The sequence below is a fragment of the Catalinimonas alkaloidigena genome, from assembly GCF_900100765.1.
Classification (GTDB): Bacteria; Bacteroidota; Bacteroidia; order Cytophagales; family Flexibacteraceae; genus Mooreia; species Mooreia alkaloidigena.
In genome coordinates, this window is the sequence record NZ_FNFO01000008.1 from 1 (window position 1) to 56,282 (window position 56,282).

Sequence of the window (56,282 nt, forward strand, 5' to 3'; positions counted from 1 at the left end):
CTTTGCGTGTGACCTTTCGATCAAAAGCGGCTGCAAAACTAGTAACCTTTTTCCCTCCTGTCAACCCCTCTACCCAAAAATATTTTCGCTCGCCTTCCCTCCGCTTCCCCTCGCCAGCTTCTCCGTCGAAGGGGCTGCAAACCTACACCCACTGCCCGCAACCTCCAACACTTGTGGATAACTTTTTCTCCTCTCCCGCGCCCTTCTCCTCCCACCGGAAATTGCTAACCTATGCGAATGCTTTTCGGTTCCCGATGAGTAACAGTCCATATAGCTAGTCCTGTGCTGCTACTATCAGACTGAGCTAGTGGTATCAGTACTAGCTACTATAGCTAAGTGTATTAACTGTAGTAGCTAGTATATTTAGTTCTACAAGCTAATCCGTTACGGTCTTCGCTTTCTATATAGCTGGTTATTATTATTGTATAGGAATCCATCTGCCCTTTTATTGCCTTTCGTTTAACTCATTTCAGGAGTGTGCGAAAAATCATACACCTTTTCCGAAAGCAGGGGTTTGAAAATAAAGAACATACTTTTACCTTTGCGGGCCCTAACATTTACCACAGAAGATCATGAAAAGAACTTTTCAGCCTTCTAACAGAAAGCGCAGAAATAAGCACGGGTTCCGTTCACGGATGGAGACAGCAGATGGACGTAAAGTACTGGCAGCACGTCGCCGGAAAGGGCGCAAAAAACTGAGCGTCTCTGACGAAAGAAGACATAAACGCTAGTCGCGCGGGGAAATCCCTCCGGTTGGTTATGCCTCTTTGCCCATGACCGAATTCAGCCAACCGGATCTGACGCTCCCCAAATCACAGCGGCTTTGCGGCAAAAAACAGATAGAGGAACTCTACAAAAAGGGTTCCTCTATCGTTGTTTACCCCTACCGCATTACGTATCTGCTTGTCCCTTCTCCTGCTGAAACCGCCCCCTGTCCCCAAATACTTTTTGCAATTCCGAAGCGGCGCTTCCGTAAGGCCGTTGACCGCAACCAGCTCCGACGGCGTACCCGAGAAGCGTACCGTCACCACAAACAGCTGCTTCAGGAGGCCCTTCCTACCCCCTCTACTTTTTCGTTAAGAATCGCATTTACCTACATTGGTAATCAGATTTTTACGTATTCGTTTATCGAAAAAAAACTATCTTTAGGATTACGGCGTTTAGCTGAAACAATCTGTCAGTCGCCAGATCATTCTTAAACTTCCGGCTTTCCTATGAAGAAAACTCTGAAGCAGCTACGCATTCCTTTCGTAGCCATCCTGCTCTTTGTCGGTACGGTAGCATTTACCCCTAGCGAACGCTATTTCGAGATCGCCAAAAACCTCGACATTTTCGCTACTCTCTTTAAAGAAGTCAATACTTATTATGTTGATGAGGTACACCCCAGCGGCCTGATCAAAACTGGTATCGATGCCATGTTGGCTTCGCTTGATCCGTATACAAACTACATTCCCGAAGACGAAATTGAAGATTACCGTACCATGACAACCGGCCAATACGGCGGCATTGGGGCGGTGATCGGTAAGCGGAACGAGAAAACCCTCGTGCTTATGCCGTATGAAGGCTATCCTGCGAACAAAGCAGGCCTGCAAATTGGTGATGAGATTCTGGAGATCGACGACTTGCCGGTGGCTGACAAATCTTCGGGTGAAGTGAGTAAACTCCTGAAGGGACAGGCTAACACCACACTTAATCTAAAGGTGAAGCGATATGGCGTAGCGCAGCCCCTAAACATTTCGATCACGCGCGAGAAGATCAAAATCGATAACGTACCTTATTATGGTATGGTAAACAACGACGTGGGGTACTTCCGGTTGAGCGATTTTACCTCTGATGCTTCTCGGGAAGTCAAGAAAGCGGTAACGGAATTGAAAGCCAAAGGTGCTAAAAAGCTCATCTTCGACTTGCGCGATAATCCTGGTGGCCTGCTGAGTGAAGCGGTAAACATCTCCAACATCTTTATTGAAAAGGATGCGGAAGTGGTGAGTACCAAAGGGAAAGTCACGGAGTGGAACAAAACGTATCGTGCTTTGAATCCGTCGGTCGATACCGACATTCCGCTGGTGGTGTTGACCAGCTCGCGCAGTGCATCGGCGTCCGAAATTGTATCGGGGGTGATCCAGGATTATGACCGTGGGGTATTGGTGGGTGAGCGTACATATGGCAAAGGGCTGGTGCAGGCAACGCGTCCGCTGACTTACAATTCACAGTTGAAAATCACTACGGCGAAGTACTACATCCCGAGTGGACGCTGCATTCAGGCCATTGACTACTCGCACCGCGACGAAGACGGCAGTGTTTCTACCATTCCGGATTCGCTTCGGGTGGCCTTCAAGACCAAAAATGGCCGGACGGTATACGATGGTGGCGGAATTTTGCCGGACATCGAAGTAGAAGAGCGCGAATATTCGCCCATCACCATGACTTTGGTCAACAAAGGGCTGCTGTTCGATTACGCCACCGAGTATGCCAGCAAGCACAAAACCATTGCTTCGGCGAAGGAGTTTGCCATCTCTGATCAGGAATACAACGAGTTTGTTAAGTGGCTTACTAACAAAGATTACGACTACAGCACCCGTGTGGAAAGCAATCTGAAGGAGCTGGAGGAAAACGCAAAGAAGGAGAAATACTTCGACGGCATCAAAGAGCAACTCTCGCAATTGCAAACGCAGATCTCTCACGATAAGAACAAAGACCTGCAAAAGAACAAGGACGAAATCAAAGAAGCTTTGGAGCAGGAGATTGTGAGCCGATATTATCTACAGCGCGGTTCGGTCGAAGCTTCGTTCGATGATGATGAAGACATCTTGGCGGCATTGGACATCCTCAACAACCCTGACAAATTTGCGAAGCTGTTGAGCAACTGATTCACACCGCATCTACCTTTCTTGAAACGACCGCTCTGCTCCGGCAGGCGGTCGTTTTGTATCTTCGCCCCCTTAGCTTTTACACAATGGCGCTTATTCTCTGTCTGGAAACTTCAACAACGGCTGGTTCGGTGGCACTGCACCAAGACGGTACTCTGCTGGCCTGCACCGAGTTGGTACGCGAAAAATCGCACGCAGAGTCGCTCAATACCATGGTTGACTTTGTATGTAGACGCGCGCACAGGACGCTGGCCGATATTGACGCCGTGGCCGTTTCAGCGGGGCCGGGGTCGTATACGGGCTTGCGGATCGGTGTCTCTGCCGCGAAGGGTTTCTGCTTTGCGCAGGATAAGCCCCTCCTCGGCATTCCAACGCTGGCAATTATGGCCCATGAGGTCAATCGGTTTAACCGGTCGGAAGCACTTCTCTGTCCGATGATCGACGCCCGCCGCATGGAAGTGTATTGCGCGCTCTTCAACCACCGCCTGGAAGAAGTGCTTGCCACGCAGCCGCTGGTCCTGCAAGAGGATTCATTTGCGGCAGCATTAGACGAGCATCCCATTTACTTTTTCGGCGATGGGGCGGCCAAAAGCAAACCGTTATTGCAAGATCACCCGCACGCGCATTTTGTAGAAGATGTTTATCCATCAGCACGTTCCATGGGCGTTTTGGCTGAAGAGGCCTTTCAACGCGAAGCCTGGGAAGATCTGGCTTACTTTACGCCACGCTACTTAAAAGAATTCGCCAGTCATTTAAAGAGCAAATCCAAACCCAAGCCGGCGTAATGGTGTTAGGAGAAAAACCGAAACTTCACACAATGGATACTGCACCGATTGTGAACCGCGTTGCACAAAGCACGCTGGTGACCTTCGATCTGGAAGAATATTATCATCCGGGAGAGCGCGTTTTGCTCGACCTGGCCGATCAGCTTTATCAGGGGCTCATCCTCCGGGAGAAAGAGTTCCGGGCGTTCGTAAAAGAGCACGATTGGAGCCAATACCACGGTAAGAACGTAGCCATTACGTGTTCGGCCGATGCGATTGTGCCGACCTGGGCTTATATGCTCGTCGCGACTCGACTGGCATCCGTGGCGAATATGGTAGTGTTCGGTGATCTGGGTGCCCTGGAGGATGCCCTTTTCCGTCAGGCCTTGCATCAGGTCAATCCCGAAGATTTTCGTGATGCGAAAGTAGTGGTGAAAGGATGCAGCCACCGTCCGGTACCGATCAGTGCCTATGTCGAAATTACGCGCTTGCTGCAACCCGTTGCGTTCAGCCTGATGTACGGAGAGCCATGCAGCAGTGTCCCGCTATACAAGAAGGCGAAGGCTAAAGCCTAAGTAAACGACATCTACGTCACCCGGATCAAAACTTTTGCCCGACAGAAAAGTTGATTGATCTGTATGCGTACTTTTTCCGATGATTTGCTGTCTAATCTGCGCCGCCAAGGCGATCCCCTGGCCGATGCGGTTGTGCAAGCATGGTTGCTTGACGCTCCTCAAGCCATTCGAGCAGGAATAGAGCGGCTGAGACAGCCGTCTCCCCCAGCCGATCTGTCGGAGGTCGAACGGGCATTCGTTATCCAAACGAGTCAACTCCCGACGTGGGCAGACGCACGAAAGCTTCAACGCGCCGCAACACTTTTCCAGCGGCATACGCCCGAAATTATGACCATGCTGGGTTTGCTTTCACTGCCCTACTGCTATGCGGCAGCCGATGGAGCCCAGGTGCTTCGTCTTTCCGAACGGCTTACGAACGATGCCACCAAACGTCTGCAAGAAACTGCGCAGTTTGTCTGGCAGGTGCTTCAACCCCATTCGTTTGAAAGCGACGGCCCAGGATGGAGCAGTGTGCGGCAAGTGCGTCTGGTGCATGCACTGGTGCGTCATCATGCTGCCAAACACCCGCATTGGAATCACGCTTGGGGCTTGCCGGTTAATCAGGAAGACCAGGCAGGTACGAACCTAGCATTTTCGCTTGTGGTGTTGCGGGGATTACGCCGGATGCATTTACTTATCTCTCCCGAAGAAGCCGAAGCTTTTTTACACCGCTGGCGCGTCATCGGTTTCTTACTGGGCATCGACCCACTTGTTTTGCCCGCCACGTTACAAGAGGCTTACTACCTTGATCGGGCCATCGTGCGTCGTCACTTCCGAGAGTCGGATGCTGGCAAAGCGTTAACCAAAGCGTTACTTCATAGTTTACACGAGCAAGCGCCTGCGTTTCGGCTGGCTCCTTACTACATGCGTTTTCTGCTGGGAGACGATGTGGCTGATCTACTGGAACTTCCTCGTGACGCCACGCAGCAGTTCCTCCTTGAGCCGTTACGTGTGGCCAATGCCTTCCGCAGTGCCACAGGCAGTGCCTTTGGCCAGCCTCCGCTGCCGGTACAATTCAAAAATTATTTTGCTTTTCCTATCCCTACTTGGCCTGTAGCGAGCTGACGTGCTGCGGCTCTTGTTCTAACAGATACAAGTAAAGCGCCAGATAATGGGCACCAATGGCGCAGCACACGTGCCATAACCAATGCGTTCCCATCGGCATCCAGGCAAGAGGCATGTCCGAACGCCGGAAAATCAAGGCGACGATGAACAGAATAGTAGCGGTCACAATGGCGCGTAGCCCTACGAAGTTGGTCCGCAACTGCAACAGGAGCGCAGGCAGGAAAATCATGGTGCCGCGCAAGAAATAAGAGATGTTGATTTGAGCATGAGCACTGAAACCGCCCAAGCCGATTAGCCAAAAGTTAATGACACTGTATAAAATTAATAGCCCGATCACGTAGATCCAGTGTGGAAACACCTTGGCCCAAAGCCACACGCTTACCGACAGCGTGAGCACAAGGATGGGCAACACGTCCATCTGAAGAAAAAGCGGTGAGGAACGGAACGCATGAAACACCGTACTTCCGATCCCACCGAGTGCCAACAGGGGCATAGCTAGGGTAATGAACCAGTAATGTCGGTACTGCCCCCGCAGACGCCAGGCCCAGTAGATCACCGGAATCAGAAACGTCAGTGACGAGAACGCATTCCAGGGCTCTACGATCGCATGCGAAAAATCGGTTTCCGCATAAAAAGGTCCTCCGTCAGGAGTGGGCTGGGGAGTATGGTTAAACGTAAGCGGCACAAAAAAATAAGTTTATGTAGAAACATGCTGCTTTGCACTCACGTGTGGCTGCGCATTCTGTTTCCGCAAAATATCGGCGACAGCCGCGGCACCATGGTATCGTCCGTTTTCAATAAACACTTTGGCGGTTTCTTCGCCACCTACCACCGAGCCCACTACGTATAGGTCGGGCACATTGGTTTCGTACGTAGTTGCGTCAATCTTGGGAATGAGCATGGGGCCCTCCAACTCAATACCCGCGTCCCGCATCAGTTCGGCATCGGGACGGTAGCCGATCAGCGCCAAAACAAAGTCGGTGGGGTAGCTCTTCACTTCCCCAGTCAAGTGATGGCGCACCACGACTTCGCTCGGTGTTATTTTAATGCACTCGGCCCGGAAATGCACTTCGATGCTTCCGTCTTTGACACGGTTGCGCATGTCGGGAATCAGCCAATACTTGGCAGTGGGCACAAAATCGTCTTCCAGTACAAAAACCCGCAAGTGCCCTACGCCATTGCGATAGAGATCCAAGGCGGTTTCGATGGCAGAATTACCGCCCCCCAGAATGGTCGTGGCGGTGTGCGCGTATCGGAACGGCTCATCATAATACCGATGTACGTGTGGCAACGTACCCCCTTCGATGCTCAGCGGGCGGGGCTGGTCGTAGTACCCCGTTGCAATGGCCACATAACGTGCGTGGTACACCACGCCGGTATGCGTATGCACCTTAAAACCGTCGCTGGTCTTGTCGATGGCCTTCACTTCGGTATACAACTTCAGGTTAAGGTCGAAATACTCGCTGACCCGGCGGTAATACTGCAACGCTTCTGTGCGCGTAGGGCGGGCATGGATGGCCGGAAAAGGCAATCCGCCGATTTCCAGTTTATCGGCCGTTGAGAAAAAATGACCGTTAACCGGGTAGCGTCGTACCGCATCGGTAATGCTGCCTTTGTCAAGAATCAGATACGAGAGCCCGTGTCGGGCTGCTTCAATACCGCAGGCCAGTCCACAGGGGCCGGCACCTACAATCAGTAAATCGTAAAAAGGGGAATTTGTGCTCATTAGGAAAAATAACTACCAATGCTAGGCAATAGTTCGGCGGGTGGAGTGTATAGCAGGTAGTAAAAAAGAGGGGGCCACCGAGGCCCCCTTAAAGGTTCTATCGGTTTACACTCTGTTTTTCTTTGCGTTTTTTGACTTGGCGGCGAAGTGCCTCCACAGTCAGATCTGTCGCTTCTTCGAACGAGTGGGCGTGTTCTTTCGCGAAAAGCGAATTGCCCGGAATATAAAGTTTGATCTCAACGACTTTGTTCTCGCGGTGGTCGCTGTCCTTGGTGAGTCTCAAATATACTTCGCCCTCCAAAATGTTGTCGTAAAACGTCTCCAGTTTATCAACACGCCGCTGGATGAAGTCCAGTAGCTTTTGGTCGGCATCGAAGTGGACAGAATGAATCTGAAGTTTCATAAATGTACAAAGTTAAGAGGTAAATGATAGGTTAAGCTTTCGGGTGGGCCTGCCGAAACGCCTCTCGCATTTTTTCAAGCGAGTTGTGGGTATACACCTGTGTGGCAGCCAGGTTACTGTGGCCCAACAGATCTTTAATGGCATTTAAGTCGGCTCCCTTGTTTAGCAAGTGCGTGGCAAACGTATGCCGAAGCACGTGCGGACTCTTTTTCTCTAGTGCTACCACATCGTCCAGATACTTGCGAACGAGGCGGTAGATAAACATGGGATACGCCTCATCGCCGCCATCGGTTACGATGAGGGGACCTTCTGCATCTACGGGAAAGGTGGCGTGTTTGAAAGAAAGGTAACGTTCCAGCAGGTGGGTCAGGGTCACATTCAGGGGAATCATGCGCTCCTTGTTGCGTTTGCCCAGCACCTTTATGACGCGGTTGTGCAGGCTGATGTCGTTTTCTTTCAGGCCGATGATCTCCGAAAGGCGGATGCCGGTTCCGTAAATCATTTCCAGGACCAACTTATCGCGCAGGCCGTGAAAGTCGTCTGTAAACTGGGTACGGTCCAGCACATCCATGATGTCGGATTCCGGAACAAAAACGGGGACCTTTTTTTTGATTTTGGGGCTCTTGATCCGCTGCATGGGGTTTTCGCGGATAGCACTCTCTTTCAAAAGGTATTTGTAGAATGACCGTAAACAGGCCATTTTTCGACCGACCGAACTGGCGGCAATGCCCGTGCTGATGAGTTTCACCATCCAGGCACGTACATCGTAATAATCAGCCTGTTCTAAGGTTCGCCGAGTTGTGTCCTGCAGATGCTGTTCGAATTGCGTCAGGTCATTTCGGTACGACAGGAGGGTGTGTTCGCTGTACCGTTTTTCGAACTGCAGGAACTCCAAAAAAGAATCAACCATATTAGCAGAGGTTTCCTACTAATATGGTTGAAATAAAGGAAAATGTCTATAAAATCAGAGAGTTTCTTTGCTCTGCATCTTCTCGCGGTAAATAGCGCGCAGCTTCTCGGTACGACGAGCCACCGAAGGTTTCTCGAAGTACGCACGGCTACGAATTTCACGCAACACGCCGGTACGCTCAAACTTCTTCTTGAAACGCTTTAATGCGCGGTCAATCGACTCGTTATCTTTTACGTTAATTACGATCATGCTCTTCTAACTGATTTAGGCCTGCAAATGTAGCATTTTCATAAATGGAAGTCAAGAGCTTAACCGCGAAGAATAGATCGGGAAATAACAACTTTCTGGATTTCGGAAGTGCCTTCGCCAATCGTACACAATTTGGCGTCACGGTAATACTTTTCGGCCGGAAAATCTTTGGTATAGCCGTACCCTCCGAAAATCTGTACTGCTTCGTTTGCACAGCGTACCGCCACTTCCGACGCATAATATTTCGCCATGGCCGACTCTTGGGTTACGGGTAATCCCCGGGTTTTCCGATCGGCTGCCCGGAACGTCAACAGACGAGCCGCTTCGAGTTCGGTCGCCATGTCGGCTAGCTTAAAAGCGATGGCTTGGAAATCGGCAATGGGGCGGCCAAACTGCCGGCGTTCCTGCGCATAGCGAAGTGCGGCTTCGTAAGCGCCTTGTGCAATGCCCAGGCTGAGCGCCGCAATCGAAATCCGGCCGCCATCCAATACCTTCAGCGCTTGAACGAATCCTTCGCCTACCTTCCCCAGCACGTTCTCGCGCGGCACGCGACAATCCTGAAAAATCAACTCGGTGGTCTCGGAGGCCCGCATGCCCAATTTATTTTCTTTGCGCCCGGCCGAAAATCCGGGTGTACCCTTCTCGATCACGAAAGCCGTCATGCCATGCGAATCGCCCGTTTCGCCCGTGCGGGCAATGATCACGGCCACATGTCCCGACTTCCCGTGGGTGATAAAATTCTTGCTCCCGTTCAGAACGAAATGGTCACCGTCTTCCACCGCCACAGTACGCATGTTGGCGGCATCCGACCCGGTATTGGCTTCGGTCAGGCCCCAAGCACCCAGCCGTTCGCCAGTGGCGAGTTTGGGTAGCCATTTCTTTTTCTGCGCCTCGTTGCCAAATTGAAGAATGTGGCCGGTACACAGCGAGTTGTGCGCCGCCACCGAGAGGCCAATGGACCCGTCGATTCTGGCGATCTCCTGAATCGCAGTGACGTATTCGGCGTAGCCAAATCCAGACCCGCCGTACGTTTCAGGCACCAGTACGCCCAAAAGTCCCAGCGAGCCCAGCTTCTGAAACAAATCGACGGGAAAAGCCTGCCGCTCGTCCCAATCCATTTTATAGGGTTCTATCTCGCGCGCTCCGAAATCGCGCACCATATCAGCAATCATGCGCTGGTTTTCGCTTAGCTCGAACGAAAGGCCCGCTTCGTCAACGATAGTCTGCATGTTCAGGGGGATTGGTGTAAATCTTGATCAAGTTGTTTGGTACCTAAAGATACAAGTCAAACGGCGAAATAGTTTGTCAAATAAAAAGATATGTCTTACCTTGCTATTACGATTAACAGGTTTTTCATCAGGTAAACCCCACTACCTCAGCCCGTTAATCGAAACGCCTGTTACCCACCGCAGGTTTGTCGTATCAACGAACTGTAACTCACCTTTCGTAAATTCAGTACGCTTTATGTGCCGTCTTAACATCTCGCTTGGACACAAGCGTTTGCACATAATGAAACACACATCCACGGGTACAATGTTAAGAAACTAATATTTTTTTTAACAATATTTACCCTACCTCTTGGAAAACCCACCCCTATTTCAGTATTTTGTCCTCGCTAATTGCTAGATAACTAATAATAACGCTTATGAAAATTGCAGTTGTAGGAACAGGCTACGTTGGACTGGTAACAGGCACATGCTTCGCCGAAACGGGCAATACCGTCCACTGTGTAGACATTGACGAGAGAAAAGTAAAGAAGCTCCAGAATGGTGTAATCACCATTTATGAGCCCGGCTTAGAGGCCCTTTTTGAAAGAAATATCGAGCAAGGTCGCCTAAAATTCACGACCAATCTGGCAGAAGGCATCAAAGATGCAGAAATCATTTTCTTGGCACTTCCGACTCCTCCCGGAGAAGACGGTTCGGCCGACTTGAAATATGTTTTGAACGTAGCGAAAGACCTGGGCTTCCTGCTCGAAAAGTACGCCGTAGTGGTGGACAAGAGCACCGTGCCGGTCGGTACTGCCGAAAAGGTCCACGCCAAAATCGCCGAAAATGCCAAAGTAGCGTTCGACGTGGTTTCGAACCCTGAGTTCCTTCGCGAAGGCGTGGCCGTAGAAGACTTCATGAAACCCGATCGGGTGGTTGTAGGGACAAGCTCAGAGCGCGCTCGCAAGAAAATGGAGCAGTTGTACGCGCCATTCGTCCGTCAGGGTAACCCTATCATTTTCATGGACGAACGTTCGGCAGAAATGACCAAGTACGCGGCCAACTCTTTCCTGGCAGCCAAAATCACGTTCATGAACGAAATCGCCAACCTGTGCGACAAAGTGGGCGCCAACGTGGATGACATCCGCCGGGGTATTGGCTCAGACAGCCGCATCGGCAAGCGCTTCCTGTTCGCCGGGATTGGTTACGGCGGTAGCTGCTTCCCGAAGGACGTACAGGCCCTGGCCAAAACTTCTCAAGATTATGCGTACGACTTCCGCATGCTGAAGGCGGTAATGGATGTCAACGCCGATCAGAAATCCAAGCTTTTGCCGAAAGTGAAAGAGTATTTCGGTGGCGACCTGGCCGGAAAGAAAATCGCGGTATGGGGTCTCTCTTTTAAACCTTACACCGATGACATCCGGGAAGCACCCGCGCTGGAGAACATCAAAGCCCTCTTGGCAGAAGGTGCCAGCGTAGTAGCATACGATCCGGAAGCCATGGAAAATGTACGGGAAGTGGTAGGAACTTCGATCGCATTTGCAGAGAGTCCTTACGAAGCGCTGGAAGACGCCGACGCGTTGATGATCTTCACCGAATGGCCTGTTTTCCGGACGCCTGACTTCGAGAAAATGGAGTCACTTTTAAATAATAAAGCTATTTTTGACGGTAGGAACCTGTTTGAACCTGAACTGATGGAGGAGCTGGGCTTTGTATACCACAGCATCGGTCGCCGTGCCATCACGAAGGAAATTCCAAATCCTAAGAAGCCTACCGATCAAGTAATAGCATAACATGAAGCGAGTCTTAGTTACAGGGGGAGCCGGGTTTCTCGGCTCCCATCTTTGCGACCGGATGCTCCGGGAAGGATACTCTGTCATAGCGATGGATAACCTGATCACCGGAGATTTACGCAACATCGAACATCTTTTTAAAGAAAAGGACTTTGAGTTCTATCATCACGATGTTTCGAAGTTTGTACACGTCCCCGGTCCCCTGGATTACATTCTTCATTTCGCTTCACCCGCCAGCCCCATCGATTACCTGAAGATGCCCATTCAGACCCTGAAAGTGGGTTCGTTAGGGACGCACAATCTTCTGGGTCTGGCACGGGTCAAAAAAGCCCGCATCCTGGTCGCCTCTACTTCTGAAGTGTACGGCGATCCGCTCGTTCACCCCCAAACAGAAGACTATTGGGGCAACGTGAATCCCATTGGCCCGCGAGGCGTTTACGACGAGGCCAAGCGCTTTCAGGAAGCCATCACGATGGCGTACCATACTTTCCACGGACTCGAAACCCGAATTGTACGGATCTTCAATACGTACGGACCTCGCATGCGCCTCGACGACGGTCGCGTCTTGCCCGCATTCATCGGACAAGCGTTACGCGGCCAGGATCTGACGGTATTCGGTGACGGATCGCAGACACGCGCATTCTGTTACGTAGACGATCTGGTGGATGGTATTTATCGCCTTCTGATGAGCGACTACCCTTATCCCGTTAACATTGGAAACCCTGATGAAATTACCATTCAGGAATTTGGTGAAGAAATTCTGAAACTCACAGGGGCAGACCAAAAGCTTATTCACAAGCCGTTGCCAAAGGACGATCCCAAGCAACGGAAACCCGACATCACCAAAGCCAAAGAGATTTTGGGATGGGAGCCTAAAGTATCCCGCTCAGAGGGACTCAAGCTCACTTACGAATTCTTTAAAGAACGCGTAAAGACAGAAAAAGCCCAAGAAACCGAATAAACAAAGAACGCCGCTAGTAAGCGGCGTTTTTGCTATATGGATACCTATTTCTCGCACGAAACGGCCGTTGTCGATCCGGGTTGTTTCATCGGAGCCGGAACACACATCTGGCACTTCTCCCACCTGATGACCGGTTGCAGAATCGGGGGAGGATGCAGCTTAGGACAAAATGTGTTCGTTGCGGGTAGTGTTGTTCTGGGGCGCAATGTGAAAGTCCAGAATAACGTCTCGCTCTACGACGGTGTTACCTGTGAAGACGATGTTTTTATCGGTCCCTCGGTCGTCTTCACCAACGTGATCAATCCGCGCAGTCAGGTCAACCGGAAATCGGAGTATCGTCGCACACACGTCCAAAAAGGCGCTACGCTGGGTGCCAATGCCACCATCATCTGCGGCGTGACCATCGGCCGCTACGCGTTTGTCGGAGCCGGTGCGGTAGTGACCCGCCACGTGCTTCCGTATGCATTGGTAGTGGGCAACCCCGCGCGGCCTGTGGGCTGGATGAGCGAACGTGGACACAAACTCCAGTTCGATGCACAAGGCCGTGCCCAGTGCCCGGAAACGGGGCAATCGTACCAACTATCACCGCAAGGCGTCACCCTTATCGACTAAGCGGTAGTCAACTGATCGGCCTGAGTTTTCAGTTCTTCGTAAGAGATGCCGAGATGAGATTCGTGGTAGACCACTTTTCCCTGATGTACCAGGAGTGCTTGAGGAGATTCGTGCCGGATGCCCAGTTGCTCTTCTACCGCGTTAGAAACCACACGGTAACTAATCAAATCTAAAAAATAAGGTTCTACGGATGCCATCTCCGCCGTATTCCAGGCACGTTCCAGCCGAGCTAACGCCGCCGCACTGATGGGACAACGCGTGCTATGCTTATAAATAAGGACAGGTTTTTCGTTGGAGTGCGCAATTGCCTGGGTCAGGCCTTCGGTCGATTCTATTCTTTTCCAGTTCATTACCACAAGTTATTTGTGACTGGAACGTAAAAACCGGGGAATCGGATTCCCTCTCGCAAAACTATTCGTACCAGAGGCCTTTTTCGGACTTGTCGTGCTTCGGCTTTTCCGGCTTCTCGCGCATGTACACAGGCATGAAGTTACGCGGATTGAGACGCGACAGCCACAGCTTGCGCTTACGATACCGCTCCTTGGCTTCGTACGATTTTTGCCACTTGCGCCCGGCCTGGTCGGCACTCTGATGCACGTTTTCGTAACGACGGCGGGGATTTTTATGCGACAGCTTGGCATAATGGGTATTGCGCCCAGCCTTTTCCATTTCTTCCAGCGAAGGATTCCGGTTTCGGCCTATTTTGGGTGCTTCGTGCTTCGGTACCGAATGGTAGATGGCACCCCCATCCACCGTCTCGCCACTCTTTACCTCTTCGCGTCGGCGCGCCTTGGAGGACAGCTTGTGCATGATGGGCTCGCCCTTTTTCATCTCCTCGCTCTTCGCTTCTTTGCGGTTGATCTGCTTTTTAGAGATGTCTTTGTAAATGGCTTTCCCGTTGACGGTCTGTTCGTTCTTCTCTTCGCGACGCTGTTTTTTCTTCAGGAAAGCGCGCTTGGGATGGTAGCCGGTCGAGGCGTCGCCTTTTTGCGGCACGGGCCGATAGAAATTGGCCTTCTTCTTTTTATCATCCTGTGGAGAGCTTTTGCTATGGATAATGCGCGTTTCGCCCGGTACTTGCGCGTAAGCAGTAGCGCCCGTAACGAGTAAAACAAAAATTCCCCCCAGTACGATCAGAAGATGTCTCATAAACCTACTCCATTCTGGTGCGCATGTGCTAATCAGCGCACCCGGAACGGATTGCTATTTTTTTTCTGTAATAAGCCATTCTTGTCACTTTCGCGCGATTTCTTCTTACGCTTAGCGTTATCGCCAGCCGCAACAATTTGTGCACTGCTGTAGCTCGGACACGTAGATGGCTGACAACTTGGGAGTAAAAATAGTGCACCGCATAAGACCAGCACACAGGAAAAAGGGCGGGGAAAGTACACGAACCACGTACGGGCTAATATTCTGTGATATAGGGAGATAGGAGACATAGGCTAAAAGGCTAATAATTCTTCTACTTTTTTCGCCAACCGCTCACGGGGCAGAAAGTGTTTTTCTAACGAAGCCGCAAAGGGCACCGGTGTATCTAACGCGCCCACGCGCATCACAGGTGCATCGAGGTACACAAAACAGTGCTCGGCAATCCAGGCGGCAATCTCTCCGCCGATTCCTCCAGTCAAGCAATCTTCGTGCAAAATCAGAACGCGTCCCGTTTTGCGCACCGCCGCTTCTACCGTTTCGTGATCCCAGGGAAGCAACGTCCTCAAGTCGACGATTTCTGCCGTAACGCCTGCCATTGTTTGTACAACTTCTTGAGCCCAATGCACCCCCATACCGTAGGTAATGATGGTCACATCCTCACCCGAAGCCACTATTGACGCTTGCCCGAGGGGCAAGGTATAATAATCGTCGGGGACGGGACCGGTAAGCGACCGATACAGGGCTTTGTGCTCGAAATAGAGTACCGGATTGGGATCTTCGATGGAAGCATTCAGGAGGCCTTTGGCATCGTAAGGTGTGGAGGGATACACGACTTTTAAACCCGGCGTATGGAAAAACCACGCTTCGTTCGACTGCGAATGGAAAGGCCCTGCCCCAACTCCTGCCCCGGTCGGCATGCGGATTACCACATCGGCGGCTTGCTGCCAGCGGTAGTGCAGTTTCGCCAGGTTGTTTACGATCTGGTTGAACCCGCACGTCACAAAATCGGCAAACTGCATCTCCACGATCGACTTCCAGCCGGCAATCGACAGCCCTACCCCCACGCCGACGATGGCCGATTCGCAGAGCGGCGTGTTGCGCACGCGCGCTTTCCCGAAACGCGCCATCAGACCTTCTGTTACTTTAAACACACCACCGTATTCGGCGACATCTTGCCCCATCAGCACCAGTTGCGGATACCGCTCGAAACTCTGGCGAATGGCGTCGGCAATGGCATCTACAAAGCGCTTGTCCGAGGTGACCTCCTGGGCAGGGGCAACGGAATGCGGCACATGCGGAGCATAAACGTCAGCTAGCTCCCTTTCCGTAGCGTCGGGGGCGGGTTCGGCAAAAGCTTCCTGCAAGCCCGCGTCGATTTCCGCCTGGATGCGCGCACGCAGCTGGGTGTTGGTCTCGTCATCCAGCACGCCTTCCTTGCGCAGAAACGCTTCGAAATTTTGGACGGGATCTTTCCGGGCCCAGGTGTCCAGCAACTCGCTCGGTACGTACTTGGTGCCGGAGGCTTCTTCGTGCCCTCGCATACGGAACGTCATCGCTTCCACCAACACCGGGCGCGGATTTTCGCGCATGCTGGCCGCCAGGTGCCGGATGGTGTCGAATATATCTAAAATGTTGTTGCCATCCACCTGCACCGCCTCCATGCCGTACCCGAGGCCTTTGTCGACGAAACTTTTGCAACGGAACTGCTCATCGCTGGGCGTCGAAAGGCCGTAGCCGTTGTTTTCCACGATGAACAACACCGGAAGCTGCCACACGGACGCGACGTTTAGGGCTTCGTGAAATTCGCCTTCGCTGGTGCCGCCGTCGCCGCTAAAGGCCGCGACCACCTTTGCTTCGTCCCACAACCGATGCGCCAGGGCAAGTCCATCGGCCACAGAGAGTTGGGGTCCCAGATGCGAAATCATGCCGACGATGTAATGCTCCGGATCTCCGAAGTGAAACGAACGATCACGCCCCCGGGTATAGCCCGAAGCTTTCCCCTGAAATTGCGCAAACAAACGCGCCAACGGCAGTTGCCGCTGTGTAAAAACGCCCAGATTGCGGTGCAGGGGCAGAATGTATTCGTCGGGTCGGAGCGCACAAGTCACACCGACAGCAATGGCCTCCTGCCCGATGCCCGAGAACCATTTGCTGATTTTTCCCTGCCGCAACAGAATCAGCATTTTCTCTTCGATCATCCGGGGTTTGAGCAACGCTTCGTACAGCGCCAGCAAGTCCTGATCGGTGTAATGCTTTCGATCAAACTGGAGGATGGATTCTTCCTGAACGGCTGAGGACATAAGGTCGTGGTTTTAACCGGCCAAACAATGGGAGCGAAATTTGGTTAGGACAGAACTGAGGCCATCGCTTTGTTTTCTTCCCGGGAGATCGGCCGTTCGATTTCCGAATTAAACCCGAAAAATTACGCAGCGAATCCGTAAATCGTGTAAACTCCTCTAACTTTGATCCGCTTATGATTGAATATAGTGAATTTACTCTAGACAACGGCCTGCGTGTGCTGGTGCACGAAGATCACACCGCACCCATGGCCGTGCTGAACATTTTATACAACGTCGGTTCGCGCGACGAGGAGGCCCACCGCACGGGATTTGCCCATTTGTTTGAGCACCTGATGTTCGGTGGCTCGCGTCACATTCCTTCGTACGACGAGCCGCTGCAAAAGGTCGGTGGCGAGAACAACGCCTTCACCTCCCCCGACATCACCAACTACTACATCAGCCTGCCGGCCTCTAACCTGGAAACGGCTTTCTGGCTCGAATCAGACCGGATGCTGGCGCTCTCGTTCGATCCGGAGGTGCTCGATGTACAGAAGAAAGTCGTTATCGAAGAATTTAACCAACGGTACCTGAATCAGCCTTACGGTGACATCTGGCTTAAACTTCGGCCGTTGGCCTACAAGGCGCATCCGTACCAGTGGCCTACGATCGGGAAAGACATCAGTCATATTGCCGAAGCCACGATGGACAACGTGCGCGAGTTTTTCTATCGCCACTATCTGCCGAACAATGCCGTCCTGGTGGTGGCCGGAGACGTAACCGTTTCGGAGGTGCAACGCCTCAGTGAAAAATGGTTCGGCCCGATTCCGGCAGGCGAAGCACCGGTACGCCAGCTTCCGGCCGAACCCGCGCAGCAAGCGGCCCGTACGCTCACGGTCGAGTCCGACGTGCCGCTGCACGCGCTCTATAAGGTGTACCACATGCCGGGGCGACTTCATCCCGATTATTACGCCATCGATCTTCTGAGCGATGCGCTGGGGCGGGGCAAATCGTCGCGCTTGTTCAACCGGCTGGTCAAAGGCCAACGGTTGTTTAACTCCATCGGGGCCTACGTAACGGGCTCGGTCGATCCGGGTTTGCTGGTGATCCAGGGGAAAGTGAACCAGGGAATTGCGCTGGAAGCGGCCAAACAGGCCCTCGACGAGGTGGTGAACGAAATCGTGACGAAAGGACTGGAAGAACCCGAACTCACCAAAGTGAAAAACCAAGCTGAGTCGACGCTGATTTTTTCGGAAGTTGAGCTGCTGAACCGCGCCATGAATCTGGCTTTCTTCGCCGCCCAGGGGGATGCGAATCTGATCAACGCCGAATCGGCAAAAATTCAGGCCGTAACGCCTGACGACATCGCGCGCGTAGCGCAGCAAATCCTTGTTTCTACTAACAGTTCAACCCTTTATTACCGGGCGGCGGCCGAAGCCTGATCGCACCCCAATACTTCTGATATGGCAACAATGAGAGTAGGCATGGGCTACGACGTACACCAGCTGCAGGAAGGCCATCCGTTCTGGCTGGGAGGCATTGAAATTCCACACACCCACGGTGCGGTGGGTCACTCCGACGCCGACGTGCTGATTCACGTAATTTGCGACGCGTTGCTGGGCGCCGCCAACCTGCGCGACATTGGCTATCACTTTTCTGACCAAGATCCTCAGTACAAGGGAATCGACAGCAAACTTCTGCTGAAGCAGGTAATCGCGCTGTTGCAAAAGTCAGGCTATCGGGTAGGCAATGTAGACGCGACCATCTGCCTCCAGCGCCCGAAAATCAACCCGCACGTACCGGCCATGAAGGCGTGCCTAGCCGAGGTGATGGGCATTCCGGAAGAAGACGTCTCCATCAAAGCGACTACCACAGAGCGGCTGGGTTTTGTGGGCCGCGAAGAGGGCGTTTCGGCTTATGCCGTGGTGCTGATCGAAAAATCGTAACGCCAACGCCATGCCCGACTCCCCGCTGCAACTCATCACCACAGGCGACGGCTCGCCCAGCTTGTACCATACGGAGCTGGACGAAACGTATCACTCGCGGCGCGGGGCCGTAACCGAGTCGGACTACGTGTTTATCCAGCGGGGACTGGTGCCGGCCACCGAAGTCAGCGATCCGGTGCGGGTATTTGAAGTAGGCTTCGGAACTGGCCTCAATGCGCTACTGACCTTGCGCTATGCCGAGGAGCACCAGCAGGCGGTCGTTTATCACACGATCGAGTTGTATCCCCTTGCGCCCTCCCTCTGGCAAGCGCTTACGTTCCCGCCACCCCTCGACCAACCTACAGACCGCCAGTGGTTTCGGCAATTACACGAATCGCCCTGGGGGCAGGCCTTGTTGCTTACGCCCCATTTCACCTTCCAAAAAATCGAAGGCGACATCCACACCTACCCAAGCGCAACGGCGGCTTACGATGTGGTCTATTTCGACGCCTTTGCTCCTCAGAAACAGCCCGACTGCTGGCAGCCTGACGTATTTCATCGCCTTTATACAATGCTCCGTGCTGATGGAGCGTTGATAACCTACTGTGCACAAGGTGCTTTCCGCCGTACGTTGCAAGCTACGGGCTTCAAAGTCGAGAAGCTCCCCGGCCCTCCGGGCAAGCGCGAAATGGTGCGTGCCTGGAAGGTCTGACAATTGACCTCTGGAATGGCTGCTCAGTAGGTATTCTTTTGCATTTTGTCGAGTGCAGGACATTACGGTTGCTGCGGGAAAGCAATCTGTTTATATTTAGTTCTTTTCTACCTTGAATTTTTCACACAAAAGTTATTTACATGCGAAGACTCCTACTTCTAGCCATGCTGGTCGGGCCTTGCCTCACCGCCGTGCACGCACAAAAGTCAAAATATGTGGCCCCTGTGCCGAATACCATTACGAAAAAAGATTACTTACACACCACTCCATCGCAGGACCGGCGCAGCGCTACGCCCGCGCCTCAGAAGCCGCAGATCGTCTCCTACTGGGGCACGGTGGTCGGGCAAAGCTACCGCGATATGATGGGCGGCATTACGCTGGAAGGGCACGACCGGCAGCGGATTGCGGTCAACGAAACCGGCGACATTACGGTGGTATGGCCTTACCTGCCGGAAGATGGAGAAAGTAATATGATTGTCCCCCCCTTGACGGGCTACAACTTTTACAATTCGGCCAACTGGATTCAGGACGGGCAAGACATCAAACTGAATACGACCCTTCCGCAGTCAGGCTCGATTAGTGCAGCAAGCGTGTTGTATACAAGCCATGGTGAGACCATTATAGGACGTCAAGGTTTCCAGAATGCGTATCATCAATTTCGTGTATTTCATCGGAGCACACCAGGCACCGGCAACTGGAGCGATAAAAATGTGGCCATTAACCCCGGCTACAACCCATACGCTACAACAAACGGCGATGAGATTTACGTAGTAACGCAAGTTCCTTATTATCATTACTTTCTCAATCCATATCTGTACGAGGAGGATTCTTTGATGGTAGATGCTTCGGTAAGCAAAGGTGTTTTTTCGCCCCTGGTGTTTCACCGCTCCAGCGACGGTGGTCAAAACTTCGATATACAGAACTACTTCTTTGAAGACCTCGACTCCAACAACTTCGTCAGTCTGTTCAATGAGGAATTCTCAATCGACGCCCGCGACAGCATCGTCGCCATTGTGGGTCACGGCACGACCAAAAACAACGTTGGGCTCGTAACATTCCTCCTGAAGTCCGTGGATTACGGCGAAACCTGGAGTTACCAGAACATCCAGGTGATGGATACGACGGTCGTTCCGGCCGATTCCAGCTTTAGCCCTTCGGCGGGTGACGATGGGGCGTACGTGTACCCGGACCACGACGGAGCCCTCGACGTGCTGATCGATAACCAAGGGAAAGTACACGTCTCGACCGGCTTTGCGTTTCGGTTCGTAGCTCCGGACGGCGACCAATCCAACTCGTTCTTCTTCGACGGCGGACTGCTTGACCGTGGTCAATCCGTGTTACTCTACTGGAACGAAGACTTTGAAGACAACGGCTTTGCCGAAGTAGCTGGGATCGCCGATGCCGACGGTGACGGTGAAGTTACCATTGTCGACAACGAACAGACCTTCGAACAAACCAGCCGTTACATCTTCGGTCCCATCTCACAACCGTCGATGAGCATCGATTCCGAAGGCGTTGTGTACATCTTCTACTCGGCCTTGCAAGAAGACGCTTTCGGTGTCTACACCCGCGACATTTACGGCATCTTTTCTGAAAACGGCGGTGACGTATGGTCAGACCCCATCAACATCGCCAAAGCCGTAGGAAACGTTCAGGACGACGGGACCAGCGGCGATGCCTCGAGCGAAGACCTGTATCCCCAGGTACCCAAACGCATCATGGAAGACGACGTGATTCACCTGATCTGGTCGTCTGACTTCGAGCCGGGTTTGTCGTTCCACCTGTTTGAGCTCGGCGGCGATAGTTACGAGTACTATCACGAAGTGCAACTGGCCGAAACCAACTACTATAAGTTTACAGGCGCGGCGTTGCGAAACATCACTGCGGCCGGAGGTTATGCCAAACTCAACGGCACAGTACGGACCTACCCGAACCCATCGAGCAGCCAAACCCGGGTGGACGTTTCGCTTCAGGAAGCGGCTGAAATCCAGGTGCAGGTGAAAAACATCCTGGGTCAGGAAGTCCTGCCACGCACCACGTCGGCACGGGACGTCAACCACTCGGTGGAACTGAACCTGAACAGCCTGCGGGCGGGTATCTACCTCTGCACGGTCACTACCGCCCAAGGCCAGTTCACGCAAAAAATCGTTAAGCAGTAGTTAAGTACTGCACATGCACAAAAAAGCCCGGCAGGTTCTCTGCCGGGCTTTTTTATTCTAAAACGTTTAAGAAGTCTATAAGCCGAAAGCGGCTTTGATCTTATCGACGTAATCGAGTTTTTCCCACGTGAAGAATTCCACCGATTTCTTCTCTTTCCGCCGGACCTCTTCTTTCTCGCCCGTGCCGTTTTCGCGAACGCGAACGTATTCCAGTCCAACCTCTTTGGCCGCAGCTTCCCGGCCCATGTGTCCGTATGCCGCCGACTCAGAAAAGATAGGATTCTTCAGGCCCAGGCGCTCTACGATGGCACGCGGCCGCATGTCGAATAGTTCTTTGATCTTGGAAGCGATCTGGCCGTCTTTCATGTCCACTTTCGCCGTGCCGTACGTGTTTACCGTCAACGAAACCGGCTGGGCTACACCGATGGCATAAGCCACCTGCACCAGGACCTCGTCGCAAAGACCGGCCGCCACCATGTTTTTGGCAATGTGGCGCGCTGCATAGGCCGCACTGCGGTCCACCTTCGAAGAATCTTTTCCGGAGAACGCACCGCCTCCGTGGGCACCTTTGCCACCGTAGGTATCGACGATGATCTTCCGGCCGGTCAGGCCGGCATCGCCGTGCGGTCCACCGATCACAAATTTACCGGTAGGGTTGATGTGGTACTTGGTGCGCGAAGAAAGCATGGTTTGCGGAATGACCGAGGGAATCACCTTCTCAATGATGTCTTTCTTGATCTTCGACAGAATTTTTTCATCGGCCTCGGCGACAGCCGCCGCCCGGCCCTGAGCAGTATCGGGATGCGCCGCGTAATCCGGCTTGATAAAGTCGTCGTGCTGCGTGGAAACGACGATGGTATCGACCACGACGGGTTGGTTGTCGTCGCTGTATTCGATGGTTACTTGTGCCTTCGCATCCGGACGCAAGTACGGCATCAGTTCAGGCTCTTCTTTGCGAATGCGGGCCAGTTCTTTCACCAAACGGTGCGAAAAGGCCAACGCCATCGGCATGAATTCCGGCGTTTCGCGCGTGGCGTACCCAAACATCATTCCCTGATCACCGGCACCTTGTTCTTTTCCTTCCCGCTCGTCAACACCCTGCGCGATGTCGGGCGACTGGCTGTGCAATGCGTTGATCACGCCACACGATTCCGCTTCGAACTGATACTCGGCTTTGGTGTATCCGATCTGCGCGATGGTTTTGCGCACCACGCCCGGAATGTCGACATACGCCTTGGTGGTTACTTCACCAGCCACCACCACTAGGCCGGTGGTTACCATGGTTTCGCAGGCCACGCGCGAGTCGGGATCTTGTGCCAGCATGGCATCCAAAATAGCATCCGAAATCTGGTCCGCTACTTTGTCAGGGTGACCCTCCGAGACCGACTCAGAGGTAAAGAGATAAGGCATTTGCAAATAAGTTAAGATGAATCAATCGTAAACCGGAGATGAGCCTGACGCCAGTTCCGGTGGTTTAATCGCCCTATGCCCACTGATTATCAGACGGTAACCTTCCGGACCGGCGGGCAAATTGCGGCCCCAAAAGTACAGATTTTAGCTTGATTGAAAGCAAGCAACACCGGGAACTCTCAAGAGGCCGAAAGCAGAAAAATGGCCGGAATTTTATGAAAATCGGCCGATGTGCGCCGCCAGGCTTCTACGGTCTGCGTCTGAATGAGCTGATGAGGCGAGGTCAGGTTTGCCGCTACGCACAAAAGTGTCTGCGGGCGGCAGGCTTTCAGAATATCGTCTAACAACGGGTTGTTCCGGTACGGCGTTTCCATGAAAATCTGCGTCTGGTGGTGTTTCTGCGCCTCCTTCTCCAACCCTTGCAGAGCTTTGATCCGAGCTTCCGACGCAATGGGCAAGTACCCGTGAAACGCAAACGACTGGCCGCTGAACCCGGACGCCATCAGCGCCAGCAAAATGGACGACGGCCCCACCAACGGCACCACCGGAATACCACGCCGATGCGCCCCCGCCACGGCTCGTGCGCCCGGATCGGCCACCCCCGGACAACCCGCTTCGGACAGAATGCCTAGGTCGTGGCCTTGTTCGGCCAGATCCAGGTACTGCTCGATTTGACGTACTTCCGTATGTTTGCTCAGTTCGTAAAACTGGAGCGATTCGATCGAGATGCCGAGCCGCAGACCGCTGATGAAACGCCGCGCGGTACGCACGTTTTCAACCAGAAAGTGTTGTAGAGAACGAATGGTTTCGGGCACCTGCGGCGGCAATACCTGCGCTTCGGTGTCCGGTGACAATACGGTCGGTATCAGAAAAAGTCGACCTTTGGATGTTGCTTTCATTGTGATGACATGCCCACTTCGTTCGGAAAACTTTTGATTGGCCTCGGCCTGTTGCTGATCCTGCTGGGCGGCATTTTTTTGTTCGGCGATAAATTCCATTGGCCGGAATGGCTGCGCCCCGGTCGCCTGCCCGGCGACATTGCCATAAAGCGGAAAAACTTTTCGTTTTATTTTCCTTTGGGCACTAGCATATTGCTCAGCCTGCTGCTCACGTTTATTCTCTGGCTGATCCGCCGGTTAGGAAGCTGAGTCGATAAACGCCTGAATCAAACGGATCACCTCGTCGGGTTTCTCGGCGTGCAGCCAGTGCCCCGTTCCAGCCACGGTTTCGATGGTTGCCTTCGGAAACAGACGATGAATTTCCGCTTCATCTTTCGGTTGGATGTAATCGGAGTGCTCGCCACGTAAAAACAAAGTAGGGCCTTCGTAACGTGCGTCGGCAGGCAACGCTTCGCCCACCTGTTCGATTTTCTGGTCGATGACGGGCAAATTCATCCGCCACTCGAAGCCTCCCTCCGATTTTCGCGTCAGGTTTTTCAACAAGAACTGTCGCACCCCTAACTCGGGAATCCGTTCACTCAGAATTTTGTCGGCTTCCTGCCGCGACTTGATCGAATCGACCGGAATGGACTTAAGCCCCGCAAGAATCTGCTGGTGATGCACCGGATAATAACGCGGCGCAATATCGGCCACGACCAGTCCCTGCAAATGCTCAGGATATTGCGTTGCAAAAAACATGGCGGTTTTTCCGCCCATCGAATGCCCCACAACAAAAGGGCGGTCCAGATCGTGCTCCGTCAGAAACTCCAGCAGATCGGCGGCCATTGCCTGATACGTAAACGCCTCGGCGTGCGGCGACTGACCGTGGTTGCGCTGATCTACCAAGTAGACCGGCCGCTCTGTGGCCAGTTGCTTGCTTTGCGAAAGCCAGTTGTCGGCCGATCCGAGCAGGCCGTGCAAAATGACGACGGGCCGACCGGGTTGCTCTTCGCCACTCAGTTTATACGCTAGTTGCATAGAAGATCGGGATTGAATGAGCCGCAAAGGTAGGTTACCCCAGCCACTCGTGCCGCCGCCGCGCCTGATCGCCGGTGACCTGGGCCGGAAGACGCACCTGGTGCACCGCAAAGTACGTCTGCCCATCGGCGGCCAGCGTTACCTGCTGCAAACGATGGTTGCGGAACAACGTCAGTTCTACTGCCTCGGGCGAGGGTTGGGTGTGCAACAAAGCCTCCAGGTTATTTTGCAGCCGGATGCCATTCAGGGCAATCAACTCATCGTCCCGACACAACACGCGTTCGGCGGGAGAGCCGGGTGCTGTGGCCTCTACGCGCAAGCTTCCGTCGCGGAAAGAAGTACGCACCCCCCACTGGCGTTCGGACAGTAAATCAGGAGAAATTTCGTGCAACGACAGTCCCACTGTATGCAACGCACGCCGCAACCGGGGCGACAAATCGACGGTGCCGAACAGACAGGTGTCGACGTACTCTTTCATTTTTTTACCCGCCACCCGTTCGAGGGCTTCCTGGTAATCGGCCACGGTGTAGCCACGCCCAACGCGTCCGAATTCATCCCACATGATCCGCATTACGTCGTCGAGCGAACGTTCGCCCTGGGTCAATTCGCGAAGCTCCAAATCAAGGATAAGCGCCGCTACGGCCCCTTCTACGTAAATCGACCCTTTGCGATGGGGAATACCCGGCGTATAACCGTCGAGCCACGTATCGAACGAAGAGTCGGCGACCGACAGGTTGAGGCGACCGTAATTCAGGAAGTGACGCTGCAAGAGCTTGTTCAGCTCCATCAGGTACTCTTCCAGCGAAAACACCCCCGCGCGTGCCAAGAACAGATCGCCGCAGTAGGTCGTGACGCCTTCAGCGACAAAGCCCGTGCGGAAATAATTTTCCCGAGCAAAGTCGTAGGGCATCATTTCGGCGGGGCGGATGCGCACCACGTTCCAGGCGTGGTAAAGTTCGTGCGAGCTGACGCCCAGCAACTCGCGGTACAGAAATGGCTGGCTCAACTCGTAATCTGGCCCCAGCACGATGGCAGTGGAATTGCGGTGCTCCACGCCGTGGTAGAACTTCCAGGGCAGGGCCTGAATCAGAAAGTGGTATTCCGGTTCCGGAAACTCGCCGAAGGTCTGGATCTGCTTTTCGCTGAACAGCTGAAACGCCATGTGCATCTGAGGCCAGTCGGGCGTCCAGTTCCCCTGAATCCAGACGTGAAAAGGAATGCCCTCGGCTTCGTAGGTAAAATGCTGAAGCGAGTCGCTGGCAATGAGCGGACTATCGACCAGTTGATAATAGTTTTCAGCGCGCAGGTGATGCTTCGACAGGGCTTTCATGCCACAGGCGACCTGATAATGGCGAGGCACGTCAAGAATTACGTCACAGGGTTCGTCGAGACGGTCTTCGGCATAAAGTGCGAAGTTGATGAAATTAAGGTACCACTGCGTCTCGTCGATCCAGGAACCGCCGCCGTCCATCTGCCGGGCGTAGTACGTATAGCGCACCGTGACCGACTTTGCTTTGCCGATGCGGATTTCCCACCGATCCTTTGCAACCTTCTCCCACTTCAGCGGACGCTCTTGCGCGTCGAACGCGGCGAAGGTTCGGACATTTTTTGCAAAGTTGGCCAGCTCGTACCGCCCCGGACGCCATGCCGGCAGTTGTAGTACCAGGCGCGTTCCCTTCAACTTGTTCAGCGTCAGCTCAATCTCCAGAGACTGTGCGTGCGGATTGGCACAAGAAAGGCGATACTGCATGCCTACAGGTCGAAGTATTTCTCGTAGTTTTCTTCGTTGCGCCAGAACCGGCGCGCCTCCCGGCGTACTTCTTTGATGAAGTCCGCATCGCCTTTCAGCTCGCGCCACTCACCCAGTCCCAGGTTCTCGCACATGCGGTAAAACTGATCGCCCTGCCCGCCTTTGGTTTTGATCTTGACCATACCGCTCAGCAGCGGTCGTCCCTGCTCGTGTTCTTTCGTAGAGATATCGTTCAGAATGTCGATCAGGCGTGAGCGCTCGTGGCTGATTTCCAGATTCAGTCCCAGATCCGCGTCGTAAATCAGTTGAGGAAGCGAGATGGAACCTCGGCCGACCCGGCAAAAATGGATGAGTTTGTTGCGTACTCGGTTATTCATGGTGGACACGTTTGAACAGGAGGTTGCCCGCAATTGTGCAACCCGTTCTTACCAAACAAAGCTCCAAATTAGCTTTTTCTCACCGATCATTGCAAATCGGGCGCTTCGTCCATCTGAGGGCATTCTCTATCTTTGCACCCTCCATGTCCCAAGACCTGCTATCGTTTTTCGAACAACGCGCCATCCGGTTTGGCCAGCGGCAAGCTGAGCTTCAACAGCGGTACAACTTGTATGCAACGGTGCGGGTTTTGTGGTTTCTGGCCGTGTTGGTGCTGACGTTCTACTTTGCCAACGTGCGTTTGCTGGGGGGAGTGGCCGCGACGCTGGCCATCGGTCTAGCGGGCTTTGTCATCGCTCTGAAACGCCATCAGCAAGTAGCCCATCAGCGCGACGAGGCCCGCCACCTGAAAGAGATCAACGACGAAGAAGCGGCCCGGCTGCGGCATCAGTTCCGGCACCTGCCCGACGGCGCGCAGTACGCCGACCTGCGGCATCCGTACACTTCCGATCTTGATGTTTTTGGTCCGCACTCCCTTTTCCAGTACCTGAACCGTACGACTACGCACGAAGGTAGCAACCGCCTCGCGGCCTGGCTGCAATACCCGGCAGAAGCCGCTATCCTCGCCCAGCGCCACGCGGCCCTGCGCGAGTTGTCGGAACAACTCGATTGGCGGCAGCAGGTTCAGGCGGCGGGACGGCACGCCCCGGCCGCACAACCGCCGCTCCTCAACGAAACGCCTTCCCGTATTTTCCAGGAAAAGTCGTGGTTGAGCACCTTGCGGTGGGTTCTGCCGTTGGTTACGCTGACCCTGTTTGCCCTGGTGGCCCTAAGCATCCTGCCCCTTTGGGTGCCGCTGCTGGCGTTGCTGGGGCAGATCCTACTGCTGCGGCAGGTATTTCAACCGCTTTATGAAGCCACATTTCAGGGCGATGCCCAGGGAAAACGGCTGAAATCGTATGTCGCGCTGTTTCAGGCCATAGAGCAAGCGTCGTTTTCCGCACCGCTTTTGCAGCGCCTCCATCAAACCCTTACGCAACCACAGCGAGCGTCGCGCGTAATCGCCGACCTGAGTGCCATTGTCCAGTGGCTCGACTCACGTGCCAATTTGCTCTACGGCATTTTTAACGGATTGCTGCTGATCGATCTGTGGATATTGCACCGCCTGGAACGCTGGCAAGAGCACAACCTGCCGCAGCTCCCCGCCTGGCTCGATGCCCTCGCCGAACTGGACGCACTCAACAGCCTGGCGGCCACGCACTTTGCCCATCCGGACTGGTGCTTGCCTGCCTCGTCCGACGAACCCGTTTTTCTGGAAGCTATTTCGCTGGGGCACCCGCTCCTTCCCCCCGACCGCCGCGTCACGAACGATCTGGCGCTTTCGGGCCTGGGCGAAACTTTACTGATTACCGGGGCCAACATGTCGGGCAAAAGTACGTTTCTGCGTACCGTAGGGGCCGGCATGGTAATGGCGTTGGCGGGCGCCCCTGTCTGTGCCGCACAAATGCGGGTCAGCCGGATGCAGGTCTTCACAAGCATGCGGACGCAAGATTCGCTGGAAGAGAGCGTGTCGGGTTTTTATGCAGAATTGAAACGTATCCGCCAACTGCTCGACCTGCTGAATACCACAGAGTTGCCCATCTTTTACATGCTGGACGAGATTCTGAAAGGCACCAACTCGCGCGACCGGCACACCGGCGCGATGGCGCTGATCCACCAACTGCACCGTCGGCGGGCGTCGGGGATGGTTTCAACCCACGACATCGAACTGGGGCAACTGGAAAAAGACCTGGGCGTTTCGCTGAAAAACTTCAGTTTCAATAGCCAGATTGTCGGTGACGAAATCCGTTTCGACTATCACCTGACCCCCGGCATCTGCCGGAGCTTCAACGCGACCAAACTCATGGAACAAATGGGAATCGCCATCGATTCCGAACCCACAACATAACCTCGTATGCAACTTCCTTCGATCGGCGTGCTGGGCGGCGGCCAACTGGGCCGCATGCTGCTCCAGGCCGGCCTGAACCTCGACGTTACTTTCCACATGCTGGACCCGGACGCTCAGGCGCCCTGCCACGAATTGACGCCCCACTTTACCCACGGCTCGCTGACCGATCCGGACACGGTTCGGCAGTTTGGGCAGGCCGTTGATCTGGTCACCATCGAAATCGAAAACGTAAGTACCGACGCGCTAGAACATTTACAACAAGCTGGGAAGCGCGTGTTTCCGCAACCGCAGGTCATCCGCCTGATTCAGGACAAGCGACTACAAAAACAGTTTTACCAGCAGCACGGCATCCCGACGGCCGATTTTATCCTGACCGAAAATCGGGCAGATGCGGCACAATACGCCGATTTCCTGCCCGCGTTCCACAAGTTGGGGCGAGAAGGATACGACGGACGGGGCGTGCAACGGCTAACAAGTGCCGCTGATCTCCCGAAAGCGTTCGATGCGCCGGGCCTCCTGGAAAAACTGGTGGACTTCGAAAAAGAAATTGCCGTGATCGTGGCACGGAACGAGCGAGGCGAGGTCAGCACCTTTCCGCCGGTCGAGATGGTCTTTCATCCGGAACACAACCTGGTGGAATACCTGTATGCCCCCGCCCGCATCGACGAAGCCGTCGCGGCCGAAGCCGATCGTCTGGCTAAAAAACTGATCACGGCGCTCGACATGGTCGGACTGCTGGCGGTCGAAATGTTTGTCGATAAATCGGGGCAGGTGTTGGTGAACGAAGTGGCACCCCGCCCGCACAACAGCGGCCACCATACCATCGAGGCCAACGCTACGTCTCAGTACGAGCAGCATCTGCGCGCCATCCTGAACCTTCCGCTCGGCCCGACCGACACGATCCGTCCGGCCGCCATGGTCAACCTGCTGGGAGAACCCGGCCACACCGGACCGGCTCATTATGAAGGGCTGAACGACGTGCTGGCGATGGAGGGCGTTCATGTCCACCTGTACGGTAAGAAACTCACCAAACCTTTCCGGAAGATGGGCCACGTCACCATCGTCGACAGCGACCCCGAGCGGCTTTGGAGCAAGGCAGAAAAAGTTAAGAACATCCTGAAAGTCATTACACTATGAATCCCCTTGTAGGCATTATCATGGGCAGCCAGTCCGACCTGAACGTAATGTCGGCGGCCGCCGAGCACCTAGAACAGTTGGGCGTTCCGTTCGAAGTTACGGTGGTGTCGGCGCACCGGACTCCCGAACGCATGTTCGACTACGCTCAAAACGCAAAAGCACGAGGCCTGAAAGTGATCATTGCCGGAGCAGGTGGGGCTGCGCACTTGCCGGGCATGGTGGCTTCGCTGACAACGCTACCCGTGATTGGGGTGCCCGTCAAATCCAGCAACTCCATCGACGGCTGGGATTCGGTGTTGTCGATTTTGCAGATGCCATCGGGTGTACCTGTCGCCACGGTAGCCCTCAACGGAGCCGCAAACGCGGGGATTCTGGCGGCGCAGATGGTTGGCGCATTTGACGAACAGATCGCGAACAACCTGGCGGCATTTAAGGCCAAGCTCAAAGAGAAAGTTGAAAAATCGGTGCAAGATCTCGACACCCGGGGGTATCGTGCCGTGTTAAAAGGGTAACGCGCAGTACTAGTGTGCCGCCAGGAGGCCGTTTACCCGTCGAGCGAGGTTACTGGATAGAGCACCGGGTGGCTTGGGCTGGCATCCATCGCCAGATTCAGGACTTGCAACTGCAACAGGTAAAGCCCGTCGGGAATGGTAGGATCGACGTACACCAATTCGGTAATGGTGGCATGGCGACGGATCTGCTCCGGATAGCGCCAGAACGCCCGGTGGGTCACTAGTTTCCCGCCGTCTACTTCCCGATCAACCGAAGGCAGGTCTACCAGCAAATGTTCCATTCCCTCGTCAGTCAGAAACTGCCCGATGGCAGCCTCCAGATACGGTGGATTTGTCCCGGAATAGTGCCGACTCAGTTTGGCAGCATCGTTCGGTAACGTGCGCAGCACAAGCGCTTCGGGACGAGGGTGCATCACTTTTTCCTGAAAGGACGATAGCCGTACGACGTGATCCTCCCCAACCGTGTCGGGAGCAACGCTGACCACCTGCGCCATAAATATGTAGCGGTTCAGGCATTGGTTAAGAACGGCCTCCGGATCGGGTGAAATGTGTCCGTAACACTCGGTGTGGGTGCCATTGCCGTGCGGAGTCACGAACAGTTTCTGATAGTTTACCGGCCCGCCCTCTGCTACACTGCCCACAAAGCTGCCCAGGCGAATCACTTCGGCCGCAGGCGGATCGGCGTAGTAGCAGTTGGGATTTTCGTAATTCGGCGTCAGGGGAATGGAAATGACGAGCGGTCGCGCGAGGTTGGCACGGTAACTCTTCCCGGCAAACGTGAAGTCAGTCGTCTGAATCATGATTCTACGTAAAAGAGATCGGCCGCCAGCTCGTCGGCCAGCAGCTTGCCTTTTTCGGTCAGCAAAAGCGTCGCTCCCTGCTGCTGCATGAGGCCGCGTTGTGTGGCGTGAGCAATGTACTGCTGTTGCTCTGCCGTCAGGGCAAATCCGTACTTTTCCTGTAAGTGCTCTAGATCGCACCCCCATTGCGTACGGAGGCTGGTCATCAGGTATTCGTTCGCGGCATTTTCGGGCGAGAGTTCGTCCATCGTAAAAGGAATTTCGTGCTTCGCCAGGGCTTGCACGTATTTCGCGTTATGGGCCACGTTGAATTGTCGGTTCCGTCCGTCGTACGAATGCGCGCTAGGCCCCACCCCGAGGTAAGGCTCCCCGCACCAATAGTTGCGGTTGTGACGCGAATAACGGCCGGGTTGGGCAAAATTAGAAATCTCGTAATGCTCATATCCCTGTTGCGTCAGCGTGGCCACCAACTGCTCAAATTGTTCGGCGGCAAACTCGTCGGAGACGGGTGTCAGCTTCCCTTTCCGTTGCCAATGGCCGAATACGGTCTGCGGCTCGATGGTCAGGCAATAGGCGGAGATGTGCGGAACCTGCAACTGTAGCGCCTGGGCCAGATCCTGCTGCCAGATGGCGTGCGTATCGGCCGGGATGCCGTAAATCAGGTCGATGGTCAGATTTTCAAATCCGTATTCCTGCGCCTGCTGCACACAGGTGGTAGCTTGCGAGGCGTTATGCGCCCGATGCAGAAACCGCAGGTGTGGCTCATGAAACGATTGAATTCCTATGCTGAGGCGGTTGATTCCGCATCGGCGCAAAATCGCTAATTTGTCCGTCGTCAGGTCGTCGGGATTGGCTTCCAGCGTAATTTCGGGCCGCGGCCCTACGTTGTAAAGGCGATGAATGGTTTCCAGGAGAGCTTGTAACTCTGCTTCTTCCAGCAGCGAAGGCGTACCGCCCCCGAAGTAAATGGTCTGCACGGCGTGGTTTTCCAGGTACGGAACCTGGAGCGTCAGTTCGTGTTGTAGAGCCTGAACCACAGCGCTTTTCTGCGCCGGATTGGTGCTAAAATGGAAGTCGCAGTAATGGCAAGCCTGTCGGCAGAAGGGAATATGCAGGTAAATACCAGCCACGTGTGTCGTCGAATTTTCACCGCAAAACAACAAAAGCGAGCGTTTTCATTCCATCTGCGTGGAGTAAAGTTTGTCGTTGCCGGTTGGCTCGGCCTTTTGCTGGCGAAGCCGGTCGTTGCACAAACGAAAGTTTACCTCGCCCCGCGGGTTGATGCTCAGGAGGCGGCAGCGACGCTCCGCCCCTATCGTTTTCGCACCGAACATCCAGATTCGGCGGCGGCGGCTAAAACGGCAGAAGACCTATTGCGTCAACTTCAACGCGATGGTTTTCTGGCCGCTTCCATCGATTCGTTGCAACTGGCGAGTGATACGCTCGTGCCCTATTTTCATGTGGGTGCACACTACCGGTGGGCGTGGTTACGGCCGGGCAATGTGCCGGAAGTGTGGCTCACCAAAGCGGGATTTCGGGAGCGTTTTTACCAGCAGATGCCGTTTCGTGGTCCACAATTGGCGCGCCTGGAGGAGGCCCTTCTGAGGCTGGCCGAAAGCAACGGGTATCCGTTTGCTACCTTACGACTCGATTCGTTGCAACTCCAAGAGGATCAGTTGCATGCCACGCTGCACTACGAACCCGGTCCCATCATCACGTTCGATTCGGCACGTGTGCAGGGCGACGTTAAGATCAAGTCGAAATTCATGGCGCGTTACCTGCGCATCCAGCCCGGCGATCTGTACGACCAGCGGCGCGTTGAGACGGCACGTCGCCTGCTACAGCAGTTGCCTTACCTGCGCGAGTTACGTGCGCCGACCGTAACGTTTTCGGCTGGGGAAGCGCGGCCTTATTTTTTCGTGGAGCCCCGGCGCGTCAACCAGATTGACGGCATTGTGGGATTTCTGCCTAACCAGCGGAGCGGAAAACTGCTTATCAACGGACAGTTTACACTCGAACTTTATAACTTATTTAATGCGGGCAAAGAACTAAAGGCGCACTGGCAAAGCACCAAGCCGCAGTCGCAGCTGCTTGATCTGGCCTACGTCCATCCGGTGTTGTTCGGCTCTCTGCTAGAATTGGGGGCTAACTTTTACCTGCTCAAAGAAGACTCGACGTTCCTGAACCAACAGACTCAACTGGCACTGGGCTACCCGCTACGACAGGCCGGAAAGCTTTCGTTTTACACCCTACGCCAACGCTCGCGCAACAATCAGGCGGTGGCAACCAGCACCGACCCGTCGTTGATTCCGGAAGTAGCCAGTTTCGATCTTAATTCATACGGCTTGGCGTACGAACGCCGGTCGCTCGACGATCTGCTGTACCCGCACCGGGGCTGGCTGCTGACCACCCAGACGGCGGTAGGCAACAAGCGCATTCGACCGACGGCGACTACCGAAGCTTGGTTCGACAGCATCGACCCGCAAAGTTTCCAACTCCAGGTGCGACTGCGCGCGGAGCGCTATTCGTCGCTCAAATCCCGGCTGGTGCTGCTGACCCGCGTGCAAGGCGGTGCATTGTTCAACAAAAATCTGTTTCTGAACGACCTGTACCGGCTCGGCGGACTCGCCACGTTGCGCGGATTTAACGAAAACTTTTTTTACGCTTCGCGCTACGCCGTTGGTACGGCAGAAGTGCGCTTTTTTACGGACGACAGCTCTTATCTGCTGGTATTTTTCGACCAGGGCTGGGGACAGTTTCGCTCACCGGGTTCTGCCACGCCCTTTTTCGATTTTCCGTTAGGGGCTGGTGCAGGGCTGAGTTTCCGAACCGCCGCCGGAATCTTTAACTTTGTATATTCGATGGGATATTCTCGCGCACAGGCTCAGGCATTTGCGCCGTCTCAGTCCAAAATTCACTTTGGCTTGCTGAGTCGGTTTTAATGGTTCGTCATCACGTATTTTATTGCCAACTTAGTACCCCTTTATGCTCGACCTACTCCTTGCTTTCGTCTGGGCTTTTATGATTTCTGTTTTTGCCATTCCGTCGATCGTACGGGTAGCACATCAGAAAAACCTGCTCGACGAGCCCAACTTCCGGACCGTTCACGTCTCCCTGACCCCACGCCTGGGTGGCTTGGCCATTTTTGCCGGATTTACTTCAGCGCTCACCATTTTCGGAGAGGTAACTCCCGAAATTCAGCAAGTGCTGGCCGGGTGCATTCTCCTCTTCTTTGTGGGCATGAAGGACGATATCGTCGCGATTTCGCCTTTCAAAAAATTTTTCATTCAGATCCTGGCCACCGGAGTCGTTATGTTCATGAGCAACATTCGGCTGACCAGTTTTCAAGGTTTTCTCGGCATCTATGAGCTAGATCCCGGCCTGAGCTACGGCATTACGTTTCTGGCGATCATCGGCATTACCAACGCCATTAACCTGATCGACGGGCTTGACGGCCTGGCCGGCACGATTGTGACCGTCATCGCCACGACGTTTGGTATTTATTTCTACCGGTACGGTGCTGGTGGCGATCAAGCCTACGCCGGGGTAGCGTTCTGCCTGATTGGCGGCATCATCGGCTTCTTACGTTATAATTTGCACAAAGCCATCATTTTCATGGGCGACACGGGCTCCTTGCTGTGTGGCTTTCTGGTCGCTGTGATGGCGGTCAAGTTTGTGGAAATGAAAACCGTACCCAACGCACCTTCGCTGGCTGTGGCGATCCTGATCATTCCGCTGTTTGACACGTTGCGCGTCTTTGCCACCCGGATTTTGCGAGGGGCTTCGCCCTTTTCTCCGGACAAAAATCACATACACCATATTCTGATCGGAGCCGGTCTTTCTCAATTGGTTACGGTTGGCTTACTTGCGTTGATAAACCTCGCCGTTGTGGCCGCTGCTATCTACTTTGCTCCTTTGCGGAACAATCTACTTTTACTGGGTCTGCTGGTGGTATGCCTTATGGCCAGCGGTCTGCTGGAGTATCTGCGGCGGCGGCGGCAACGGAAGAATCAACTGGTGCGTCGATGAAGAAATACGTTGTATGGTCTGGGTGGAAGCTCGTAGGGCTGAGTTGCATCATTTTGGGAATGTGGTCGGGGCAAGGCCTTGCTCAGACACCCGCCGTAGTAGTCCAGGAGCTGGAGGATCGGTGGCTCTACTTTGATGAAGAATACGAAGCCTATGTTCCCTGGCTGGGCGCAGCAGAACAACCCACCCATACGTTGAGTCTTGAGCTAAAAGCCGACAGCCTGCAGCCTTATCAGTTGCGGTTTGTGACCACGCCTGAGTTGTGTCTGTTTGTCAACCAGCAACTTTACAAATGCTATGACCGAACCGATACGCTGACGGTTCCGCTGGCCAACCTGGCAAAACAATTTGCTACCTCGCAACTCTTCCTCACGTTCTACCATCCGCAACGCGTCGCGGGTGCCATCAAAGCTCCCCAATTGATTTTGCCGAAGCAAGCGGTAGCACCACCCGCCCTCGAAACCTCCGAGGGACCTGTACTTTCCTTTGCCCGGCGCCCGGTCGATCGTTCTTTTCAGGATACCCTGATGCTCAGCCTGCTTGTGCTGTGCAGCCTGTACGTAGTCGCGAAGAACTCGGCCCCCCGGACTTTCGGAGCGTTTTTAAACTTCCGCAAACTCTTTACGGCTTCGGTCTATGATTACACGCCCAGCAGTCAGCGCACCTGGAGCGGGGTCATCCCGCTGCTGATTTTGATCAACAGCGTGGCTATTGGGTTTATTCTGCTTTCGCTGCAACGCTTTATTCCGTTTCAGTTGGCAGATATCCCGTTTTTCGAAGGAGATTACACCCTGACCGGGCGCTTCGTGCGCTTATCGCTCATCGCCCTTTTCTACTACGTGTTCATCTACCTTACCATCCACCTTCTGGGATGGCTTTTCAGCATACGGCAAGCGGCCGACGTGCATTTTTATGAGTTCACCCGCTTTACGACACTGATGTGCTTGCTGATGATCCTCCTGATTTTAGGGGACATGCAGGCGCATTTTCTGGGTCAAAAGTTTTTTGTGATCGGACTGGCGGCCACGGCGTTAGGCTTTACGCTATTGCGGATCATAAAAATGGTCGTCGTTTTAAATAAGTCGCTGCCCTACAAAAAGGTATATATATTTTCGTACCTTTGCGCCACGGAATTCATCCCTTTTTTCGTTGTAATCAAATACTTGCAAGTTTACACCAAGTGAGTAGCGTAAGCATGAATAATACTGTTACCAGGGATGCAAAGGATCGGCATACCCAAGTAAAGAGTATCCTGGTTTCTCAACCTGAACCCTCTGACGAAAACTCTCCTTACTATGCATTGGCACGCAAATACGGCATCCAAGTCGATTTCAGGCCATTTATTCAGGTAGAGTCGGTCTCTCTTAAAGAGTTCCGAAAGCAGAAGGTCAACATCCTGGACCACACGGCGGTTATTTTTACAAGCCGCAATGCAATCGACAATTACTTCCGAATCTGCCAAGAGAGCAAGATCGAAGTTCCTGCTGATATGAAATACTTCTGTATTTCGGATCAAACGGCTTTTTATCTGCAGAAGTATATCGTTGTCCGGAAACGGAAAATTTTCACAGGAAGCAAGACAGCCACGGATCTGATCGAGGTGCTCAAGAAGCATAAGAACGAAAAGTTTCTTTTTCCTTGCTCGAACATTCGGAAAAATGACATTCCGGATTACCTCGCGAAAAACAACTACAAGTTCACGGAAGCGGTTCTGTACAAGACAGTTGCCAGCGATTTGTCTGACTTAGCGGATGTCAATTACGACATCATCGCCTTCTTCAGTCCATCGGGCATCAACTCGCTTTTCGTCAATTTTCCCGACTTCAAACAAAATGCAACGCGTATTGCCGCTTTCGGCCCCACAACCGCCAAGGCAGTGCACGATGCGAATTTGATTTTGGACATTGAGGCCCCTCTGCCGAATGCACCGTCGATGACGGGCGCGCTAGAAGATTATATCAAGAAGGTTAACGGAAACAAATAGTACGCGAGTAGTATTTGCCAATTCCACACAGTAGGGAGTTGCTGATTGCCGTTTAATTTTACGGCAATAAAGTTTCGGAGAATCAGTTATTTAGGTGTCGGTCGTTATATTTACGACCGCCCTTTCTCGGAACTGAATCAGCTATATGAAAAAGACATTTACCCTACTGTTATTGGTTCTTCTCACTGGCAAAGTGCTGGCCCAGCAAGACGAACACTTTAGCCATTACATGTTTAATTCGTTTGTGCTCAATCCGGGGTATGCGGGTTTGGCAGGAGCAGGTGAATTTGTACTGGTGAGCAGGGCGCAGTGGCTAGGATACGGAGGCATTGGAGAAGGCGCGCCCAGCACAACTGCGGCTTCTTTCAACATGCCCATTCTGTCGCTTAATAGCGGAGCAGGTGCGCACTTTATCCACGACCGCCTAGGGGCTACCGTCATCAACCGTTTTTACGCCAGTTACGCCTACCACTTTGTAATCGGGAAAGGAAAACTCGGCTTCGGTGGCCGGGCAGGTGTCTACAACATGGGAGTGGATGGCACCCTTTACGTTCCACCTACTCCAGGGGAAGATCCTGCCATTCCTTCCGGGTCAGAATCGCAGTACCGTCCTGACTTCGATCTGGGTGCCTGGTACGCCACTGAAAAGTATTATGTAGGGGCTACGGTTGCCCACCTGATGCGTTCGCAATTCAACCTGAATACCGAACTGGCCGTCAACCCCCTCGAGCACCACGCTTACCTAACGGGTGGTTACGTATTCAAGCCTACTTATGCCTTAACAGTTACTCCTTCCGCCATTTTCAAGTACGAGTTTGCCAGAGGAGAGTACCAGTTTGAGGTGAGTACATTAGCGAATTACAATGAGAAGTTCTGGGGTGGCTTATCGTACCGCGAGGGCGATGCCATTACCGCGCTCGTAGGAATCAGTGCGCTGAAAGAGAACCAACTCCGTTTCAGCTACGCATTCGATTACACCATCACAGGGCAAGATGGGAAGAAACCCACGTCACACGAAGTGATGCTTTCTTACCGTTTACCACGTCCCGAAGCTGGCAGGAAACCTATTGTCCGTACACCACGTTTCCGCCACTAATTATCAAGGTTTTTCGGCGGCCAGCCACGCGCTTTTTGTTTGGCTGACTTTTGAAAACAAATATTACAATATGCAGATAATCTGCGCGTTCGAGAAGAATAAAGAAGGGCTTCCTCTAACTTTGTAACTCTCTAGGAATTAGTCTCATTACAGTAAAACAGTGAATCAAACGAAACAGGTATTATGAACAAGTGTGTGTCTGTTAAGGTGCTCTCCGCAACATTGCTGGTGGGTATGGCTACCCTCTCAGGCTGCGGCCTGCTGGGAGGCAAAAACCGGCTGGAAGGTGAGTTAACCGGCGTGCAGGACCGGCCCACATGGTATCAGTCTGTGCCCTACGGGATGGTTGTATGCCCTGGTGGTACGTTCCATATGGGTCAGGCTGACGAAGATGTGCCCGTCTCCCTGATCAACATGAACAAGCAGGTGACCATCGGCTCTTTCTACATGGACGATACAGAGATCCGAAATAATGAGTACCGCCAGTTTGTTCAAGCATTGCTTGAGGATTCGGTAGATGTGTTGGGTGAAGAAAATATCATGCGCGATTACTATCCTGACACGACCGTCTGGATGCGCGACTTCACGCACCACATGGGTGACCCGATGCTGGAATATTATTATCAACACCCCGCCTTTGATGACTACCCTGTAGTTGGAGTAGATTGGAAAGCTGCCAAATACTTCTGCGAATGGCGTACGAATTATTTGAATACTACGCGGGCAGAAAAAGGCCTTCCCCCCATGCCTAAATTCCGTTTGCCTTCCGAGGCCGAGTGGGAATATGCAGCCCGGGGTGGACGTGACATGAACCCTTATCCTTGGGGTGGCCCTTACATCCGCAACATGAAAGGCTGTATGCTGGCCAACTTTAAGCCTGGCCGCGGTAACTACTACGACGATGGTTTCTCGTATACCGCTCCAGTCGGCTCTTACTTCTCAAACGACTACGGTCTGTACGACATGTCCGGAAACGTTTCAGAATGGTGCGAAGATGCTTTCAACGAAGCCGCTATGCCTCTGGTGTGGGATCTTAACCCCACTTACTTTGACGAAAGCGAGCCGCGTAAAGTAGTAAGAGGCGGTTCTTGGAAGGACATTGCTTATTATCTGCAAACAGGTTCACGCACGTTCGAGTACGAGGACTCTACCAAATCTTTCATCGGCTTCCGCTGTGTAGTGACCTACCTAGGTCGTTCAGCTGGCGACGAATTTTAATCAGCACATTTATCATCTATTTTCAATACCCGCAATACCTATTTGCAGTACAACCTGTGAATAGCATTTGCAACCACATCATCTATCATCACTAACTTAAAATTGACAGAGGAATGAGTACCAAAAAAGTTGTAAAACCGAAAGGCAAAGGCGCTCCTAAAGCTAGCTTCCGCGATGTATTTTATGAGAAATACGCTCCTATCGCGACCGGTCTTGGTGCCGCAGTTGTAATTGTCGGTGCACTCTTTAAAATTCAGCACTGGCCAGGGGGTAGCCCCATCCTGACGGCTGGTCTGGCAACAGAAGCCTGCTTGTTTGTCATGTTTGCCTTCGCCCCTCAGCACAAAGATCCCGATTGGACACGCGTTTATCCCCAACTGGGTGATGACTACGAAGGTGCTATCGGCGAAACTGAACAGCCTGGCAAAGGCCTGACTAAAAAGCTGGATACAATGCTTGCCGATGCACGTGTTGACGATCAGCTGATCCAGAGCTTAGGCAATAGCTTCCGCGGTCTGAGCGAGAACGTATCGAAGCTGTCGCACATTGGCGATGCTGCTGTCGCTACCAACGAGTACGCGCAGAATGCCAAAGTAGCCGCTAAGTCGCTGCAGGAAATGAACAAGTCGTACGGAGCAACAGTTGATGCAATGTCTTCAATGGCTACTGCTTCTGACGATGCGAAGAAGTATCACACACAAGTTCAAACCGTTACCAAAAACTTGGGAGCTCTGAACGCTGTGTATGAAATGGAGCTGCAGGATACCAACAATCACCTGAAGGCGCTGAACAAGTTCTACGGCAACATTTCAGCTGCCATGGAAAATGTAAACGAAGCCACGAAGGATACGCAGCAATTCAAAGCTGAGATGTCGAAACTGACGAACAATCTTTCATCGCTTAACAACGTGTACGGCAATATGCTGACCGCAATGAAAGGTTAATTGATTTCTTATAATCCTAAAAAAACACTTAGAAACAAATGGCAGGAGGAAAAGAAACACCACGTCAGAAGCTTATCAACCTGATGTATCTGGTGCTACTTGCGATGCTCGCCCTGCAAGTGAGTTCAGCAATTATTCAAAAGTTCGTCTTTCTGAATAAGAGCTTGGAAAATGCACTTGCTGAGACTGTTCAGCGCAACGAAACTCAGATCAGCGGTATTGAACAAGCAGTTACGCAACGTGATAACCAACCCAAGGAAGTAAAGATCCTGGAAACCGCGAAAGACCTTCGTTCACGCAGCAAAACGCTGATCGAAGAAATGGAAGGTATCAAAGCCGAACTCATCACGATGACAGGCGGCGAAGCGACCGAAGGCGTTGGCTACAACGGCGCGAAGAACGAAGATGAAGTTGCTCAACTCATGATTGGCCCCGGTGATACCAAGAAGGGAAAAGCGTATGAGTTGAAGAGCAAGCTGAACCAGTACACAGAGTTTCTGAATGGGTTGGTACAGCAGCATAACTTGAGAGGAATCCAGGCATTCTCGCCCCTAGCGTTGGATGCGAAAGAAGATCCGATCACGAAGAAAGATAAAGAACAGAAAAGCAAAGATTTTGCTCAACTGAACTTTGAATCTACACCGATGGTAGCTGCCCTGGCGGTATTGACCGACAAGCAAAGCAAAGTAGCTACGTACGAAGCCACGGTTTTGAATGCCCTGGCCGCAGAAGTAGGTGCTACGGACATCAAACTGGGTCAGCTGATTCCGATGGCGCGTGCAGAATCTCGCGTAGTGGCTGCTGGCACGAAATATCGCGCTGAGATGTTCATCTCAGGTGTTATGCGCGGTGCCAACCCGGTAATGCGCTATGAAGGTAAGCCTTTGGAAGTAGACAGCCGTGGTGTCGGTGTCATTGAGTTCACCGCTGCAGGTGGCAACTACGATGCCGATGACAAATTGGAAAAGACGTGGACGGCAGAAATCGTAGCGCCCGATCCGGTAACAGGTAAGGACTCGGTTTACAAACTCACAGAGAAGTACATTGTAGCTAAGCCGGTAATGCAGATCCAGTCGGCTTCTGTACAAGCCTTGTACCGCAACTGCGGCAACGACCTGAGCGTACAGGTTCCAGCACTGGGTGCCACTTACGATCCTTCTTTCAACGTAAAAGGTGGTTCGTCCATCAAAGGCGGCAAGAAAGGTGAAGTAGTAGTCATCCCGACCGAGAAGAGTGTAACCCTGACCGTCAGCAGCGGTGGTAGTGTGATCGGTAGCCAGGAATTTAACGTACGTCCTGTACCGAAGCCTGAAATCGTTCCTTACGTAGGGAACCGCCCTGCCAACGTCAAAATTGGTGAAAACGGTTGCCCTCGTTCTATCACGATGCAAGCGATTCCGGACGACGATTTCAAAGCTCAGCTGCCGAAAGAAGCACGCTACGGTGTAACTGCATACGAAGTAACGCTGGCACGTGGCAAGCGCGGCCTCGGTAAAGTTGACTCACGTGGCCCTCAAGTTGACCTGTCTTCATTGGCTGCCAAGGCTCAGCCTGGCGACCGCCTGGTAATCGAAGTGAAAGAAGTGAAGCGGAGAAACTTCCAGGACAAAGTAGAAGATATCAACATCGGCACGTCTAGCTCAATCATTAACATTCCGATTAACTAAAACATCGCATGAAAAATTGGTGGAAAATTGCCTTAGGTGCTGCATTGACGACAAGTCTATCCGTGACGAGTTACGGCCAAGATGCGTCTGACTATGGAGAAGATGGCTACAACCATAATTCGGTTCACCCGATTCACCAGTCGGATCAAATGTACCGGATGGGCATCTGGCGTCGGATAAATTTGAAAAACAAGGTGAATGCTCCCTTCTTTGCACAAGGCAACGAGATCACCAAAATTATCATCGATGCTGTAAAAGAAGGTCGGTTGGTGCCGTACCAGAACGACTCGCTAAAGAGTACAATGACGCGTGAAGAGTTCGTTCAGAAAATCACTATGGAAGACGAGGGGCTCGATGCCGATGCTGGCTTGAGCGATGACCTAGGCTTCGGCGATGGTGGTTTCTTCGAAGGAGATGCCGCAGCCCCTGCAGTGGCTGCCTCTAACGAGTACTTCCCCCAGGATCTGTACCTGATGGAATTGCGTGAGGATCTCATCTTTGACAAGACGCGCTCTCGGATGTACTACGACATCCTGGCCTTGTCAATGATTCTGCCGGCAGAAAAAACTGCCAAAGGCATCGATGAGCCAATCGCTACGTTCCGTTTTAAAGACTTGGTCGAAGTGTTCGAGCAAACGCCAAACGCCAAGTGGTACAACACGTACAACCGCGCGGAAGACAAGCAACTGGCAGATGCGTTCGAGTTGCGTCTGTTCCATTCTTATATCATTAAGATGTCGAACCCCCGCGATCAGCAGTTGACAGATATTTACAACTCTGATGCGCTAGCAGGTATGATTGCTTCCCAGCAGATGGAGCACAAAATCATCGAATGGGAAAACGACCTGTGGGACTATTGATTTGATTCGCTGTTTCGTTGTTAAAAGGAGAGCTACGTTTGGCTCTCCTTTTTCGTTGATAGGTAGTCAAAAACATAATCGGCTTTCTGCCGCCCTATCAAAGCTTCGAGCTTAGTCCGGTCTTTGGCTTCAATGTGGTTTAGGGATCGAAAGTTAGCGTAGATCTTATCGATCGTCTTTTTGCCAATCCCACGAATATTGGTCGCCTCTAGTTTAAGACCGGCCTTGTTTCGTTTTTTTCGGTGAAATTCGATCGCAAAGCGGTGAGCTTCATCACGGATTCGCTGAATAAGCAGCAGGGATTCCGACTTTTTATCAATGTGCAGCGGATACGGATCTTCCGGGAAATAGATCTCTTCCAAGCGCTTGGCAATACCGACGATGGCAATTTTTCCGTAGAGTCCCAACTCCTTCAGGGCGTCACAAGCGGCACTTAGCTGTCCCTTTCCTCCGTCAATGATGATCAATTGCGGTAAGGGCTCTTCTTCTTCCAGCAAACGGTGATACCGCCTGTGGACAATCTCGTGCATCGACGCGAAATCGTTGGCTCCAACAACGGTTTTGATATTAAAATGCCGGTATTCTTTTTTGGCGGCGTAACCGTGCTTGAAGCACACCATGGCCGCTACCGGATTGGTCCCCTGCATGTTTGAGTTGTCAAAGCATTCGATGTGATCAGGAATTTCCGTCAGTCGCAAATCGATTTGCAGCTTTTGCAACACCCGCTCGTTTCGTTTCGGAGGCGTGCTTTCCTGCTGGCGCATCTTATCGCGACGGAAATAGAGAACATTCTTTAACGACAACTCAATGAGCTTTTTCTTATCGCCTCGCTGTGGTACATGAAACGATACGCCCGGCATGTCCAGCTCCACCTCTACGTTGGTAAGAATTTCGCGCGTGGGTTCGACCTGCTGGTGATGCAACTCAAAAATGACCATTGCCAAAATATCGCTCTCCGTTTCGTCCAGCTTCTTCTTGGCTTCCAAATTATGTGACTGGATCACCATCCCGTTAGCGAGTTTTAGGTAATTGACGAACGCCCGGTCTTCGTGCACCGAGATGGTGTAGACATCCAGATCTCCCAGATCAGGATTAACTACCACCGACCGGCTTTGGTAGTTTTCGAGTAACTCAAGGCGCTCTTTCATCCGCTGTGCTTCTTCGAACTGCAACGCGCCGGCCAACTCTTGCATCCGATTTTTGAAATATTGCCGTGCCGGTCCCAGGTTTCCTTTGATGATGCTGACTGCCTGCTCTACCTGTTGGTCATAGTGCTCCTCCTCCTGCAATCCTTCGCACGGTCCTTTGCAGTTGCCGATGTGGTACTCCAGGCAAACCTTAAACTTTCCCACTTCGATGTTTTGCGGACTCAGATCATAACGGCAGGTACGGAAGGTATACAGCTTTTTGAGCAGCTCCAGCAGCGTATTCATGGTACGTATGCTGGCATAAGGCCCAAAAAACTTGGCGCAACTCTCTTTATCCAGATTACGAGTGGGATAGATGCGCGGAAAATGTTCGTCGGTCACGCAAATGAAAGGATACGTCTTGTCATCACGCAACAAGATGTTGTACTTCGGCTGATTCTCCTTGATCAGGTTGTTCTCTAGGAGCAGCGCATCGAACTCGGTAGAAACTACGGTGTAGTCGATGCGTTCAATCTGACTGACCAGCCGCCGCGTTTTGCGGTCGACGCCCTCCTGCTTGGTGAAGTAACTGCTGACGCGCTTGCGCAAATCCTTTGCCTTCCCGACATAGATCAACTTCTCGTCTTTGTTGTAATATTTGTACACACCAGGCTCGTGCGGAAGCGTGCGAATTTTTTCTTTCAGTCGTTTCAAACGATCCATAACTACAAACGTTCCCAGTTTCTTTTACGTAGAAGATTCTTTGTGGTAAAACTAAAATGATGAAAATAAAACTCCCGCTCTATGCTCAAGTTGTCCTGATTTTGATCGGAATTACGATTCTGGTCTCGTTTCTGGACGTCGCCAAATCACTACTGGCTCCCCTGGCATTCTCTCTTCTGTTTGCACTTCTACTGCTGCCGGTGTGCAGCCGCCTGGAACGGTGGCGTTTCCCGCGCTCGCTAGCAATCGTCATTAGCCTTCTGCTCGTAATTGCGGTCGTTGGCGGCATTATTTTCGTCTTCTCTAATCAAATTTTGCACTTCCGCAGCGAAATTCCGGAGCTGACCGAAAAATTTAATGAATACGTAGATAGCATTCAGAGCTACATTGAAACGCGTTTTGGCATTGAGTCGGAAGCTCAAAGTCAATACCTGAAAGACAGCGCGATGGAGGTTGCCAGTTCCAGTGGGCGCATCCTTTCCAGCACGGCGGGGGCTACCACCAATACCCTGGCTGCCGCGGCCCTTGTCCCGATCTTCTTTTTCTTTCTGCTGTATTACCGCGACTTTTTCAAAGAGTTTCTGTACCGTTTGTTCAGACCCGAGCACCACAGCACATTAGGCGAAGTGCTTAATCACATCAAAGAGCTGATTCAGAGTTACATCACGGGACTGCTGACGGTCATCTTTATCATCAGCATGCTGAATTCGGTTGGGTTGCTGGTCTTGGGTGTGCGCCATGCTTTCTTTTTCGGTTTTTTGGCGGGGGTGCTCAACATCATTCCGTATGTGGGGGTATTTATCGGGTCGCTGTTGCCCATTGCTTACGCGCTGGTCACGATGGAGTCTCCCTGGTATGCCGTAGGCGTAGCCGCCATTTTCTGGTTTGTACAGTTCGCCGAAGGCAACTTCATCACGCCTAACATTGTAGGCTCTAAGGTAAGTCTGAATCCGCTGACGTCGATTGTGGCGTTGCTGATTGGCGCCATGATCTGGGGACCGACCGGGATGATTCTCTCCATTCCGTTTACGGCCATGCTTAAGGTAATTCTCGACTACATTCCCGGGTACCGTCCGTTAGGCTTTGTGATGGGCGAGCCGGAAGTGGAACGAAAGCGCGCACCGAAAGATCAGGCTCCCGACCATACACCACCGCCCCCCGACGCCACGGAGGTGGTGGTCTACGAGAAAAAACAGAGTACAACTTAAGCGTTCGGCTTTTCGTGCACAGGCGTTTCTACCGACGGCAAGGTCGAGTTCTTCAGCTCGATCTTGCCGTCGTTTTTGCGTAGACGCATGTTCAGAATCTCTACGATCAACGCAAACGCCATGGCAAAATAGACGTAGCCCTTTTCCACATGGACGTCGAAAGCTTCTACGACCAGTAGGAAGCCGATCAGAATCAGAAACGAAAGCGCCAGCATTTTGATGGTAGGATTCCGGTGGACAAAATCGCTGACCGCCTTGGAAAAAAGCATCATGATGCCAATGGCGATGATCACCGCCGCAATCATGATCTCGACGTGCTCGGCCAGCCCTACCGCCGTCAGAATGGAGTCGAACGAAAAGACGATGTCGATCAACATGATCTGCACAATAACTGCGCCCATACTAATGACTTTGCGGTTGGATTGTACGCTTTCGTCCTGTCCTTCCAGCTTGCCGTGAATTTCCGAAACAGACTTGGCGATCAGAAACATCCCTCCCGCCAACAGGATCAGATCGCGCCCGCTGAAACCAATGCCGAACACGGTGAACAAATCCGCCTTCAGGCCAATAATCCAGGCGATACCGAGCAGCAACAAGATGCGGGTGCCCATGGCCGCAAACAGACCCAGCGTCCGGGCGCGGCCTTGCTGACTTTCGGGAAGCTTGCCCGCCAAAATGGAGATAAAGATGATATTATCGATGCCCAGGACAATTTCCAGGAGCGTAAGCGTCAACAGACTAACAAGCGCATCGGTAGTGAGAAGGTGTTGCATAAAAGGAGAATGTGTTTTTTCTCGTACGTAAAAATGCGCAAAGGGTGGACAAGCTTGTTCACCAAACGAAAACTTACAACCTTTGCCCCCCAAATACACAGCTGATAGTCGTATGCAACGGATCAAGATCAAAGAGTTACTGAACTCACCTCAGTATGTAGAACAGATGGTAACAGTGAAAGGCTGGGTACGCACCCGTCGGAGCAACAAAAATGTATCGTTTGTGGCTCTGAACGACGGCTCGGTGATTCACAACCTGCAACTGGTGGTCGATCCGGCGCACATTTCCGAGGCTATTCTGAAAGACATTACCACGGGGGCGTGCATCAGCGCGACCGGAACCCTGGTGCCCTCGCAGGGCAGCGGCCAGTCCGTAGAACTTCAGGTGCAAGCGCTGACCATACTGGGCAAAGCCGACGCGGACAAATACCCACTCCAGCCCAAACGCCACAGCCTGGAATTTCTGCGCGAAATCGCCCACCTCCGTCCCCGCACCAACACATTCAGTGCGGTGTTCCGGGTGCGGCATGCGTTGGCGTTTGCGGTGCACAAGTTCTTTAACGACCGAGGTTTCTTCTACATTCATACGCCCATCATCACGGCATCCGATGCGGAAGGTGCAGGAGAGATGTTCCGCGTATCGACCCTCGACCCCACCCGCCTGCCCAAGACGCCCGAAGGCGCTATCGATTATGCAGAAGATTTTTTTGGTCGTGAAACCAACCTGACGGTTTCCGGGCAGTTAGAGGGCGAGCTGTTCGCCATGGCCCTGTCAGAAATCTATACGTTCGGTCCCACCTTCCGCGCCGAAAACTCAAACACGGCCCGTCACCTAGCCGAGTTCTGGATGATCGAACCGGAAATGGCCTTCTATGACCTGACGGACAACATGAATCTGGCCGAAGACTTTCTGAAGTACCTGATCAACTATGCGCTCGAGCACTGCGCCGACGACCTGGACTTCCTGAACAAGCGCGCCCTGGAGGAAGACAAAAACAAGAAGAAAGAAGAACAGAGCGAACTTTCGTTGCTTGAACGGCTCCACTTTGTTGTAGACAACCCGTTCGAGCGGCTGACGTACACGCAAGCCATCGAGATTTTGCGCAATTCTAAGCCGAATAAGAAAGGAAAGTTTCAGTTCCCGATCGAAGGGTGGGGGACCGATCTGCAATCAGAACACGAACGCTATCTGGTCGAGAAGCATTTTAAAAAGCCCGTCATCCTGACCGATTATCCGAAAGAAATCAAGTCGTTTTATATGAAACAGAACGACGACGGCAAGACCGTAGGCGCCATGGACGTACTGTTTCCGGGTATCGGGGAAATCATCGGGGGCTCGCAACGGGAAGAAGACTACGACAAGCTGGTGCAACGCATGCGCGAAATGCACGTGCCGGAAGATACGCTCTGGTGGTACCTAGAAACCCGGAAATTCGGTACTACGCCTCACAGTGGCTTCGGCTTGGGCTTTGAGCGCCTTGTGCAGTTCGTGACCGGAATGGGCAACATCCGCGACGTAATTCCTTTCCCCCGAACTCCCAAAAACGCGGAGTTCTAAATAATTCGAATCGGCGGGTCAGGTCTTCCTACCCGCCGATTTGTCTTGTAGCAATCGCTGGTAAAGGCGTTCTTTGGCGCGGAATTGCAATAAGGCTACCCAGATGCCGCCCAACGACCAGAAGAAAAGGTAGAGCAGGTACTGTTTCAAGGCGAAGGCTTCCGGCCTAAAGTTGATGCTGAAGAAGTACGTCACGGAGCTGATGCAGATCCCCCAGAGCAGTACTCCGCGCAGCATGATGTAGCGAACCTTCGCTTGCCGTGTCTTGGCCCAGTCCTCCACAAAGCGGGTGCGGTGGCTTTCCTGAAAAGGCATCATGGCGTCACGATCCTGAACATGGTCAATCCTTCTGCCACTCTTTCCGCTTGAGGTCGCCTCGTTTGATGGATTGGATAAATCGAGCCCAGGCAAAGGGGTTGGTCAGTTGCAGCGTCGGCGCGAAGTTCCGGTTGTGCATCTGGTTGTAGCTCTGGTTCTGGTAGTTGGTGTAGTTCATGCTGGCGTCCATCTCGGACTCATAGAACATCCGGGCCAGCACCTTCTCATCCAGATTTCGCCGCATGCGCTCCAGATCCGTTTCGGGCAATTCAAGCGCCAGAAAAGCTTCCTTGAACAACTCTTCGGTCGGGTACGGAAACACCTCTACCACAGGCAGCATGGTCGTATCCGGACGAAGGTAGATGATGACCGAGACACTCTGCCGCTCGTCGTCTTCGGGCACAATGTAGTACTGCCGTTTGTACGCAACGGCGCTGATGATCACGCTATCGCCCGGCAACACGGGCATCGAAAAGTAACCAAACTGGTTGGTAGTGGTGCCGCGGCCCGCTTTGGGAATGTACAAATGAACCCCCGGCACGCCGAACGATTCGTCTCCGCTAACCACCAGCCCAGTAAACTGGACCGGGCGGGTTTCGCCCTGTGCCCATGCGTGCTGCCCGGCGCCCAGAAGAAGAATGGCAAAAAGGAAATGTAATGGTAAATTTTTCAAGATCGCCGCTCAGGTTTTAGATTGCACAGTCAGTAGAAGCCTCGGCCCCGTTCTGGTTTGAATATAACGTTTGTCTAGTGAAATTGATATCCCCGTCTCTGTAATATACCCGGCTCAGGTTGTTATAATTTATACAAAGATATTTAATATTGTTTTTTCTAATTTATGAGGCTCAAGCACATCAACATTTCTTTCGGGGTTCAGCTTTTCAAAGCGTTCAGCGACGAATCGCGCGTACGCATCATTCACCTTCTGTACCAGAACAAGGAAATGTGCATTTCGGACCTGGAGATGGTGCTTGAGTTCACCCAAACCAAGACATCACGGCACCTGATCTACCTGAAAAGCGCAGGGCTGGCCAGTTCGCGCAAAGTCGATCAATGGGTCTATTACTACCTGAAGGACGAAGTGCTCGACATGGTCAATCAATTGCTGAAGTATGTAGAAAAAGATCAGGTCCTACAGAAAGATCTGGAGATTTACCAGATTCTCTATTCAAATCGCGAATTGGCTGCCAACCGCCTGCACAACCGTCGCTGGCTATAACGTTAACTTTTTGCGGGTTTGCGTGTTGTTGAATTGAATCCGCTCGGTATGCTACGCTATCAACATCTTTTTTTCGATTTAGACCACACCCTCTGGGACTTCGACCGCAACTCGGCCGATACCCTCCGGGAGCTTTTCCACGAATTTCGGATCGCCGACTTGTGTACCGCCTCGTGCGAGGTGTTCATTGAACGGTACCGTATCGCCAACGAACTCATCTGGGAACAATACCGCCAGGACCTGATTACGAAAGAGGTGCTGCGCGACATCCGTTTCCAGAAAGTCCTGACCGAACTGGGCGTTGCCGAGAAAGACCATCCCCCTGCCATGGGAAGCGAATACCTGCGCCGCTGTCCGACAAAAACTTCGCTGCTGCCGTACACCCACGAGGTGTTGCAATACCTGCTGGGTCAGGGCTATGTCTTGCACATCCTGACCAACGGTTTTGAAGACACGCAACGCATCAAACTGGAAGGCGCTCAGCTGCGGGCGTATTTTACCCACGTGGTCACGTCCGAGTCGTGCGGCTTCAAAAAGCCACACGAATGCTATTTCCGCTACGCGCTCACCACAACGCAGGCGCATCCCGCTCATTGCCTAATGATTGGCGATAGCCTGGAAGCGGACATTCTGGGCGCACAGCGCATGAACCTGGATACGGTCTACGTAAATTTTGCCCAATCGCCACACGATGCCGCTCCTACATACGAAGTGGCCTGCCTGTCTGAATTGATGCAGATTCTTTAGCCCTTCGCCTACTCACTTGCTGTCGGCTTGCGCTGCAAGCAGAACCATGGCTCTGGTACACGTGCACCATAAAAAAAGGCAACCCGTCAGATTGCCTTTTCAAGTTTTTGTGTGGTTCGGTTAACGACCGGTGCCCTGGGGCTGAGCAGGCGCCGACGAGGGTGTGCTGTACAATTGCATCGGATTACTGGACGAAGAACGCTTACGCTTGTACATCTGGAAACGCGATGGTCCGAGTTGCGGCGGATAGAAGTTGTTGCTCCGATCCGTATCGGCAGTTTCCAAATAGGGATCGAGCGTAAAGGAGGTCACCGCCTTTTTGGTGTAGATGATCTTACTGACTTCGTGGTTGTTGTAACGCCAGATCTCGGCCGGAATGCGCAGAACCTCTTCAGTCCCGTCTTCAAATTCCATCTTGACAATCAGCGGCATTACCAATCCACCGAGGTTTTCGAAATCGAGTTGATAGAAGTTCAGACCCGCCGCCAGCATCTCCTTCTCTTCGTTGCTGAGGCTGTTGTAATAACGCTGATACTGTTCCTTATCCAGATCAGTAATAGCCAGTGCATCGTACTGATTGTAGAAATCTTTCAGTTCAGGCTTCTCCTCCACCAATGTTTTCAGCTCGGCGTTGCGCTGCTGCGTCAGGGTGCGCGGCTCTTTTTCCTGCATGGTGCGCGCCAGAGGCTTTTCCACCGCAGGATCTTGCGTATTCAGTTGGAGCCACTTCACGCCGGTCAGTGCGATGTCGACGTGGTCGGTGGTGTAGAACCATCCGCGCCAGAACCAATCCAGATCCGTTCCGGAAGCGTCTTCCATCGTCCGGAAGAAATCGGCAGGTTTTGGGTGCTTAAAAGCCCACCGCTGTGCATACGTTTTAAACGCGTAGTCGAATAGCTCACGACCGAGCACCGTTTCACGCAACACGTTCAAGGCGGTAGCTGGTTTGGCATAGGCGTTATTACCGAACTGTAGAATAGACTCCGAGTTGGTCATAATCGGCACCTGCACATCCTTGCTGGAACCCATGTAGGCCGTAATGTTCTGCGCCTCGCCCCGCCGCGACGGGTAGTTCTTCTCCCATTCCTGTTCCGTCAGAAACTGTACGAACGTGTTGAACCCTTCGTCCATCCACGTCCATTGCCGCTCGTCAGAGTTGATGATCATCGGGAAGAAGTTGTGCCCCACTTCGTGGATGATCACGGAGATCATGCCGTATTTTGTGCGCTCAGAGTAAGTACCGTCCGGTTCAGGACGTCCGCCATTGAAGCAAATCATCGGATACTCCATGCCGTAGACAGGTCCGTGCACCGAAATGGCGACCGGATAAGGATAGTCAATGGTGTGCTTGGAGTAAACGCGCAGGGTGTGTGCCACCACTTCGGTCGAATACTGGCCCCAGAGCGGGTTTCCTTCCTTCGGATAATACGACATCGCCCAGGTTTTCTTACCACCGATGTTCACCTGCATGGCGTCCCAGATGAACTTACGCGATGACGCCCACGCAAAGTCGCGTACGTCGCTGGCCTGGAAAACCCAGGTTTTGGTGTTGTTGGCACGACTCTTTTCGTTAGCTGTGGCTTCTTCCTGCGTCACGATCACCACCGGATTTTTAGCGCCTTTGGCTTTTTCCAGACGTTGGCGCTGGGTAGAAGTCAGCACTTGCGATGCATTTTGAAGCTCGCCGGTGGCCGCTACCACGTGGTCGGCCGGAGCGGTGATGCTGACTTTGTAGTTGCCGAACGGCAGGGTAAACTCCCCGTTGCCCAGAAACTGCTTGTGCTGCCAGCCGTTAACGTCGTCGTAAACCGCCATGCGTGGATAGAACTGCGCGATTTCGTAGATGCGGTTGTCGTCTTCAGGAAAATACTCATAGCCCGAGCGTCCGCCCAGCTTCGGCTGATCCTGCACGTTGTACGACCACTCGATCTGGAAGCTGTAGCTGCCACCCGGCTTCAGCGTCCGGGGCAGGTCAACGCGCATCATGGTGCGGTTGATGGTGTAAGGCAAAGTGGCACCGCTTTTTTCGCGCACGGCGCTGATCTTAAAGCCCCCGTCAAACACGTCTCGCTCTACGAACGACAGATCGCGGAACTCTACTACGTCGTCGAGTGTGCCGGTCTCCGTCTTGTACGTATCGGAATCTTTCGCCCGTACGTTCTGATCAAGCTGCACCCACAGGTAGTCGAGGGGGTCGGGTGAGTGGTTCGTGTAGGTAATGGTTTCCCGCCCGGTAATTCGCTGATTTTCATCATCGAGCGTTACCGCCATGTCGTAATCGGCGCGCTGCTGCCAGTAGGCATGTCCGGGTGCGCCGGAAGCCGTGCGGTACACATTGGGGGTAGGTAGCTCCTGCTGAAGTTGTTTAAAGGCCGATTCGTCGGTTCGAGCTTCATCGCCTTTAGATTTCGACTGGGCGAACAGCAGCCCAGGCAGGAAAAAGAATGCTACAGCAATTTTTTTCATAGAAAGGTAAGAACGCTTAAGTATCAAAGTTACGCGAGGCGTGCCAAGTCCACAAGTGATCGCCAGCCTTTGCATCATAGCCCGCGTTTCGTTTCGCTCCCCCATTGCCGCCTGAGGTTGGATGGCAACAACTTACAAAGGGCGTAAAACAAAAAATCCCGCGCCAAAGCCCGGGATTTGTGTGTAGATAGGATGATGGCGTGATTACTCGAACGGCAACAGCTTTCCTTTGTACGTGCCTGTTACTTGTTTGCTGTTGTCCAGGGTCAGGTCAAACGTGATTTCGTACGTCGAACCGGTTCCGGCTATTTCTACGGTCCCTCCCACAATGCCGTACTCGTCGCCTGTTTCGTCCACTGTGTTGTAATGGATGGAGACAGAACCGTCTACCATCGAAAATGCTTTGCGCTCTTCTGCGAAAGTATAGGTACCCGCCACCAATCCCTCGGCTGAGGAAGTATTCAAATCCAGATACACGCCATCCAGGGTGCTCGACGTAGAGTCACTACTTTCTGCCATCAGAAATATGTCCATATCGTACGAGCCATCACCGTTGGCTCCATACGATTCGTAATAGCCTACGTTTAGTTCATACGTTTTTCCATCGTACTTGAAATTGGAGGCCGGTGCCGGATCTTTTCTGTCGCCACAAGCGACTGCAAACAACACAGACAGGGCGATCCAGCAAGAGGTACGAATTGACTTCATGATACAATGATTTGGTGAAAAGACAAGTTGATACCGCAACAAGGATAAGAATAAAGGCAAACATCCCCCAATAGTCCAAAATCTGCACAGGCAAGTTTCTGCGCGTCCCCGCCGTATTTTTCTGATTGGCTCCGGGTTTCTTTCAAATCTCAGTCCGTTTGCTTGAACACAACCCTCAGTTTATCAGAGTCTTATCTTGTTCAGCTAGGGTTTTCTCAAGATTCTTACGTCGGTAAGGGTCTGAGTACCAACCCTGTCCTTTGGCATCAAGGCACATAAAAAAAGCCTCGTGCAAAAACACACGAGGCTTCAATGCCGAAAGGCTATGTAGCTTAATCGTTGTCATACATAAGTGACTGTTGCGTAGCCGGTGTTTGAGGTTTTTCAGGTTGGCGCTTCGCTTTCCGCTTCGACTTCACGATCACCTGCTCCCCTGCCGGAAGTTCGTAATCGAGTGCCAACTGCGCGTTCGGATCTTGTTCATGGTGAAAAACAACGACTTCGCGCGTTTCCTCTTTGTTTTTAATCTTGAACGTGTACTCGCCCGAGGGCAACTGGCTCAGGTTGTAGCGCCGCACAAACGTCCGCTGGCTGTGGATGCGGTCGGTGTAGAGGTGCCCTCCCTCTTCGTTGTACACACTTACTTTCACTTTAGCTTTATCGCCATCGCTAATCGGATAGTAAAGCCGGTACACCGAAGCGTCGTCTACGCTCAGGGCAATTACAATATCGTCCTGGTGTTGCGCGGGCAGTGCGTCCTGGGCACGAACTCCCGCTACGGTCAGGAGCCCCGTTACTAGCAAAGTTGTTAATGTTTTCATCGAAAGAAGAAGGTTAGCACAGAAAAATGACCACACAAAAATACAATTATATATAGACAAAATCTGATTAATATATTACACCGCATAAGAATAGTCTTATTTACATTGTAATACAGGAAGATCCGGGAAATCACCGTTTTAGGTCAGCACGTTGGTCCGAAGGGCAGTGTGTTTTTTGAAGAAGGAGGACAGGAGGAATAAACTTTTTCGTCGAAACGACTTCCTTTATCACCTACGCCAAAAGGAGGGGCAGTTCACACCCGGTGGCGGGGCGTATGCGTAGCGAAATTTCCCGTGTATTCTTACCGTTCACGATTCTAAATAATCTCCCGATAAGTATATTTGGCTGACGGTTCAATTCTCTTTTCGCCACGTTGATCGAATCGGCCAACCCTGGCGTATCCCAATTGGGCTCAGTGCGTTAGAGAAGAAAGATTCGACAGTTTCCTTAGCCGATGTAGCCCCTATGTTTCGGATTTTTGCCTTTGTTGGTGTGGCCCTAGGAACGTTCCAGGCACTTGCACAAGACCAGATCACGACCATTGACGGAAAGACGTATAATGTGGTGTTAGAATGGTTTGACGAAAATACCTTCTCGATCAAGACGTTTAGCAGCCGCCAGCCCCGCCAAATTCCCACCGATCTGATCGCATCGTTCCACAGCGATAACGTGGAGGTCCTAACCAAAGGCTTTGAGCGTGCTCCTTACTTGCGCGACGTGCACGTCAAGAAAGAAAAAGACAAGGCTTTTTCGGGCGATATCGCCATCCTGACCAATGGCGACTACTTTGTGGGGCGTACCAAGGAATACTGCGAACTGATAACGTTCACCCAATTCGACTCGGTCGAAGTAAGCAAAGACAGCATGGCCGTGGTGTCGCGTTTCCGCATTGCGATGGATACAGGACTTGGGGTCGATACGACCAAATCCATCATTGACCGTGCGGGCCGTGAGCGTCACTTCCGGAGTGTGGTAGAGGCCCTCAATTTTATGAATACCATGGGATGGGAATTCATGGACCTGTACCCGGAAGACTCCACCCGCATGCACTACCTCCTGAAACGCGAGCTTAGCAAAGACCCGCCCGCCCGACTCCCCCGCTGAGTGACTCAGTCCATTTATTCGACGTTTCTTCTCCCGAACAGGCCCTTTCAGGCAGAATTTTATACCACTCGCTTGCTTACTAAACACCGTTTATTAACTTTGTATCGTTAACATAACCACTACATGGGTATTGTCGAGCGGAAAGAGCGGGAGAAATTAGAAATGCGGGAACGCATTCTGGAAACGGCTACCCACATTTTCATCGAAGAGGGCTACGAAAAGGCGTCGATTCGGAAAATCGCGGATCGCATTGAATACAGTCCTGCCACCATTTACCTGTATTTTAAGGACAAAAACGAGTTGTTCTATGCTATTCAGGAACAGGCATTTACCTTCTTCCTGGAGCACCTCAACCAGTCCGATTCCATAGAAAATCCGTTCGACCGGCTGTTTCGGATGGGCGAGTTGTACGTGGAGTTTGCACGCAAGCACCCGGAGTATTATGACCTGATGTTCATCATGCGTGCCCC

At 52.7% G+C, this 56,282-nt stretch carries 55 protein-coding genes (1 of these 55 running past the window's edge); 32 read left to right on the plus strand and 23 right to left on the minus strand.

The genetic code is table 11. The annotated features are described in order from the left end of the window. The first annotated feature begins 572 nt into the window (after positions 1-572). From rpmH to BLR44_RS18445, 6 genes are all read left to right on the plus strand, one after another. Positions 573-731: a 50S ribosomal protein L34 gene (gene rpmH, locus BLR44_RS18420; protein ID WP_089684753.1), complete on the plus strand. Its 159-nt coding sequence runs from the start codon at positions 573-575 to the stop codon at positions 729-731. A gap of 42 nt (positions 732-773) precedes the next feature. Then, complete coding sequence (locus tag BLR44_RS18425) at positions 774-1,199, plus strand: ribonuclease P protein component (RefSeq protein ID WP_089684755.1); 426 nt, start codon at positions 774-776, stop codon at positions 1,197-1,199. 15 nt (positions 1,200-1,214) lie between these two features. Further along, positions 1,215-2,867 (plus strand): S41 family peptidase, encoded by a 1,653-nt coding sequence (locus tag BLR44_RS18430; RefSeq protein WP_089684757.1) that lies wholly within the window; start codon positions 1,215-1,217, stop codon positions 2,865-2,867. 86 nt (positions 2,868-2,953) lie between these two features. Then, positions 2,954-3,652, plus strand: coding sequence for a tRNA (adenosine(37)-N6)-threonylcarbamoyltransferase complex dimerization subunit type 1 TsaB (gene tsaB, locus BLR44_RS18435; protein ID WP_089684759.1), 699 nt, complete (start codon positions 2,954-2,956; stop codon positions 3,650-3,652). A 32-nt stretch (positions 3,653-3,684) separates the two neighbouring features. After that, the gene (locus BLR44_RS18440) at positions 3,685-4,206 is read left to right on the plus strand and encodes a DUF2480 family protein (protein WP_089684761.1); all 522 of its coding nucleotides are present in this window, start codon (positions 3,685-3,687) and stop codon (positions 4,204-4,206) included. 63 nt (positions 4,207-4,269) lie between these two features. Continuing rightward, a complete protein-coding gene (locus tag BLR44_RS18445; protein ID WP_089684763.1) occupies positions 4,270-5,310 on the plus strand; it encodes an oxygenase MpaB family protein in 1,041 nt (346 codons plus the stop codon). Here BLR44_RS18445 and BLR44_RS18450 read toward each other — a convergent pair. The 6 genes from BLR44_RS18450 to BLR44_RS18475 form a co-directional block, all read right to left on the minus strand. After that, positions 5,288-5,995: a hypothetical protein gene (locus BLR44_RS18450; RefSeq protein ID WP_089684765.1), complete on the minus strand. Its 708-nt coding sequence runs from the start codon at positions 5,993-5,995 to the stop codon at positions 5,288-5,290. The genes BLR44_RS18445 and BLR44_RS18450 overlap by 23 nt on opposite strands. Positions 5,996-6,007: 12 nt before the next feature. Then, positions 6,008-7,036, minus strand: coding sequence for a YpdA family putative bacillithiol disulfide reductase (locus tag BLR44_RS18455; RefSeq protein WP_089684767.1), 1,029 nt, complete (start codon positions 7,034-7,036; stop codon positions 6,008-6,010). Between the two features lie 97 nt (positions 7,037-7,133). Further along, positions 7,134-7,439 carry a ribosome hibernation-promoting factor, HPF/YfiA family gene (hpf, locus tag BLR44_RS18460; protein WP_089684769.1) on the minus strand — a complete coding sequence of 102 codons (306 nt, stop codon included), beginning with the start codon at positions 7,437-7,439 and terminating at the stop codon, positions 7,134-7,136. Positions 7,440-7,470: 31 nt separating this feature from the next. After that, the gene (locus BLR44_RS18465; protein ID WP_089684771.1) at positions 7,471-8,349 is read right to left on the minus strand and encodes a tyrosine-type recombinase/integrase; all 879 of its coding nucleotides are present in this window, start codon (positions 8,347-8,349) and stop codon (positions 7,471-7,473) included. A 54-nt stretch (positions 8,350-8,403) separates the two neighbouring features. Further along, positions 8,404-8,598, minus strand: a complete 195-nt coding sequence (gene rpsU / locus BLR44_RS18470; RefSeq protein ID WP_089684773.1) for a 30S ribosomal protein S21 — start codon at positions 8,596-8,598, stop codon at positions 8,404-8,406. Positions 8,599-8,657: 59 nt separating this feature from the next. Next, a complete protein-coding gene (locus BLR44_RS18475) occupies positions 8,658-9,827 on the minus strand; it encodes an acyl-CoA dehydrogenase family protein (RefSeq protein ID WP_089684775.1) in 1,170 nt (389 codons plus the stop codon). Between the two features lie 416 nt (positions 9,828-10,243). On the opposite strand from BLR44_RS18475, the gene BLR44_RS18480 reads away from it, so the two are divergent. The 3 genes from BLR44_RS18480 to BLR44_RS18490 are packed head-to-tail and all read left to right on the plus strand — an operon-like array spanning position 10,244 to position 13,172. Next, complete coding sequence (locus BLR44_RS18480) at positions 10,244-11,599, plus strand: UDP-glucose dehydrogenase family protein (protein WP_089684777.1); 1,356 nt, start codon at positions 10,244-10,246, stop codon at positions 11,597-11,599. 1 nt (position 11,600) lies between these two features. Continuing rightward, positions 11,601-12,560, plus strand: a complete 960-nt coding sequence (locus BLR44_RS18485; protein ID WP_089684779.1) for a UDP-glucuronic acid decarboxylase family protein — start codon at positions 11,601-11,603, stop codon at positions 12,558-12,560. A gap of 36 nt (positions 12,561-12,596) precedes the next feature. Then, positions 12,597-13,172 (plus strand): acyltransferase, encoded by a 576-nt coding sequence (locus BLR44_RS18490; protein ID WP_089684781.1) that lies wholly within the window; start codon positions 12,597-12,599, stop codon positions 13,170-13,172. On the opposite strand, the gene ytxJ is transcribed toward BLR44_RS18490, so the two are convergent. The 3 genes from ytxJ to BLR44_RS18505 all read right to left on the minus strand — a co-directional run bounded on the left by ytxJ (position 13,169) and on the right by BLR44_RS18505 (position 16,621). Further along, positions 13,169-13,522, minus strand: a complete 354-nt coding sequence (gene ytxJ / locus BLR44_RS18495) for a bacillithiol system redox-active protein YtxJ (protein WP_089684782.1) — start codon at positions 13,520-13,522, stop codon at positions 13,169-13,171. The genes BLR44_RS18490 and ytxJ overlap by 4 nt on opposite strands. Positions 13,523-13,583: 61 nt before the next feature. Continuing rightward, positions 13,584-14,321 carry a hypothetical protein gene (locus BLR44_RS18500; protein WP_089684784.1) on the minus strand — a complete coding sequence of 246 codons (738 nt, stop codon included), beginning with the start codon at positions 14,319-14,321 and terminating at the stop codon, positions 13,584-13,586. 293 nt (positions 14,322-14,614) lie between these two features. After that, positions 14,615-16,621 carry an alpha-ketoacid dehydrogenase subunit alpha/beta gene (locus BLR44_RS18505; RefSeq protein ID WP_089684786.1) on the minus strand — a complete coding sequence of 669 codons (2,007 nt, stop codon included), beginning with the start codon at positions 16,619-16,621 and terminating at the stop codon, positions 14,615-14,617. 173 nt (positions 16,622-16,794) lie between these two features. On the opposite strand from BLR44_RS18505, the gene BLR44_RS18510 reads away from it, so the two are divergent. From BLR44_RS18510 to BLR44_RS18525, 4 genes are all read left to right on the plus strand, one after another. Beyond that, positions 16,795-18,039 carry a M16 family metallopeptidase gene (locus tag BLR44_RS18510; RefSeq protein ID WP_089684787.1) on the plus strand — a complete coding sequence of 415 codons (1,245 nt, stop codon included), beginning with the start codon at positions 16,795-16,797 and terminating at the stop codon, positions 18,037-18,039. A gap of 21 nt (positions 18,040-18,060) precedes the next feature. Further along, entirely contained in the window at positions 18,061-18,543 is a 483-nt protein-coding gene (ispF, locus tag BLR44_RS18515) for a 2-C-methyl-D-erythritol 2,4-cyclodiphosphate synthase (protein WP_089684789.1), read from the plus strand. A 10-nt stretch (positions 18,544-18,553) separates the two neighbouring features. Continuing rightward, positions 18,554-19,234: a tRNA (5-methylaminomethyl-2-thiouridine)(34)-methyltransferase MnmC2 gene (gene mnmD / locus BLR44_RS18520; RefSeq protein ID WP_089684791.1), complete on the plus strand. Its 681-nt coding sequence runs from the start codon at positions 18,554-18,556 to the stop codon at positions 19,232-19,234. Positions 19,235-19,374: 140 nt separating this feature from the next. After that, positions 19,375-21,393, plus strand: a complete 2,019-nt coding sequence (locus BLR44_RS18525) for a T9SS type A sorting domain-containing protein (protein ID WP_089684793.1) — start codon at positions 19,375-19,377, stop codon at positions 21,391-21,393. A gap of 75 nt (positions 21,394-21,468) precedes the next feature. Here the strand turns inward: BLR44_RS18525 and BLR44_RS18530 are convergent, their stop codons facing one another. Then, positions 21,469-22,803, minus strand: a complete 1,335-nt coding sequence (locus BLR44_RS18530) for a methionine adenosyltransferase (RefSeq protein ID WP_089684795.1) — start codon at positions 22,801-22,803, stop codon at positions 21,469-21,471. A 179-nt stretch (positions 22,804-22,982) separates the two neighbouring features. Continuing rightward, a complete protein-coding gene (locus BLR44_RS18535) occupies positions 22,983-23,702 on the minus strand; it encodes an SAM-dependent methyltransferase (protein WP_089684797.1) in 720 nt (239 codons plus the stop codon). Positions 23,703-23,711: 9 nt separating this feature from the next. Between BLR44_RS18535 and BLR44_RS18540 the strand changes: the two genes are divergently transcribed. Beyond that, positions 23,712-23,951: a DUF2905 domain-containing protein gene (locus BLR44_RS18540; protein WP_089684799.1), complete on the plus strand. Its 240-nt coding sequence runs from the start codon at positions 23,712-23,714 to the stop codon at positions 23,949-23,951. Here the strand turns inward: BLR44_RS18540 and BLR44_RS18545 are convergent. The 3 genes from BLR44_RS18545 to BLR44_RS18555 are packed head-to-tail and all read right to left on the minus strand — an operon-like array spanning position 23,940 to position 26,846. Next, positions 23,940-24,719, minus strand: a complete 780-nt coding sequence (locus BLR44_RS18545; protein ID WP_089684801.1) for an alpha/beta fold hydrolase — start codon at positions 24,717-24,719, stop codon at positions 23,940-23,942. The two genes, BLR44_RS18540 and BLR44_RS18545, sit on opposite strands and share 12 nt — an antisense overlap. A 34-nt stretch (positions 24,720-24,753) precedes the next feature. Continuing rightward, on the minus strand, positions 24,754-26,469 hold the full coding sequence (locus BLR44_RS18550; RefSeq protein WP_089684804.1) for a M61 family metallopeptidase: 1,716 nt from the start codon (positions 26,467-26,469) through the stop codon (positions 24,754-24,756). Positions 26,470-26,471: 2 nt separating this feature from the next. Beyond that, on the minus strand, positions 26,472-26,846 hold the full coding sequence (locus tag BLR44_RS18555) for a hypothetical protein (protein ID WP_089684807.1): 375 nt from the start codon (positions 26,844-26,846) through the stop codon (positions 26,472-26,474). Between the two features lie 143 nt (positions 26,847-26,989). On the opposite strand from BLR44_RS18555, the gene BLR44_RS18560 reads away from it, so the two are divergent. Genes BLR44_RS18560 through purE form a run of 3 tightly spaced genes read left to right on the plus strand, consistent with a single transcriptional unit; the run spans position 26,990 to position 30,441 of the window. After that, the gene (locus BLR44_RS18560; protein ID WP_089684809.1) at positions 26,990-28,792 is read left to right on the plus strand and encodes a MutS-related protein; all 1,803 of its coding nucleotides are present in this window, start codon (positions 26,990-26,992) and stop codon (positions 28,790-28,792) included. A 6-nt stretch (positions 28,793-28,798) separates the two neighbouring features. After that, complete coding sequence (locus BLR44_RS18565; protein WP_089684810.1) at positions 28,799-29,929, plus strand: 5-(carboxyamino)imidazole ribonucleotide synthase; 1,131 nt, start codon at positions 28,799-28,801, stop codon at positions 29,927-29,929. Continuing rightward, on the plus strand, positions 29,926-30,441 hold the full coding sequence (gene purE, locus BLR44_RS18570; protein WP_089684812.1) for a 5-(carboxyamino)imidazole ribonucleotide mutase: 516 nt from the start codon (positions 29,926-29,928) through the stop codon (positions 30,439-30,441). The genes BLR44_RS18565 and purE overlap by 4 nt, the downstream gene beginning before the upstream one ends. A gap of 32 nt (positions 30,442-30,473) precedes the next feature. Here the strand turns inward: purE and BLR44_RS18575 are convergent, their stop codons facing one another. Together BLR44_RS18575 and hemW are read right to left on the minus strand one after the other, a co-directional pair. After that, on the minus strand, positions 30,474-31,241 hold the full coding sequence (locus BLR44_RS18575; RefSeq protein WP_089684814.1) for a cyclase family protein: 768 nt from the start codon (positions 31,239-31,241) through the stop codon (positions 30,474-30,476). Next, positions 31,238-32,371 carry a radical SAM family heme chaperone HemW gene (gene hemW / locus BLR44_RS18580; RefSeq protein ID WP_089684817.1) on the minus strand — a complete coding sequence of 378 codons (1,134 nt, stop codon included), beginning with the start codon at positions 32,369-32,371 and terminating at the stop codon, positions 31,238-31,240. Before hemW ends, BLR44_RS18575 begins: the two co-directional genes overlap by 4 nt. Here hemW and BLR44_RS18585 point away from each other — a divergent pair, their 5' ends adjacent. The 9 genes from BLR44_RS18585 (at position 32,372) to gldN (ending at position 43,039) form a co-directional block, all read left to right on the plus strand. Beyond that, positions 32,372-34,183, plus strand: a complete 1,812-nt coding sequence (locus tag BLR44_RS18585; RefSeq protein WP_176956112.1) for a BamA/OMP85 family outer membrane protein — start codon at positions 32,372-32,374, stop codon at positions 34,181-34,183. It abuts the gene before it with no gap. Between the two features lie 43 nt (positions 34,184-34,226). Beyond that, positions 34,227-35,270, plus strand: coding sequence for an MraY family glycosyltransferase (locus BLR44_RS18590; RefSeq protein ID WP_089684821.1), 1,044 nt, complete (start codon positions 34,227-34,229; stop codon positions 35,268-35,270). After that, positions 35,267-36,454, plus strand: a complete 1,188-nt coding sequence (locus BLR44_RS18595) for a DUF4271 domain-containing protein (protein WP_176956113.1) — start codon at positions 35,267-35,269, stop codon at positions 36,452-36,454. The genes BLR44_RS18590 and BLR44_RS18595 overlap by 4 nt, the downstream gene beginning before the upstream one ends. Positions 36,455-36,465: 11 nt before the next feature. After that, a complete protein-coding gene (locus BLR44_RS18600) occupies positions 36,466-37,254 on the plus strand; it encodes a uroporphyrinogen-III synthase (protein ID WP_089684825.1) in 789 nt (262 codons plus the stop codon). 145 nt (positions 37,255-37,399) lie between these two features. After that, positions 37,400-38,350: a PorP/SprF family type IX secretion system membrane protein gene (locus BLR44_RS18605; RefSeq protein ID WP_089684827.1), complete on the plus strand. Its 951-nt coding sequence runs from the start codon at positions 37,400-37,402 to the stop codon at positions 38,348-38,350. A 183-nt stretch (positions 38,351-38,533) separates the two neighbouring features. Beyond that, positions 38,534-39,568 carry a T9SS ring complex lipoprotein PorK/GldK gene (locus BLR44_RS18610; protein WP_089684830.1) on the plus strand — a complete coding sequence of 345 codons (1,035 nt, stop codon included), beginning with the start codon at positions 38,534-38,536 and terminating at the stop codon, positions 39,566-39,568. Positions 39,569-39,681: 113 nt separating this feature from the next. Beyond that, on the plus strand, positions 39,682-40,512 hold the full coding sequence (gene gldL, locus BLR44_RS18615) for a type IX secretion system motor protein PorL/GldL (RefSeq protein WP_089684832.1): 831 nt from the start codon (positions 39,682-39,684) through the stop codon (positions 40,510-40,512). 38 nt (positions 40,513-40,550) lie between these two features. Further along, positions 40,551-42,179, plus strand: coding sequence for a type IX secretion system motor protein PorM/GldM (gene gldM / locus BLR44_RS18620; RefSeq protein ID WP_089684834.1), 1,629 nt, complete (start codon positions 40,551-40,553; stop codon positions 42,177-42,179). A gap of 8 nt (positions 42,180-42,187) precedes the next feature. Further along, entirely contained in the window at positions 42,188-43,039 is an 852-nt protein-coding gene (gene gldN, locus BLR44_RS18625; protein WP_089684836.1) for a type IX secretion system ring subunit PorN/GldN, read from the plus strand. 32 nt (positions 43,040-43,071) lie between these two features. Here gldN and uvrC read toward each other — a convergent pair whose 3' ends face one another. Continuing rightward, complete coding sequence (gene uvrC / locus BLR44_RS18630) at positions 43,072-44,889, minus strand: excinuclease ABC subunit UvrC (protein WP_089684838.1); 1,818 nt, start codon at positions 44,887-44,889, stop codon at positions 43,072-43,074. Positions 44,890-44,945: 56 nt separating this feature from the next. On the opposite strand from uvrC, the gene BLR44_RS18635 reads away from it, so the two are divergent. Continuing rightward, entirely contained in the window at positions 44,946-46,097 is a 1,152-nt protein-coding gene (locus BLR44_RS18635) for an AI-2E family transporter (RefSeq protein ID WP_089684840.1), read from the plus strand. Here the strand turns inward: BLR44_RS18635 and BLR44_RS18640 are convergent. After that, positions 46,094-46,870 (minus strand): TerC family protein, encoded by a 777-nt coding sequence (locus tag BLR44_RS18640; RefSeq protein WP_089684842.1) that lies wholly within the window; start codon positions 46,868-46,870, stop codon positions 46,094-46,096. The genes BLR44_RS18635 and BLR44_RS18640 overlap by 4 nt on opposite strands. A gap of 112 nt (positions 46,871-46,982) precedes the next feature. On the opposite strand from BLR44_RS18640, the gene asnS reads away from it, so the two are divergent. Next, positions 46,983-48,428 carry an asparagine--tRNA ligase gene (gene asnS / locus BLR44_RS18645; RefSeq protein ID WP_089684844.1) on the plus strand — a complete coding sequence of 482 codons (1,446 nt, stop codon included), beginning with the start codon at positions 46,983-46,985 and terminating at the stop codon, positions 48,426-48,428. Between the two features lie 18 nt (positions 48,429-48,446). Here asnS and BLR44_RS18650 read toward each other — a convergent pair whose 3' ends face one another. Beyond that, positions 48,447-48,746, minus strand: coding sequence for a hypothetical protein (locus BLR44_RS18650; protein ID WP_089684846.1), 300 nt, complete (start codon positions 48,744-48,746; stop codon positions 48,447-48,449). A gap of 22 nt (positions 48,747-48,768) precedes the next feature. Further along, a complete protein-coding gene (locus BLR44_RS18655; RefSeq protein ID WP_245706108.1) occupies positions 48,769-49,419 on the minus strand; it encodes a carboxypeptidase-like regulatory domain-containing protein in 651 nt (216 codons plus the stop codon). A gap of 165 nt (positions 49,420-49,584) precedes the next feature. Here BLR44_RS18655 and BLR44_RS18660 point away from each other — a divergent pair, with 165 nt between their 5' ends. Together BLR44_RS18660 and BLR44_RS18665 are read left to right on the plus strand one after the other, a co-directional pair. Then, positions 49,585-49,965 carry an ArsR/SmtB family transcription factor gene (locus BLR44_RS18660; protein ID WP_089684848.1) on the plus strand — a complete coding sequence of 127 codons (381 nt, stop codon included), beginning with the start codon at positions 49,585-49,587 and terminating at the stop codon, positions 49,963-49,965. Between the two features lie 48 nt (positions 49,966-50,013). Next, positions 50,014-50,712 (plus strand): YjjG family noncanonical pyrimidine nucleotidase, encoded by a 699-nt coding sequence (locus BLR44_RS18665; protein WP_089684850.1) that lies wholly within the window; start codon positions 50,014-50,016, stop codon positions 50,710-50,712. Positions 50,713-50,832: 120 nt separating this feature from the next. Here the strand turns inward: BLR44_RS18665 and BLR44_RS18670 are convergent, their stop codons facing one another. The 3 genes from BLR44_RS18670 to BLR44_RS18680 form a co-directional block, all read right to left on the minus strand. Next, a complete protein-coding gene (locus tag BLR44_RS18670) occupies positions 50,833-53,178 on the minus strand; it encodes a M1 family metallopeptidase (protein ID WP_143017366.1) in 2,346 nt (781 codons plus the stop codon). 204 nt (positions 53,179-53,382) lie between these two features. After that, positions 53,383-53,886, minus strand: a complete 504-nt coding sequence (locus BLR44_RS18675; RefSeq protein ID WP_143017367.1) for a hypothetical protein — start codon at positions 53,884-53,886, stop codon at positions 53,383-53,385. A gap of 332 nt (positions 53,887-54,218) precedes the next feature. Then, positions 54,219-54,707 (minus strand): hypothetical protein, encoded by a 489-nt coding sequence (locus BLR44_RS18680; protein WP_143017368.1) that lies wholly within the window; start codon positions 54,705-54,707, stop codon positions 54,219-54,221. 466 nt (positions 54,708-55,173) lie between these two features. On the opposite strand from BLR44_RS18680, the gene BLR44_RS18685 reads away from it, so the two are divergent. Both BLR44_RS18685 and BLR44_RS18690 read left to right on the plus strand, forming a co-directional pair. Next, positions 55,174-55,812, plus strand: coding sequence for a hypothetical protein (locus BLR44_RS18685; protein ID WP_089684857.1), 639 nt, complete (start codon positions 55,174-55,176; stop codon positions 55,810-55,812). 123 nt (positions 55,813-55,935) lie between these two features. Next, positions 55,936-56,282, plus strand: partial view of a TetR/AcrR family transcriptional regulator gene (locus BLR44_RS18690; RefSeq protein ID WP_089684859.1) — the 5' portion only. Its footprint extends 268 nt past the window's final position; only the first 347 of its 615 coding nucleotides appear in the window; its start codon is at positions 55,936-55,938; the stop codon falls past the right edge of the window.

What these genes read in the sequence shown, in the direction of transcription:
- rpmH (WP_089684753.1), top strand. Translation starts at nt 573, where the DNA reads ATGAAAAGAACTTTTCAGCCTTCTAACAGAAAGCGCAGAAATAAGCAC.
- BLR44_RS18425 (WP_089684755.1), top strand. Translation starts at nt 774, where the DNA reads ATGACCGAATTCAGCCAACCGGATCTGACGCTCCCCAAATCACAGCGG.
- BLR44_RS18430 (WP_089684757.1), top strand. Translation starts at nt 1,215, where the DNA reads ATGAAGAAAACTCTGAAGCAGCTACGCATTCCTTTCGTAGCCATCCTG.
- tsaB (WP_089684759.1), top strand. Translation starts at nt 2,954, where the DNA reads ATGGCGCTTATTCTCTGTCTGGAAACTTCAACAACGGCTGGTTCGGTG.
- BLR44_RS18440 (WP_089684761.1), top strand. Translation starts at nt 3,685, where the DNA reads ATGGATACTGCACCGATTGTGAACCGCGTTGCACAAAGCACGCTGGTG.
- BLR44_RS18445 (WP_089684763.1), top strand. Translation starts at nt 4,270, where the DNA reads ATGCGTACTTTTTCCGATGATTTGCTGTCTAATCTGCGCCGCCAAGGC.
- BLR44_RS18455 (WP_089684767.1), bottom strand. Translation starts at nt 7,036, where the DNA reads ATGAGCACAAATTCCCCTTTTTACGATTTACTGATTGTAGGTGCCGGC.
- hpf (WP_089684769.1), bottom strand. Translation starts at nt 7,439, where the DNA reads ATGAAACTTCAGATTCATTCTGTCCACTTCGATGCCGACCAAAAGCTA.
- BLR44_RS18465 (WP_089684771.1), bottom strand. Translation starts at nt 8,349, where the DNA reads ATGGTTGATTCTTTTTTGGAGTTCCTGCAGTTCGAAAAACGGTACAGC.
- rpsU (WP_089684773.1), bottom strand. Translation starts at nt 8,598, where the DNA reads ATGATCGTAATTAACGTAAAAGATAACGAGTCGATTGACCGCGCATTA.
- BLR44_RS18475 (WP_089684775.1), bottom strand. Translation starts at nt 9,827, where the DNA reads ATGCAGACTATCGTTGACGAAGCGGGCCTTTCGTTCGAGCTAAGCGAA.
- BLR44_RS18480 (WP_089684777.1), top strand. Translation starts at nt 10,244, where the DNA reads ATGAAAATTGCAGTTGTAGGAACAGGCTACGTTGGACTGGTAACAGGC.
- BLR44_RS18485 (WP_089684779.1), top strand. Translation starts at nt 11,601, where the DNA reads ATGAAGCGAGTCTTAGTTACAGGGGGAGCCGGGTTTCTCGGCTCCCAT.
- BLR44_RS18490 (WP_089684781.1), top strand. Translation starts at nt 12,597, where the DNA reads ATGGATACCTATTTCTCGCACGAAACGGCCGTTGTCGATCCGGGTTGT.
- ytxJ (WP_089684782.1), bottom strand. Translation starts at nt 13,522, where the DNA reads ATGAACTGGAAAAGAATAGAATCGACCGAAGGCCTGACCCAGGCAATT.
- BLR44_RS18500 (WP_089684784.1), bottom strand. Translation starts at nt 14,321, where the DNA reads ATGAGACATCTTCTGATCGTACTGGGGGGAATTTTTGTTTTACTCGTT.
- BLR44_RS18505 (WP_089684786.1), bottom strand. Translation starts at nt 16,621, where the DNA reads ATGTCCTCAGCCGTTCAGGAAGAATCCATCCTCCAGTTTGATCGAAAG.
- BLR44_RS18510 (WP_089684787.1), top strand. Translation starts at nt 16,795, where the DNA reads ATGATTGAATATAGTGAATTTACTCTAGACAACGGCCTGCGTGTGCTG.
- ispF (WP_089684789.1), top strand. Translation starts at nt 18,061, where the DNA reads ATGGCAACAATGAGAGTAGGCATGGGCTACGACGTACACCAGCTGCAG.
- mnmD (WP_089684791.1), top strand. Translation starts at nt 18,554, where the DNA reads ATGCCCGACTCCCCGCTGCAACTCATCACCACAGGCGACGGCTCGCCC.
- BLR44_RS18525 (WP_089684793.1), top strand. Translation starts at nt 19,375, where the DNA reads ATGCGAAGACTCCTACTTCTAGCCATGCTGGTCGGGCCTTGCCTCACC.
- BLR44_RS18530 (WP_089684795.1), bottom strand. Translation starts at nt 22,803, where the DNA reads ATGCCTTATCTCTTTACCTCTGAGTCGGTCTCGGAGGGTCACCCTGAC.
- BLR44_RS18535 (WP_089684797.1), bottom strand. Translation starts at nt 23,702, where the DNA reads ATGAAAGCAACATCCAAAGGTCGACTTTTTCTGATACCGACCGTATTG.
- BLR44_RS18540 (WP_089684799.1), top strand. Translation starts at nt 23,712, where the DNA reads ATGCCCACTTCGTTCGGAAAACTTTTGATTGGCCTCGGCCTGTTGCTG.
- BLR44_RS18545 (WP_089684801.1), bottom strand. Translation starts at nt 24,719, where the DNA reads ATGCAACTAGCGTATAAACTGAGTGGCGAAGAGCAACCCGGTCGGCCC.
- BLR44_RS18550 (WP_089684804.1), bottom strand. Translation starts at nt 26,469, where the DNA reads ATGCAGTATCGCCTTTCTTGTGCCAATCCGCACGCACAGTCTCTGGAG.
- BLR44_RS18555 (WP_089684807.1), bottom strand. Translation starts at nt 26,846, where the DNA reads ATGAATAACCGAGTACGCAACAAACTCATCCATTTTTGCCGGGTCGGC.
- BLR44_RS18560 (WP_089684809.1), top strand. Translation starts at nt 26,990, where the DNA reads ATGTCCCAAGACCTGCTATCGTTTTTCGAACAACGCGCCATCCGGTTT.
- BLR44_RS18565 (WP_089684810.1), top strand. Translation starts at nt 28,799, where the DNA reads ATGCAACTTCCTTCGATCGGCGTGCTGGGCGGCGGCCAACTGGGCCGC.
- purE (WP_089684812.1), top strand. Translation starts at nt 29,926, where the DNA reads ATGAATCCCCTTGTAGGCATTATCATGGGCAGCCAGTCCGACCTGAAC.
- BLR44_RS18575 (WP_089684814.1), bottom strand. Translation starts at nt 31,241, where the DNA reads ATGATTCAGACGACTGACTTCACGTTTGCCGGGAAGAGTTACCGTGCC.
- BLR44_RS18590 (WP_089684821.1), top strand. Translation starts at nt 34,227, where the DNA reads ATGCTCGACCTACTCCTTGCTTTCGTCTGGGCTTTTATGATTTCTGTT.
- BLR44_RS18595 (WP_176956113.1), top strand. Translation starts at nt 35,267, where the DNA reads ATGAAGAAATACGTTGTATGGTCTGGGTGGAAGCTCGTAGGGCTGAGT.
- BLR44_RS18600 (WP_089684825.1), top strand. Translation starts at nt 36,466, where the DNA reads ATGAATAATACTGTTACCAGGGATGCAAAGGATCGGCATACCCAAGTA.
- BLR44_RS18605 (WP_089684827.1), top strand. Translation starts at nt 37,400, where the DNA reads ATGAAAAAGACATTTACCCTACTGTTATTGGTTCTTCTCACTGGCAAA.
- BLR44_RS18610 (WP_089684830.1), top strand. Translation starts at nt 38,534, where the DNA reads ATGAACAAGTGTGTGTCTGTTAAGGTGCTCTCCGCAACATTGCTGGTG.
- gldL (WP_089684832.1), top strand. Translation starts at nt 39,682, where the DNA reads ATGAGTACCAAAAAAGTTGTAAAACCGAAAGGCAAAGGCGCTCCTAAA.
- gldM (WP_089684834.1), top strand. Translation starts at nt 40,551, where the DNA reads ATGGCAGGAGGAAAAGAAACACCACGTCAGAAGCTTATCAACCTGATG.
- gldN (WP_089684836.1), top strand. Translation starts at nt 42,188, where the DNA reads ATGAAAAATTGGTGGAAAATTGCCTTAGGTGCTGCATTGACGACAAGT.
- uvrC (WP_089684838.1), bottom strand. Translation starts at nt 44,889, where the DNA reads ATGGATCGTTTGAAACGACTGAAAGAAAAAATTCGCACGCTTCCGCAC.
- BLR44_RS18635 (WP_089684840.1), top strand. Translation starts at nt 44,946, where the DNA reads ATGATGAAAATAAAACTCCCGCTCTATGCTCAAGTTGTCCTGATTTTG.
- BLR44_RS18640 (WP_089684842.1), bottom strand. Translation starts at nt 46,870, where the DNA reads ATGCAACACCTTCTCACTACCGATGCGCTTGTTAGTCTGTTGACGCTT.
- asnS (WP_089684844.1), top strand. Translation starts at nt 46,983, where the DNA reads ATGCAACGGATCAAGATCAAAGAGTTACTGAACTCACCTCAGTATGTA.
- BLR44_RS18650 (WP_089684846.1), bottom strand. Translation starts at nt 48,746, where the DNA reads ATGATGCCTTTTCAGGAAAGCCACCGCACCCGCTTTGTGGAGGACTGG.
- BLR44_RS18660 (WP_089684848.1), top strand. Translation starts at nt 49,585, where the DNA reads ATGAGGCTCAAGCACATCAACATTTCTTTCGGGGTTCAGCTTTTCAAA.
- BLR44_RS18665 (WP_089684850.1), top strand. Translation starts at nt 50,014, where the DNA reads ATGCTACGCTATCAACATCTTTTTTTCGATTTAGACCACACCCTCTGG.
- BLR44_RS18670 (WP_143017366.1), bottom strand. Translation starts at nt 53,178, where the DNA reads ATGAAAAAAATTGCTGTAGCATTCTTTTTCCTGCCTGGGCTGCTGTTC.
- BLR44_RS18675 (WP_143017367.1), bottom strand. Translation starts at nt 53,886, where the DNA reads ATGAAGTCAATTCGTACCTCTTGCTGGATCGCCCTGTCTGTGTTGTTT.
- BLR44_RS18680 (WP_143017368.1), bottom strand. Translation starts at nt 54,707, where the DNA reads ATGAAAACATTAACAACTTTGCTAGTAACGGGGCTCCTGACCGTAGCG.
- BLR44_RS18685 (WP_089684857.1), top strand. Translation starts at nt 55,174, where the DNA reads ATGTTTCGGATTTTTGCCTTTGTTGGTGTGGCCCTAGGAACGTTCCAG.